At 61.4% G+C, this 57,671-nt stretch carries 46 protein-coding genes and 1 other RNA gene (2 of these 47 running past the window's edge); 26 read left to right on the forward strand and 21 right to left on the reverse strand.

What is annotated here, in order from left to right; genetic code table 11:
* From AC1RR7_RS20665 to AC1RR7_RS20695, 7 genes are all read left to right on the forward strand, one after another.
* Positions 1-326: the end of an alpha/beta fold hydrolase gene (locus AC1RR7_RS20665; protein ID WP_493158302.1), read on the forward strand. The gene continues 664 nt to the left of window position 1, outside the view; the window shows 326 of its 990 coding nt (coding positions 665-990); its start codon lies beyond the left edge, outside the window; the stop codon is at positions 324-326.
* 226 nt (positions 327-552) lie between these two features.
* Positions 553-1,044, forward strand: a complete 492-nt coding sequence (gene rraA, locus AC1RR7_RS20670; protein WP_096822518.1) for a ribonuclease E activity regulator RraA — start codon at positions 553-555, stop codon at positions 1,042-1,044.
* Between the two features lie 25 nt (positions 1,045-1,069).
* Positions 1,070-2,065 (forward strand): zinc transporter ZntB, encoded by a 996-nt coding sequence (locus AC1RR7_RS20675; RefSeq protein WP_085732397.1) that lies wholly within the window; start codon positions 1,070-1,072, stop codon positions 2,063-2,065.
* 63 nt (positions 2,066-2,128) lie between these two features.
* Positions 2,129-2,377: a CrfX protein gene (locus AC1RR7_RS20680; RefSeq protein ID WP_085700244.1), complete on the forward strand. Its 249-nt coding sequence runs from the start codon at positions 2,129-2,131 to the stop codon at positions 2,375-2,377.
* A 2-nt stretch (positions 2,378-2,379) separates the two neighbouring features.
* Positions 2,380-3,204, forward strand: a complete 825-nt coding sequence (locus AC1RR7_RS20685; protein ID WP_065259736.1) for a mechanosensitive ion channel family protein — start codon at positions 2,380-2,382, stop codon at positions 3,202-3,204.
* A 90-nt stretch (positions 3,205-3,294) separates the two neighbouring features.
* On the forward strand, positions 3,295-3,885 hold the full coding sequence (gene sigX / locus AC1RR7_RS20690) for an RNA polymerase sigma factor SigX (protein WP_011333251.1): 591 nt from the start codon (positions 3,295-3,297) through the stop codon (positions 3,883-3,885).
* A gap of 107 nt (positions 3,886-3,992) precedes the next feature.
* Positions 3,993-5,042 carry an OmpA family protein gene (locus AC1RR7_RS20695; RefSeq protein ID WP_096822517.1) on the forward strand — a complete coding sequence of 350 codons (1,050 nt, stop codon included), beginning with the start codon at positions 3,993-3,995 and terminating at the stop codon, positions 5,040-5,042.
* A gap of 75 nt (positions 5,043-5,117) precedes the next feature.
* Here AC1RR7_RS20695 and cobA read toward each other — a convergent pair whose 3' ends face one another.
* The 8 genes from cobA to AC1RR7_RS20735 all read right to left on the reverse strand — a co-directional run bounded on the left by cobA (position 5,118) and on the right by AC1RR7_RS20735 (position 16,782).
* Positions 5,118-5,870: a uroporphyrinogen-III C-methyltransferase gene (gene cobA, locus AC1RR7_RS20700; RefSeq protein WP_493158303.1), complete on the reverse strand. Its 753-nt coding sequence runs from the start codon at positions 5,868-5,870 to the stop codon at positions 5,118-5,120.
* Between the two features lie 13 nt (positions 5,871-5,883).
* The gene (locus AC1RR7_RS20705) at positions 5,884-8,598 is read right to left on the reverse strand and encodes a nitrate reductase (RefSeq protein ID WP_493158305.1); all 2,715 of its coding nucleotides are present in this window, start codon (positions 8,596-8,598) and stop codon (positions 5,884-5,886) included.
* Positions 8,598-8,915 (reverse strand): nitrite reductase small subunit NirD, encoded by a 318-nt coding sequence (gene nirD / locus AC1RR7_RS20710; RefSeq protein ID WP_007951992.1) that lies wholly within the window; start codon positions 8,913-8,915, stop codon positions 8,598-8,600. Before nirD ends, AC1RR7_RS20705 begins: the two co-directional genes overlap by 1 nt.
* Complete coding sequence (nirB, locus tag AC1RR7_RS20715) at positions 8,912-11,365, reverse strand: nitrite reductase large subunit NirB (RefSeq protein WP_085732400.1); 2,454 nt, start codon at positions 11,363-11,365, stop codon at positions 8,912-8,914. The genes nirD and nirB overlap by 4 nt, the downstream gene beginning before the upstream one ends.
* Positions 11,366-11,674: 309 nt before the next feature.
* Entirely contained in the window at positions 11,675-13,345 is a 1,671-nt protein-coding gene (locus tag AC1RR7_RS20720) for a bifunctional protein-serine/threonine kinase/phosphatase (protein WP_493158306.1), read from the reverse strand.
* A gap of 7 nt (positions 13,346-13,352) precedes the next feature.
* Complete coding sequence (locus AC1RR7_RS20725) at positions 13,353-14,564, reverse strand: nitrate/nitrite transporter (RefSeq protein WP_096822513.1); 1,212 nt, start codon at positions 14,562-14,564, stop codon at positions 13,353-13,355.
* Positions 14,565-14,979: 415 nt separating this feature from the next.
* Positions 14,980-15,555 carry an ANTAR domain-containing response regulator gene (locus AC1RR7_RS20730; RefSeq protein WP_007916390.1) on the reverse strand — a complete coding sequence of 192 codons (576 nt, stop codon included), beginning with the start codon at positions 15,553-15,555 and terminating at the stop codon, positions 14,980-14,982.
* Between the two features lie 15 nt (positions 15,556-15,570).
* Entirely contained in the window at positions 15,571-16,782 is a 1,212-nt protein-coding gene (locus AC1RR7_RS20735) for a CmpA/NrtA family ABC transporter substrate-binding protein (RefSeq protein WP_493158307.1), read from the reverse strand.
* Between the two features lie 224 nt (positions 16,783-17,006).
* Between AC1RR7_RS20735 and AC1RR7_RS20740 the strand changes: the two genes are divergently transcribed.
* Positions 17,007-18,026, forward strand: coding sequence for a quinone-dependent dihydroorotate dehydrogenase (locus tag AC1RR7_RS20740; RefSeq protein ID WP_192560172.1), 1,020 nt, complete (start codon positions 17,007-17,009; stop codon positions 18,024-18,026).
* Between the two features lie 139 nt (positions 18,027-18,165).
* On the opposite strand, the gene rmf is transcribed toward AC1RR7_RS20740, so the two are convergent.
* Positions 18,166-18,381: a ribosome modulation factor gene (gene rmf, locus AC1RR7_RS20745; RefSeq protein WP_003223300.1), complete on the reverse strand. Its 216-nt coding sequence runs from the start codon at positions 18,379-18,381 to the stop codon at positions 18,166-18,168.
* Positions 18,382-18,911: 530 nt separating this feature from the next.
* Between rmf and rlmKL the strand changes: the two genes are divergently transcribed.
* Entirely contained in the window at positions 18,912-21,182 is a 2,271-nt protein-coding gene (gene rlmKL / locus AC1RR7_RS20750) for a bifunctional 23S rRNA (guanine(2069)-N(7))-methyltransferase RlmK/23S rRNA (guanine(2445)-N(2))-methyltransferase RlmL (RefSeq protein WP_493158308.1), read from the forward strand.
* 144 nt (positions 21,183-21,326) lie between these two features.
* On the forward strand, positions 21,327-23,711 hold the full coding sequence (locus AC1RR7_RS20755) for a sensor domain-containing diguanylate cyclase (protein ID WP_493158310.1): 2,385 nt from the start codon (positions 21,327-21,329) through the stop codon (positions 23,709-23,711).
* Positions 23,712-23,770: 59 nt separating this feature from the next.
* Here the strand turns inward: AC1RR7_RS20755 and dacB are convergent, their stop codons facing one another.
* Complete coding sequence (gene dacB / locus AC1RR7_RS20760; protein ID WP_493158311.1) at positions 23,771-25,231, reverse strand: D-alanyl-D-alanine carboxypeptidase/D-alanyl-D-alanine endopeptidase; 1,461 nt, start codon at positions 25,229-25,231, stop codon at positions 23,771-23,773.
* A gap of 233 nt (positions 25,232-25,464) precedes the next feature.
* On the opposite strand from dacB, the gene AC1RR7_RS20765 reads away from it, so the two are divergent.
* Positions 25,465-25,809, forward strand: a complete 345-nt coding sequence (locus AC1RR7_RS20765; protein WP_493158313.1) for a YggL family protein — start codon at positions 25,465-25,467, stop codon at positions 25,807-25,809.
* 58 nt (positions 25,810-25,867) lie between these two features.
* Here AC1RR7_RS20765 and AC1RR7_RS20770 read toward each other — a convergent pair whose 3' ends face one another.
* Positions 25,868-27,058 (reverse strand): benzoate/H(+) symporter BenE family transporter, encoded by a 1,191-nt coding sequence (locus AC1RR7_RS20770; protein WP_169429571.1) that lies wholly within the window; start codon positions 27,056-27,058, stop codon positions 25,868-25,870.
* A gap of 224 nt (positions 27,059-27,282) precedes the next feature.
* On the opposite strand from AC1RR7_RS20770, the gene AC1RR7_RS20775 reads away from it, so the two are divergent.
* The gene (locus tag AC1RR7_RS20775; protein ID WP_064378756.1) at positions 27,283-28,047 is read left to right on the forward strand and encodes a GntR family transcriptional regulator; all 765 of its coding nucleotides are present in this window, start codon (positions 27,283-27,285) and stop codon (positions 28,045-28,047) included.
* A 213-nt stretch (positions 28,048-28,260) separates the two neighbouring features.
* On the opposite strand, the gene guaD is transcribed toward AC1RR7_RS20775, so the two are convergent.
* The 4 genes from guaD to xdhA form a co-directional block, all read right to left on the reverse strand.
* Positions 28,261-29,565: a guanine deaminase gene (gene guaD / locus AC1RR7_RS20780; protein WP_493066303.1), complete on the reverse strand. Its 1,305-nt coding sequence runs from the start codon at positions 29,563-29,565 to the stop codon at positions 28,261-28,263.
* 13 nt (positions 29,566-29,578) lie between these two features.
* The gene (xdhC, locus tag AC1RR7_RS20785; protein WP_493158314.1) at positions 29,579-30,436 is read right to left on the reverse strand and encodes a xanthine dehydrogenase accessory protein XdhC; all 858 of its coding nucleotides are present in this window, start codon (positions 30,434-30,436) and stop codon (positions 29,579-29,581) included.
* Between the two features lie 125 nt (positions 30,437-30,561).
* Entirely contained in the window at positions 30,562-32,955 is a 2,394-nt protein-coding gene (gene xdhB / locus AC1RR7_RS20790; RefSeq protein ID WP_273536068.1) for a xanthine dehydrogenase molybdopterin binding subunit, read from the reverse strand.
* Complete coding sequence (xdhA, locus tag AC1RR7_RS20795; protein ID WP_493158316.1) at positions 32,948-34,402, reverse strand: xanthine dehydrogenase small subunit; 1,455 nt, start codon at positions 34,400-34,402, stop codon at positions 32,948-32,950. Before xdhA ends, xdhB begins: the two co-directional genes overlap by 8 nt.
* 266 nt (positions 34,403-34,668) lie before the next feature.
* On the opposite strand from xdhA, the gene AC1RR7_RS20800 reads away from it, so the two are divergent.
* The 8 genes from AC1RR7_RS20800 (at position 34,669) to AC1RR7_RS20835 (ending at position 46,748) form a co-directional block, all read left to right on the forward strand.
* Positions 34,669-35,328 carry a GntR family transcriptional regulator gene (locus AC1RR7_RS20800; protein WP_096822502.1) on the forward strand — a complete coding sequence of 220 codons (660 nt, stop codon included), beginning with the start codon at positions 34,669-34,671 and terminating at the stop codon, positions 35,326-35,328.
* 2 nt (positions 35,329-35,330) lie between these two features.
* Positions 35,331-38,819, forward strand: coding sequence for a chromosome segregation protein SMC (gene smc, locus AC1RR7_RS20805; RefSeq protein ID WP_493158317.1), 3,489 nt, complete (start codon positions 35,331-35,333; stop codon positions 38,817-38,819).
* A gap of 259 nt (positions 38,820-39,078) precedes the next feature.
* A complete protein-coding gene (zipA, locus tag AC1RR7_RS20810; RefSeq protein ID WP_096822500.1) occupies positions 39,079-39,945 on the forward strand; it encodes a cell division protein ZipA in 867 nt (288 codons plus the stop codon).
* A gap of 86 nt (positions 39,946-40,031) precedes the next feature.
* Positions 40,032-42,389 carry an NAD-dependent DNA ligase LigA gene (gene ligA, locus AC1RR7_RS20815; protein WP_102622570.1) on the forward strand — a complete coding sequence of 786 codons (2,358 nt, stop codon included), beginning with the start codon at positions 40,032-40,034 and terminating at the stop codon, positions 42,387-42,389.
* 165 nt (positions 42,390-42,554) lie between these two features.
* On the forward strand, positions 42,555-43,721 hold the full coding sequence (locus tag AC1RR7_RS20820; RefSeq protein WP_493158318.1) for a zinc-binding metallopeptidase family protein: 1,167 nt from the start codon (positions 42,555-42,557) through the stop codon (positions 43,719-43,721).
* A gap of 111 nt (positions 43,722-43,832) precedes the next feature.
* An RNA gene (gene ffs / locus AC1RR7_RS20825) (signal recognition particle sRNA small type) lies at positions 43,833-43,929 on the forward strand.
* A gap of 232 nt (positions 43,930-44,161) precedes the next feature.
* Complete coding sequence (locus AC1RR7_RS20830; RefSeq protein ID WP_493158320.1) at positions 44,162-46,117, forward strand: hypothetical protein; 1,956 nt, start codon at positions 44,162-44,164, stop codon at positions 46,115-46,117.
* A 124-nt stretch (positions 46,118-46,241) separates the two neighbouring features.
* Positions 46,242-46,748, forward strand: a complete 507-nt coding sequence (locus AC1RR7_RS20835) for a DUF4823 domain-containing protein (RefSeq protein ID WP_273536085.1) — start codon at positions 46,242-46,244, stop codon at positions 46,746-46,748.
* An 81-nt stretch (positions 46,749-46,829) separates the two neighbouring features.
* Here AC1RR7_RS20835 and AC1RR7_RS20840 read toward each other — a convergent pair whose 3' ends face one another.
* A complete protein-coding gene (locus AC1RR7_RS20840; protein ID WP_493158321.1) occupies positions 46,830-47,579 on the reverse strand; it encodes a substrate-binding periplasmic protein in 750 nt (249 codons plus the stop codon).
* A 145-nt stretch (positions 47,580-47,724) separates the two neighbouring features.
* On the opposite strand from AC1RR7_RS20840, the gene dnaX reads away from it, so the two are divergent.
* The 5 genes from dnaX (at position 47,725) to AC1RR7_RS20865 (ending at position 53,286) form a co-directional block, all read left to right on the forward strand.
* The gene (dnaX, locus tag AC1RR7_RS20845) at positions 47,725-49,809 is read left to right on the forward strand and encodes a DNA polymerase III subunit gamma/tau (RefSeq protein WP_102622561.1); all 2,085 of its coding nucleotides are present in this window, start codon (positions 47,725-47,727) and stop codon (positions 49,807-49,809) included.
* A gap of 67 nt (positions 49,810-49,876) precedes the next feature.
* Positions 49,877-50,215 (forward strand): YbaB/EbfC family nucleoid-associated protein, encoded by a 339-nt coding sequence (locus AC1RR7_RS20850; RefSeq protein WP_007951650.1) that lies wholly within the window; start codon positions 49,877-49,879, stop codon positions 50,213-50,215.
* A 147-nt stretch (positions 50,216-50,362) separates the two neighbouring features.
* A complete protein-coding gene (gene curA / locus AC1RR7_RS20855) occupies positions 50,363-51,397 on the forward strand; it encodes an NADPH-dependent curcumin/dihydrocurcumin reductase (RefSeq protein ID WP_493158323.1) in 1,035 nt (344 codons plus the stop codon).
* 66 nt (positions 51,398-51,463) lie between these two features.
* Complete coding sequence (gene recR, locus AC1RR7_RS20860; RefSeq protein WP_096822493.1) at positions 51,464-52,066, forward strand: recombination mediator RecR; 603 nt, start codon at positions 51,464-51,466, stop codon at positions 52,064-52,066.
* A 71-nt stretch (positions 52,067-52,137) separates the two neighbouring features.
* Positions 52,138-53,286: an acyl-CoA dehydrogenase family protein gene (locus AC1RR7_RS20865; RefSeq protein WP_493158325.1), complete on the forward strand. Its 1,149-nt coding sequence runs from the start codon at positions 52,138-52,140 to the stop codon at positions 53,284-53,286.
* A 144-nt stretch (positions 53,287-53,430) separates the two neighbouring features.
* Here AC1RR7_RS20865 and AC1RR7_RS20870 read toward each other — a convergent pair whose 3' ends face one another.
* The gene (locus tag AC1RR7_RS20870) at positions 53,431-53,979 is read right to left on the reverse strand and encodes an adenine phosphoribosyltransferase (protein WP_003223345.1); all 549 of its coding nucleotides are present in this window, start codon (positions 53,977-53,979) and stop codon (positions 53,431-53,433) included.
* Between the two features lie 78 nt (positions 53,980-54,057).
* Complete coding sequence (gene fnr, locus AC1RR7_RS20875) at positions 54,058-54,792, reverse strand: fumarate/nitrate reduction transcriptional regulator Fnr (protein ID WP_007951654.1); 735 nt, start codon at positions 54,790-54,792, stop codon at positions 54,058-54,060.
* Between the two features lie 155 nt (positions 54,793-54,947).
* Here fnr and AC1RR7_RS20880 point away from each other — a divergent pair, with 155 nt between their 5' ends.
* A complete protein-coding gene (locus AC1RR7_RS20880; protein WP_493158326.1) occupies positions 54,948-55,430 on the forward strand; it encodes a hypothetical protein in 483 nt (160 codons plus the stop codon).
* Here AC1RR7_RS20880 and hemN read toward each other — a convergent pair.
* The 3 genes from hemN to ccoS form a co-directional block, all read right to left on the reverse strand.
* The gene (gene hemN / locus AC1RR7_RS20885; protein WP_493158327.1) at positions 55,427-56,809 is read right to left on the reverse strand and encodes an oxygen-independent coproporphyrinogen III oxidase; all 1,383 of its coding nucleotides are present in this window, start codon (positions 56,807-56,809) and stop codon (positions 55,427-55,429) included. The two genes, AC1RR7_RS20880 and hemN, sit on opposite strands and share 4 nt — an antisense overlap.
* A gap of 85 nt (positions 56,810-56,894) precedes the next feature.
* Positions 56,895-57,578 (reverse strand): sulfite exporter TauE/SafE family protein, encoded by a 684-nt coding sequence (locus AC1RR7_RS20890; RefSeq protein ID WP_039770036.1) that lies wholly within the window; start codon positions 57,576-57,578, stop codon positions 56,895-56,897.
* Positions 57,571-57,671: the end of a cbb3-type cytochrome oxidase assembly protein CcoS gene (ccoS, locus tag AC1RR7_RS20895; protein WP_007951659.1), read on the reverse strand. The gene runs 112 nt beyond the window's last position; 101 of the gene's 213 nt are visible here — the last part of the coding sequence; its start codon lies off the right edge, out of view; its stop codon occupies positions 57,571-57,573. The genes AC1RR7_RS20890 and ccoS overlap by 8 nt, the downstream gene beginning before the upstream one ends.

Here is a 57,671-nt window from a genome sequence, read left to right on the forward strand (position 1 = left end):
GCCTGTTCGGGCGTTTTGGCGACAAGGACAAGGATTGGTGGGCGGGGCTCGCCGATGTTCAGGTGCCTGTCTTGGCGGTGACGGCGGCCGGCGATCATCAGGATCCGGCGTGGGCCTGTCGCAAACTGTTCGATCAGATCGGTTCCGAGCACAAGCAATTCGTCAATCTGGGACGCGAGCAGGGCTTCAACGACAATTTCGGCCATGTCGAGATGTTGGTGAGCAAGGCTGCCCAGGCTGAAGTCTGGCCATTGGTTGCGCGCTGGCTGGCGGATCAGCACACGCCGTTGCTGGGCGAAAAGCCCGATCTGGCAGCGGCGGTGTGATCGGAACACGCTGAAAAGGGCATTTCGTTCGAGTCGGCTTGCGGCTAAGATATGACGCATTGGACGGTTCTGGTCATATTTAGTGACTGTTTCGCTATTACGTTTCAGCCTTTGTTCAGGTTCGGTCAGCGACCATTGCATGGACTAAGGTAAACAGCGACCGCCGGGACTCGTTTCAAAAGAGTGCGACATCCTTGATCGTCTTCCTTGTTACAGGAGTTTTTCGATGAACCATTACCTTACGCCTGACCTGTGCGACGCCTATCCGGAGCTGGTGCAGGTGCTGGAACCGATGTTCAGCAATTTCGGCGGCCGTGATTCCTTCGGCGGCGAAATCGTGACCATCAAGTGCTTCGAAGACAACTCGCTGGTCAAGGAACAAGCCGAACTCAAGGGCAACGGCAAGGTGCTGGTGGTCGATGGCGGTGGTTCCCTGCGCTGCGCGCTGCTGGGCGACATGATCGCCGAGAAAGCCGCGAAAAACGGTTGGGAAGGGCTGGTGATCTACGGTTGCATCCGTGATGTGGATGTCATCGCCCAGACCGATCTCGGTGTCCAGGCGCTGGCCAGCCACCCGAAGAAGACCGACAAGCGCGGTCTCGGCGACCTCAACGTGCCGGTGACGTTTGCGGGTGTCACGTTTCATCCGGGCCAATACATCTATGCGGACAACAACGGCGTGATCATCTCGCCGAGCCCGCTGAAGATGCCTGAATAAAATCGCGGTAAGCACTGGGGTGAGGATGTTCGAGGAAGAAAACGCGCAATGGGGGCTGGTGCATGCCCTGGTGCTGGACGGTAAAGGCGGTGCGCGTTCGATAGCCCGGACTGATCTCGACAGTTTGCAGCTGCAGGCACACGAAAGCCTGTGGCTGCACTGGGATCGCAGTCACCCGCAGACCCAGACCTGGCTGCGCAAATCCAGCGGACTCAACGAATTCACCTGCGACCTGCTGCTGGAAGAGAACACTCGCCCACGGCTGTTGCCGCTGCCCGATTCCGAATTGCTGCTGTTTTTGCGCGGGGTCAATCTCAATCCGGGTGCCGAACCGGAAGACATGGTGTCGGTACGGATTTTCGCTTCGGCCCAGCGTGTGATTTCCCTGCGTTTGCGCCCATTGCGCGCCACCGATGAACTGTTGGCGATGCTGGGGGAGGGCAAAGGCCCGAAAACCTCGTCCGAACTCATTCTCTATCTCGCTCAATACCTCACCAACAAGGTGCAGGATCTGGTCACTTGCCTCTCGGAAGTGGTCGATGAAGAGGAAGAAAAACTGGATGCCGACGAACGGTATACTCCCGAGCACGGTGCCATTTTGCACATCCGTCGCCGGGCGGCCGGACTGAAGCGTTTTCTTGCGCCGCAGCGGGATATTTTCGGACAGCTGACGCGGATAAAACTGCCCTGGTTCGTCGATGACGACGCCGACTACTGGAACGAATTGAACAACAGCCTGACCCGCTATCTCGAAGAGCTCGAATTGACCCGAGAGCGCGTGGGGCTTGTGCTGGACACCGAAGACCGGCGTTTGAGCGTGCGCATGAATCGCACGATGTACCGCTTCGGGATCATCACCGGGATCTTTTTGCCGATGAGTTTTCTCACCGGCCTGCTGGGGATCAATGTCGGCGGAATTCCGCTTTCCGGGAGCCCCTACGGATTCCTTGTGGCGTGCCTGCTGATGGTCTCGGTGGCGCTCGGACAATGGTGGTTGTTCCGCCGTTTGCGCTGGGTATGACGATGCGCCATGTGACCCGACCAAATTTGCCCGCGTCTTTCACAGACATCACGAGAGGTGCGTATGCACGATCCGTTTGAACAGTCTTTGCGCGACATGCTCAACGCCTCGCCGTCCGGCCGCGACGACGACGCCTGTCTGGGCCGCGTACTCAAAACCGCCAACCGCCAGGTCGGCGCCGGCGATCTGTTCAGCCTGCTGGGCCGTTGGCTGCCCGCGCTGATGATCGCCCTGAACAACGGCTCGGCCCATGTCGCGCCGGTTTCCCGTCTTCGTAAACCTACCGCTCGCACTGCTGATAAGGCTGATTGAATATGGAACTTGATCTCTGGACTCAGAGCCTCGTCACGGCAATGACTGCGTTGTGGACCAAAGTCGCTAATTTCATCCCGAACCTGTTCGGCGCACTGGTGGTGCTGCTGTTGGGCTTCGTGGTGGCCAAGCTGCTGGACACGCTGCTGTCCAAGCTGCTCGCCAAACTCGGTCTCGATCGCCTGATGGGCGGCACCGGGCTGACCAAATTGATGTCCCGTGCAGGACTGCAAGTGCCGATCTCGACCCTGATCGGAAAAATCGTGTATTGGTTCGTTCTGCTGATTTTCCTGGTTTCTGCAGCAGAATCCCTTGGGCTTGAGCGGGTTTCAGCTACGCTGGACATGCTGGCGCTGTATGTTCCGAAAGTTTTCGGCGCAGCCCTGGTGCTGCTGGTTGGTGTATTGCTGGCGCAGCTGGCCAACGGTCTGGTGCGCGGTGCGGCAGAAGGCGTGGGTCTGGACTACGCTTCAGGGCTTGGGCGAATTGCCCAGGGCCTGGTGATCATCATCAGTATCTCGGTCGCGATCAGTCAGCTCGAGGTCAAGACCGACCTGCTGAACCATGTGATCGTCATCGTATTGATTACCGTTGGTCTGGCGGTTGCGCTGGCCATGGGCCTGGGAAGCCGGGAAATTGCCGGTCAGATTCTTGCGGGAATCTATGTGCGTGAGTTGTATCAGGTTGGGCAACAAGTGCGTGTTGGCGAGGTCGAAGGCCAGATCGAAGAGATCGGCACGGTTAAGACTACACTGCTGACCGATGAGGGTGAGCTAGTCTCACTCTCCAATCGGATCCTGCTGGAACAGCATGTGAGTAGCCGCTAACCCGGCAAACCCTGCTAATGTATGCCGCCGCAAAATGCCAGCTGATGCTGGCAGCGGTGGACATTGACCTGACTGTCGGCACGACTTGTTTTGAATAAAGCCCAAACGCTATCCACGCGCTACGACCCCCGCGAGCTCTCTGATGAGGAGTTGGTCGCGCGCTCGCATACCGAGCTGTTTCACGTGACGCGCGCCTATGAAGAACTGATGCGGCGTTACCAGCGAACATTATTTAACGTTTGTGCGCGGTATCTTGGGAACGATCGCGACGCAGACGATGTCTGTCAGGAAGTGATGTTGAAGGTGCTGTACGGCCTGAAGAACTTCGAGGGGAAATCGAAGTTCAAGACATGGCTATATAGCATCACTTACAACGAATGCATCACGCAGTATCGGAAGGAACGGCGAAAGCGTCGCTTGATGGACGCACTGAGTCTTGACCCCCTCGAGGAAGCGTCTGAAGAAAAGGCGCCGAAACCCGAGGAGAAGGGCGGACTTGATCGCTGGCTGGTGTATGTGAACCCGATTGACCGTGAAATTCTGGTGCTTCGATTTGTCGCAGAGCTGGAATTTCAGGAGATCGCAGACATCATGCACATGGGTTTGAGTGCTACAAAAATGCGGTACAAACGTGCTCTAGATAAATTGCGTGAGAAATTTGCAGGCATTGCTGAAACTTAGTTCAGCGCAAATATCTCTTACGTGTAGGCAAGTTCTGATAGACTTGCCGCCGAGTTGTCCCCCGGTTTGCGGGACTGCTTCACAATCACCAGATGGGGATTTAACGGATGAAACTGAAAAACACCTTGGGCTTGGCCATTGGTTCTTTGATTGCCGCTACTTCGTTCGGCGCACTGGCACAAGGCCAAGGCGCAGTTGAAGGCGAACTGTTCTACAAGAAGCAGTACAACGACAGCGTTAACCATGTCGAAGACGGCTTCAACCCAGGCGCCTCTATCGGTTACTTCTTGACCGACGACGTATCGTTGAACTTGACCTACGACAAGAACAACCACACCCGTTCGAACGACGGCACCGGCAGCCAGAAGCTGGGTGGCGACAACTTCGGTCTGAACGCTCAGTACCACTTCAACAACGCTGGTGACGCTCTGCGTCCTTACGTTGCTGGCGGTGTGAAGCACGGCAGCCTGACCAACGTAGCTGCTGACGGCCACACCGGTCGCGATCAGTCGACCTACCTGACTGCTGGCGCTGGCGTTAAGTACTACTTCGCTGAAAACTTCTACGCCCGTGCTGGTGTAGACGCTGACTACAAACTGGACAACGGTCGCTGGAACTACGCTCCAGTAATCGGTCTGGGTGTGAACTTCGGTGGCGGCAACAAGCCTGCTGCTGCTCCAGTTCCAGCACCAGCTGAAGTCTGCTCCGACAGCGACAACGATGGCGTTTGCGACAACGTTGACAAGTGCCCAGACACCCCAGCCAACGTAACTGTTGACGCTGATGGCTGCCCGGCAGTTGCTGAAGTTGTTCGTGTTGAGCTGGACGTGAAATTCGACTTCGACAAGTCGGTCGTCAAGCCAAACAGCTACGGCGATATCAAAAACCTGGCTGACTTCATGAAGCAGTACCCATCGACTCGCACCACTGTTGAAGGTCACACTGACAACGTCGGTCCTGACGCTTACAACCAGAAACTGTCCGAGCGTCGTGCAAACGCCGTTAAACAAGTTCTGGTTAACCAGTACGGTGTTGAATCGTCCCGCGTTGGTTCGGTTGGCTACGGCGAATCCCGCCCAGTTGCTGACAACAAAACCGAAGCTGGTCGTGCTGTTAACCGTCGCGTAGAAGCGCAGGTTGAAGCTCAAGCTAAGTAATTAGCTCGCCGCTTTGAGAAAAGCCCGGCTTATGCCGGGCTTTTCTTTGTCTGCGATTTGGTGAAAACCAGATGATCAGGCTGACTGATCGGCTGGCCAGGCGAGTAAATCGGCTCGGGCCGCAGAAGCTGCCACCGCACCAATCACCAGAATGGCAGGGCTCTTGAGCTCAAACCTGCAGGCGTCTCCCTCCATTCTCGTCAGATCGCTCCGGTATTCCCGCTGTTTGGGCAGGGATGCGTTCTCGATCATCGCCACGGGCGTATTCATCGCCATCCCGCCGGCCAATAACTGCTCACGAATCTCGCTGAGCTTGGCCACTCCCATATAGATCACCAACGTCGTGCCGCTTTGCGCCAGCGCCTGCCAGTTCAATTGGCTGTCGTCCTGAGTGTGCGCAGTGACCAGCGTTACACCCCGCGCCACGCCGCGCAAAGTCAGCGGAATGTCACACTGCGTCGCCCCGGCCAGCCCGGCGGTGATGCCATTGACCAGCTCCACTTCAACCCCGCGCTCACGCAACCACTGCGCTTCCTCGCCGCCACGGCCGAAGATGCAGGGATCGCCGCCCTTGAGACGAACCACGCATTTGCCCTGGCGCGCATAACGCAGCATCAGCCGATGGATGAATGCCTGTGGTGTCGAACGACAGCCGCCGCGCTTGCCGACCGGAATGATCCGCGCAGCCGGGCAGTGCTCCAGCACCGCGTCGTTGACCAGATCGTCGATCAGCACCACATCCGCTTCGCGCAAGGCACGCACGGCTTTGAGCGTCAGCAATTCAGGATCGCCGGGACCCGCGCCCACCAGCCAGACTTTTGCATTCATGGTGATTTCCTCTTCAGATGACGGCGACCGGCCGCGCTTCGGCGGCCAGCAAACGCTTGATTTCCGGGACGCAGGAACCGCATTGCGTGCCGCAGCCCAGTGTGTTTTTCAAACCCTGCAAATCCAGACCTTCTCGAATGCCGGCGCAGACCGCGCTGTGGCTGACGTTTTTGCAATTGCACAGGGTCTTGTCAGCAACGCTCTGCACACCGGCATTACCCGGCGGCGCACTCATCGGCGCCAGCAGCCAGCGCCGCAGTTGTTCGTCTGCGCGGCCCTCCAGCCACAAGCCTTGCAGCCAATGCTGGGCGAGGGTTTCGCCAGCGAGGCGGATGGCCGTGATTCGCCCGTTCTCGATGCGTACCCGTTTGCCGATGGCCCGGCGTGGATCGTCATAGGCCAGTACCGGACCGTCGATCAGGGCCAGGCACTGGTCGATTTCGCGCAGCAACTGCGGATCGGGTGCGGCGGCGCTGGCAGCGCGTATCAGCAATGCCGGACGCTCGCGTCCGACAAGGCTGAGGCTGACGTAGGAAAACGCCTCACACAGCGGTCGAAGCGCCTCAAGGTGCCGTTGAACATTGCCTTCGATCAGTGCGAACAATTGCCAGGGCAGATTCACCGGTTCCAGGCGTACCCCGCTGTGCTTGAGTTCCGGTTGTTTCGACAAGGGATCGAAGGCGGGCAGCGTCAGGCAGTTCACGCCGCCCTTGAGAAAGCGATCGCCCCAGTGCATCGGCAAAAAGGCCTGGCCCGGACGCACACTGTCATCGCTGCCGACCGCTACGATCACCGCACCCCGGCGGCTCTTCAGATTCACCAGATCCCCCGGCTGCAAACGGTGTCGACGCAATTCGTCCGGGTGCAGGCTCAGTACCGCTTCGCTGACATGCCCGAACAACTGCGCCGCCGTGCCGGTGCGGCTCATACCGTGCCATTGATCACGCAGGCGACCGGTGATCAGGGTCAGTGGAAAACGCGCGTCCCGTTGCTCTTTTGCAGCGTGATAGGGATCGGCAACAAACTGCGCGCGACCGCTGGCCGTAGGAAATATACCGTCGCAGTACAGTCGCGGAGTGCCTTGTCGGGCGCCCTCAGGAAACGGCCATTGATGCGGGCCGATTTCATCAAGCAGCCCATGGCTGATGCCGGATAAATCCAGATCGCGGCCACGGGTCAGTGCTTTGAATTCATCGAACAGCTGAGCGGGCTGATCGAACGCAAACAGGCTCGGCTTTTGCGGGCGCAGACGTTTCTCCAGGCGTTGTGCGAAATCAACCGTGATCGCCCAGTCCGGTCGCGCTTCACCCGGTGCGGTAATGGCTTTGCGGACGTGGGAAATCCGCCGCTCGGAGTTGGTCACCGAACCTTCCTTCTCGCCCCAACTGGCCGCCGGCAGCAGCAGATCGGCAAACGCTGCGGTTTCGGTGGTGCGAAACGCCTCTTGCAACACCACGAACGGACAAGCCTCCAGCGCAGCCCGCACAGCATTCTGGTCCGGCATCGATTGCGCCGGGTTGGTGCAGGCAATCCACAGCGCCTTGATCTTACCGCTGCGCACTTGCTCGAACAGTTCGATGGCGCTGAGACCGGTGTTTTCCGGCAGTGACTCCACCCCCCAATACGCCGCCACTTCTGCGCGGTGCTCCGGATTGGCAGCCTCACGATGACCGGGCAACAGGTTGGAGAGGCTGCCGGTTTCCCGCCCGCCCATGGCATTCGGCTGACCGGTCAGGGAGAAAGGTCCTGCACCGGGCCGGCCGATTTGCCCGGTGGCCAGGTGCAGGTTGATCAGCGCACTGTTCTTCGCGCTGCCGGCGGTGGACTGGTTCAGGCCCATGCACCACAGCGACAGAAAACTCGGTGCAGTGCCGATCCATTCGGCGCATTGCTGCAACTGCTCGACGCTGATCCCGCATAGCTGCGACACCATGGCCGGGGTGTAATCACGCACCAGGCTTTTCAGCTCGGCGAGGCCTTCGGTGTGTGTCTTGATGAAGTCACGGTCGATCCAGTCTTCCCACAACAGCAGATGCAAAATCCCATGGAACAACGCGACATCGGTGCCCGGCAGAATCGCCAGATGCAAGTCGGCGAGGTCGCAAGTGTCGGTGCGACGTGGGTCGATGACGATGACTTTCATCGGCGGACGACGGGATTTGGCCTCTTCGAGCCGACGAAAAAGTACCGGATGGGCGTAGGCCATGTTGCTGCCGACGATCATCACGCAATCGCTCAGTTCCAGGTCTTCATAGCTGCACGGTGGTGCGTCGGCGCCGAGGCTGCGCTTGTAGCCGACCACCGCCGAGGACATGCACAGCCGCGAGTTGCTGTCGATGTTATTGGTGCCGACCAGCGCCCGCGCCAGTTTGTTGAAGGCGTAGTAATCCTCGGTCAGCAACTGCCCGGAGATGTAGAACGCCACGCTGTCCGGGCCATGTTCGGCGATGGTTTCGGCGAATACGTTGGCGGCGTGCTCCAGCGCGGTGTCCCAGTCGCAACGACTGCGCGCCAAACCTATGCCCAAGCGCAATTCCGGATACAGCGCGCGCGCTGTCAGGTCACCGGTCAGGTGCAGGGTCGAGCCTTTGCTGCACAGTTTGCCGAAGTTGGCCGGGTGCGCCGGATCGCCGCTGACGCCGAGGATGCGCTCGCCGTCATGCTCGATCAGCACGCCGCAGCCGACCCCGCAATAGCAGCAGGTCGAGGCGGTCGTCTGGCGGTTCATCAGACGGCGTCCCGCAGGGCCAGCTGGACGCGGCCGTTTTCGACCCGGGCCGGGTGATGGTGCGCGCAACCGACGTCCGGCGCCTGGGCTTCGCCGGATTGCAGGTCGATCTGCCAGTTGTGCAGCGGGCAGGCCACGCGCTTGCCGTAGATCAGACCTTGGGACAACGGGCCACCCTTGTGCGGGCAGCGGTCATCGAGTGCGAAAACCTCATCGTCACTTGTGCGAAAGATCGCAATGTCACCCTTGGGACCGGCAATGATCCGCGAACCGAGGGCATTGATCTCTTCCAGGGCACAGATATCGAGCCAGTTCATGCCGGCACCTCCAGGTTTTTCACGGGGATCACGTCAAATTCTTTCTTCAGTTGCGGCTGGGCGAGGCGCTCTTTCCACGGGTCCTGTTCGAACGACAGGGAAAATTGCAGGCGTTCGTTCAGGGCCTTGCGGCGCTCGGGGTCTTCCAGCACGGCTTTCTTGATGTGCTCCATGCCGACCCGTTGCAGGTAGTGCACGGTGCGTTCGAGGTAGAAGGCTTCTTCGCGGTACAGCTGCAGGAACGCGCCGTTGTATTCGCGGACTTCCTCGGCGGTCTTGAGCTTGACGAAGAACTCGGCAACTTCGGTCTTGATCCCGCCGTTGCCACCGATGTACATCTCCCAGCCGGAGTCGACACCGATGATTCCTACGTCCTTGATCCCTGCTTCCGAGCAGTTGCGCGGGCATCCGGAGACCGCCAGTTTCACTTTGTGCGGCGACCACATGTTGAACAGGTCATGTTCAAGGTCGATGCCCAACTGAGTCGAATTCTGCGTGCCGAAGCGGCAGAACTCGCTGCCGACGCAGGTCTTCACGGTGCGGATCGATTTGCCGTAGGCGTGGCCGGACGGCATGTCGAGGTCTTTCCACACACCGGGCAGGTCCTGCTTCTTGATCCCCAGCAAGTCGATGCGCTGGCCGCCGGTGACCTTGACCATTGGCACCTGATATTTGTCCGCCACGTCGGCGATTCGCCGCAGTTCCGACGGGTTGGTCACGCCGCCCCACATCCGTGGCACCACCGAGTAGGTTCCGTCCTTCTGAATGTTGGCGTGGGCCCGCTCGTTGATCAGGCGCGACTGCGGATCGTCCTTGGCTTCGCCGGGCCAGGTGGAAATCAGGTAGTAGTTGAGGGCGGGGCGGCAAGTGGCGCAGCCATTCGGGGTGCGCCAATTGAGGTAGCTCATGGTGCCGGCGATGGTCAGCAGGTGCTGCTCGCGAATGGCCTGGCGGATCTGGCCGTGATTGAGGTCGCTGCAGCCGCAGATGGCTTTTTCGCTTTTCGGTTTGACATCCGCCGCGCCGCCGACGGTGTTGATCAGGATCTGCTCGACCAGACCGGCGCAGGAGCCGCAGGAACTGGCCGCCTTGGTGTGTTTCTTCACTTCGTCGACGCTGAACAGGCCGTGTTCCTGAATCGCCTTGACGATGGTGCCCTTGCACACGCCGTTGCAGCCGCAGACTTCGGCGTTGTCGGCCATGCTCATGGCTTTGTCCTGGCCCTGATGTCCTACGTCGCCGAGGGCGTTTTCACCAAACATCAGATGATCGCGGATCTCGCCGATGGCGTGATTCTCACGAATTTGTCGGAAATACCAACCGCCATCTGCCGTATCGCCGTACAGACAGGCACCGACCAGCACGTCATCCTTGATCACCAGTTTTTTGTACACCCCGCCGATCGGGTCGGAGAGGGTGATGGTCTCGGTGCCTTCGCCGCCCATGAAATCGCCAGCGGAAAACAGGTCGATGCCGGTGACTTTCAATTTGGTCGAAGTCACCGAGCCTTGATAACGGGCGAAACCCAGTTGCGCCAGGTGGTTGGCGCAGACCTTGGCCTGTTCGAACAGCGGCGCGACCAGGCCGTAGGCAATGCCACGGTGGCTGGCGCATTCGCCGATGGCATAGATGCGCGGGTCGTAGGTTTGCAGGGTGTCGTTGACCAGAATCCCGCGATTGCACGGGATGCCGGCCTTTTCTGCCAGTTCGGTATTGGGGCGGATGCCGGCGGCCATCACCACCAGATCGGCGGGGATGATGTCGCCGTTCTTGAATTGCACCGAGCCGACGCGACCGTTGCCGGCGTCGTGCAGGGCCTGGGTCTGTTCGCACAGGCGAAAGTGCAGGCCACGGGATTCGAGGGCGGTTTGCAGGAGCTGGCCGCTGGTCTTGTCCAGTTGCCGCTCCAGCAGCCATTCACCGAGGTGCACCACGGTGACGTGCATGCCGCGCAGCATCAGGCCGTTGGCCGCTTCGAGGCCGAGCAGGCCGCCGCCGATCACCACGGCGTGCTTGTGGGTCTTGGCGGTGTCGATCATGGCCTGGGTGTCGGCGATGTCGCGGTAACCGATCACGCCCTGCAAGGTGTTGCCGGGGATTGGCAGGATGAACGGGGTCGAGCCGGTGGCGATCAGCAGGCGATCGTATTCGGCCTCGGTGCCGTCTTCGGCGATCACCCGGCGCTTGACCCGGTCGATCTCCACCACTTTGCGGTTGAGCAGCAGTTTGATGTTGTTTTGCAGATACCAGTCGAGATCGTTGAGCACGATCTCTTCGAACGTCTGTTCGCCGGCCAGCACCGGCGACAGCAGGATGCGGTTGTAGTTGGTGTGCGGTTCGGCGCCGAAGACCGTGATGTCGTACAGCTCGTTGCTCAGCTTGAGCAATTCTTCCAGGGTACGGACCCCGGCCATGCCATTGCCGATCATCACCAGTTTGAGTTTTTTCATCAGGTTCTCCGCAAGCTTCGGGTTTGCCTCTTGTGGGCAGTCAGGCCTTGCTCGACAAAAATGGCGCAAACAAAAAAGGCGTCCCGCCAGTTACCTAGCGAGGACGCCTTTGTCCTTGTCCCGTTCTCTCGGGAAGCCTGGCCTTCGTCGTTGAAGGTCGGGCTTTATGTCAGTTGAAAACGTTAATGCAGTGGTTGTGCCAAGTCGCGGTGAGCCGCGAATTCACTGGGGTAATGCTGGAATTGGCCAGATGTTCATTGTGGTTTTTGCACTGAATGGAAGCGGCACGCCCGTTAATGGAGCGCTGGATTAGCCATGAAACAACAGAAACATCAGCACCAGATTGCCCAGCAGCGCCAGCAGCGCCAATGTTCGCCAGACCTTCAGCGGTTCCCGTTCGAGCAAGGGGCGAGGGCGTACATTCAGGCTGCGGCGTTCACCCTGTTCCAGCGTCAGCAGCCATTCTTCGGCGGTTTCATAACGTTGCAGAGGATCGGCCGAGACGCCACGTTCCAGACACTGCGCCAGCCATTCCGGCAGATCCGGCCGATAACGAGCCGCACTCACCGGCACCCCGAAACGCGGACGCTGGAAGGCTTCGATATCCCCGTAGGGAAAATGCCCGGTAAGCAGGAAATACAACGTCACGCCCACCGCATACAGATCCTGGCGAGCCTCGGGCGCATCACCCCGAAAGGACTCCGGAGCGATGAAACTCGGGGTTCCCGGTAGCGTCGACGGTGTGTCCTGCGAAAGACCGGGGCAATACGCCAGACCGAAATCCAGCAGGCGCAATTCACCGTCATCCCCCAGCAGCAGGTTCTCCGGTTTGATGTCGCGGTGCAGAATCTGCCGCCGATGCAGCAAACCGACGGCCCGCAAAAGACGTTCGGCCACATCCTGCCACTGAGCCAGTGGCAGCGGACCGCTTTGCTCGAACAGACGCGCCAGTGTGATCCCCGAATATTCACGCATCACGTAGTACAAATGCTGACGCTGACTGGCGCTATGGACTTCAGGGAAATGTCGCCCGGCCACGCGTTTGAGAAACCATTCTTCCGCCAGTAAGGCCTGACCTGCGTGGGCATCGTCCGCCAGCCGTGTGGGCAAGGTTTTCAACAGCCACGCCTGGCCTTGGCTATCGAGGACGCGATACAGCAACGATTGCTGGCTCTGGCCGACGATGCCTTGCACCTGCCAGCCTTCGAAGGTCTGGCCCGGTTTGAGCAACGGGGGCAGCGGCCATTGCTGCAACTGGATCAGCGCATCGCCGATGCTCGCTTCCCCCACGGCATCCACCCGCACCAGCAAGGCACTGGCGTTGTCCTGGCTGCCGGCCAGATGCGCGGCGTTGACCAGTGTTTGTGCCGCTCTGTGCAGATCCGGTTGATCGCGCAGGATCCCGGCGATGGACGTGTCGCCGAGCGCGGCCCAGACACCATCGCTGAGCAGCACGAAGCTTTCGCCCTCACGCAGCTCGCCGTCGAGAAAGTCCAGCACCAGATGCTGGTCCAGGCCCAGTGCGCGTTTGAGCACGTGCTGCATGCCCGGTTGCTCCCAGACGTGATCCTCGGTGATGCGCTGCAGGGTGTCGGCGTGCCAGCGATAGGCCCGGCAATCCCCCACATGCGCCAGCGTGAAGCGTCTGCCGCGCAGGACCAGCGCGCTGACGGTGGTGAGCAACGGCTGGCCGCCGCCATTGGCCTGCAACCAGCGGTTTTGCGCGAGCAACAGGCGATCCAGCGCCTGAGCCACGCTCCAGGTCTGCGGGGTGGCGTAGTAGTCCAGCGCCAGCGCCTGCAAGGTCGAGCGCGCAGCCAGACCGCCATCGGCGCACTGGCTGACGCCGTCGGCGATGGCGAACAGAAACCCTTTGCTGGCGGCCAGCGCCGGGGCCGGCGTGACCAGGCGCAAGGCGTCCTGATTCTCCGCGCGGGGGCCGGTGGCGCTGGCTTCAGCGAAGCTCAGTTGCAGGGCCATGCGGGCCTCAGACCCGGGCAGCGGTCACGGCCGCCGAGCCCCAGGTGGTTCTCCAGCGACGCTTGACCCCGTGCAGACCGAACCACGCCAATACGCCAAGACTGGCGAACAACCACAGCGCCAGTTGATAGCTGCCGGTGCTCTGTTTGATTGCGCCCATACCGGCGGCGAGGGCAAAACCGCCGATGCCGCCGGCCATGCCGATCAGCCCGGTCATCACGCCGATCTCCCGGCGAAAGCGCTGCGGCACCAGTTGGAACACCGCGCCGTTACCGGCACCGAGACCGAGCATGGTGCAGACGAACAGTGCCAGTGCCGCGTAGGAACTCGGCAGGTTGAAGCCGACCGCTGCGATACAAACTGCGGCCACCGTGTACATCGCCAACAGCGTGCGAATTCCACCGAAACGGTCAGCCAGCGCGCCACCCAGCGGCCGCATCAGGCTGCCGCCGAACACGCAGGCGGCGGTGTAGTAACCGGCGGTGACCGGGCTCAAACCGTATTGATCGTTGAAGTAGCCGGGCAGGGCGCTGGCCAGGCCGATGAAGCCGCCGAAGGTGACGCTGTAGAAAAACATGAACCACCAGCTGTCGCGGTCGCCCAGGGCCTTAAAGTAATCGGCCATGGATTTGGCTTTTGGTCGCTCCGGCGCGTTTTTCGCCAGCCACGCAAACAGCACCAGCGTCAGGATCAGCGGAATCAGGGCGAAACCGAACACGTTGCTCCAGCCGAACGACGCGGCCAGTACCGGGGCGATCAACGCAGCGAACACGGTGCCGGAGTTACCGGCGCCGGCGATGCCCATCGCCTTGCCCTGATGCTGCGGCGGATACCACTGCGAGGCCAGCGGCAGCGCCACGGCGAACGAAGCGCCGGCCATGCCGAGGAACAGGCCAAGCAGCAGGGCCTGTTCGTAACTGTGAATGCCGAGTTTCCAGGCGCCGAACAGTGCACAGATCACGATCACTTGACCGATCAGACCGGCGGTTTTCGGCGACAGGCGATCGGCAAGCATGCCCATCGCAAAGCGCAGTACCGCACCAGCGAGAATCGGCGTGGCCACCACGAGGCCGCGTTGTTGGGTGGTCAGGTGCAGGTCGGCGGCGATCTGCACCGCCAGTGGGCCGAGCAGGTACCAGACCATGAAGCTCAGGTCGAAATACAGGAAGGCCGCGAACAGGGTCGGGGTGTGGCCGGATTTCCAGAAGCTTTTATTCATCGCGCACCTCAGCGGTAGAGAATCTCGAGAAGGAGTCAGAACCAGCACAGTGGGGCGCCGCCACGGCCGCACCACCGGCCCCGGTCAATGGGGCCAAAACGCAAAAACGCCGCTACCCGGATCGCCGAAAGGGGCGAAGAAGGTGAGCGACGTCTTTGTCGTGGGTGGGGCAACCGCCGTTGGTTACCTGTAGGGATTGCTTAGCGATATTTGTGCCAAGTCAAAATCAAAAGCCCCTCACCCTAACCCTCTCCCGGAGGGAGAGGGAACCGACCGGGGGATATTCGAGAGATACGCCGACGTGAACGATCGGCTTTGAATCCATAATCGACTGGTTTTTTCAGGTCGATGTATGACGCAAGACACTGCGGTCGGTCCCCTCTCCCTCGGGGAGAGGGTTAGGGTGAGGGGCTTTTCAGCCAAGCAGCTCGCTCATGGCAATAATCTGCTCCGCGACCTGAATCAGTTTCTGCTGGCGGCTCATGGCCTGGCGGCGCATCAGGGTGTAGGCCTCTTCTTCGTTGCAGTCCTTCATTTTCATCAACAGACCCTTGGCCAGTTCGATGCGTTTGCGCTCGGCCAGTTGCTGGTCGCGGGCCTGAAGCTGGGCGCGCAGGGCCTGATCGCTTTCGAAGCGGGCCATGGCCACGTCGAGAATCGGCTGCAAGCGTTGTGCGTGAATGCCTTCGACGATGTAGGCACTGACCCCGGACTTGATCGCCTGACGCATCACGCCGGGGTCGTGCTCGTCGGTGAACATCACGATCGGCCGGGGCTGGTCGCGGCTGACCAGCACCACTTGTTCCATCACATCACGGCTCGGTGACTCGGTATCGATCAGAATCACGTCCGGGCGCACCGTTTCGACGCGCGCGGGCAGGTCGATGGTCAGGCCGGACTCGTCGATGACCTCGAAACCGGCCTCGGTCAGCGCAGCTTTCAGGCGCCCGACTTTTTTGGCGGTGTCGTTGATCAGCAGAATGCGCAGCATGTTCGCGGTCTCCTGTCAGCGGCGGGCGAGAAGGGGGGCGTTGTTGCTCAACGCATGCAGCTTGAAGCTTTGCGCGTAAGCGGCCGGGTCGCTGCCATCCCAGACCTTGCCGTCGATCAACTGGCTGCTGCGCATGTCCTCGGCGCCGACCGGCACATCGACAGCGCTGGCCGCGTCGCGGTACAGCGCCAGTTGCTGCACCTGACGGGCGACGGCGAGGTAATCCGGGTCGTCGCGCAGCAAACCCCAGCGGCGGAACTGGGTCATGAACCACATGCCGTCCGACAGGTACGGCAGGTTCACCGCGCCATCGCCGTGAAAGCGCAGGGCGTGCGGGTCCTGCCAGCGATTGCCCAGACCGTCGTCGTAATCGCCGAGAAAACGCGGTTCGATGCAGGAAACCGGGGCGTCCAGATACTCGGCGGCGCTGAGCAGCTGCGCGGTGCTGCGGCGGTTTTCAGGGCTCTCTTCGATGAAACGGCTGGCTTCGAGGATCGCCATCACCAGTGCGCGGGCGGTGTTGGGGTATTGCTCGACGAAGGCACGGGTGCAGCCGAGGACTTTTTCCGGATGGTCGGGCCAGATGGTCTGGCTGGTTGCCATGGTGAAGCCGAGATTCTGCTGCACCGCGCTGGCGGCCCAGGGCTCGCCGACGCAGAAACCGTCGATGCGACCGGCCTGCAGGTGCGCGACCATTTGCGGCGGCGGTACGACCACGCTGTCGACATCCTGCAATGGATGGATGCCCTGACTTGCGAGCCAGTAATAAAGCCACATGGCGTGGGTGCCGGTGGGGAAGGTCTGGGCAAAGGTCAGCCTTGCGCGGGTTTGGTGCACGTGGCGGTCCAGCGCCTCAGGACCGGTCACGCCCAGGCTCTGCAAACCGTGGGACAGGTTGAGGCTCTGACCGTTCTGGTTCAGGCCCATCAGCACCGCCATGTCGGTCGGCGCGACGCCACCGATGCCCAAGTGCACCGCGTAGATCAAGCCGTACAGGCTGTGGGCGGCATCGAGTTCGCCGCTGACCAGATTGTCGCGCAGGTTGGCCCAGGAACTCTGGCGCTTGAGGTTCAGGGTCAAGCCGTAAGGCTGCGCAAAGCCCTGAGTGGCGGCGACCACCACCGAAGCGCAGTCGCTCAGGGCCATGAAGCCGAGGTTGATCGCGCTTTTTTCCGGGGCATCGCTGCCGTTGACCCAGGCCAGTGGCCCGATGGAGGTTTGAGTCATGAAAAGCCATCCTCAAAAAAAACGTCGTCACGGACTTTGTCGAGGCAAAACCCGGTGACGACGCCATTGTCCTTGCCTGCCTGCCGTCATTGGCCTGCGGGCTGATGCAGGGGAAGGTGCAAGGCATATGCCAGTGCAGGGGATTTGCGTGTGCGCCTCGCGCGGCGGGGCGATGCCCGGCTATAATCGCCGCCTCTTTTCGCCGCCTCGAGTCATACCCGCCCATGTACACCCTGGCCCGTCAGCTGTTGTTCAAACTTTCCCCGGAAACCTCCCACGATCTGTCGCTGGATCTGATCGGCGCGGGCGGGCGTTTGGGCCTCAACGGCTTGCTGTGCAAGGCCCCGGCGTCGCTGCCGGTGAATGTCATGGGCCTGGACTTCCCGAACCCTGTGGGTCTCGCGGCCGGTCTGGACAAGAACGGCGCGGCCATCGACGGCTTCGCGCAGCTGGGTTTCGGTTTTGTCGAAATCGGCACCGTGACCCCGCGTCCACAGCCGGGCAACCCGAAACCACGGATTTTCCGCCTGCCGGAAGCCGAGGCGATCATCAACCGCATGGGTTTCAACAACCTCGGTGTGGATAACCTGCTGGCGCGGGTCGCGGCGGCCAAATACAAAGGCGTGCTGGGGATCAACATCGGCAAGAACTTCGACACCCCGGTCGAGCGTGCGGTCGATGACTACCTGATCTGCCTGGACAAGGTCTACGCCCACGCCAGCTACATCACGGTCAACGTCAGTTCGCCGAATACCCCGGGCCTGCGCAGCCTGCAATTCGGCGACTCGCTCAAGCAATTGCTGGCAGACCTGGCCACGCGCCGCGCCGAACTGGCCCTGCGCCACGGTAAACATGTACCGCTGGCGATCAAGATCGCGCCGGACATGACCGACGAAGAAACCGCGCAAGTCGCGCAAGCACTGATCGAAACCGGGATGGACGCGGTGATCGCCACCAACACCACCCTCAGCCGCGTGGGCGTTGAAGGCATGGAACACGGTGACGAGGCGGGCGGTCTGTCCGGCGCGCCGGTTCGCGAGAAGAGCACCCACACGGTCAAAGTGCTGGCGTCCGAGCTGGGTGGCAAACTGCCGATCATCGCGGCGGGCGGTATCACTGAAGGCAAGCATGCGGCCGAGAAGATCGCTGCCGGCGCGAGCCTGGTGCAGATCTACTCCGGCTTCATCTATAAGGGCCCGGCGTTGATCCGTGAATCCGTGGACGCGATCGCCGCCAAGCGCTGATCTTCGGACATGAAAAGGCAGGCATAAAAAAGGGCTCCTCGAAGGAGCCCCTGGGCCGTAGCCCGCCGTCCGGGAAGGACGTGCATGGTGATCAGGGTGTTGCGAAATCAGATTGTCGTGTCGGAATAAGTGCCCTGTGTCAGCCGACGGCGTGAAGTTCGTTGAGTCTGTGGATTCCCGCAGTGCCGGTCATACCGTCCCAGTTGTCGCCGCGTCCTTCTCGCCAGCCGTTGATCCAGGCTTGACGTACCGACGGTAGAGTAAATGGGCAAAGCTCACGGGATTTGCCACCAACGCCATATTGATATCCGCGCAAAAATGCTCTTTCCAACGGATCACGCTTAAGTCTTCTCATAGGGTGTTTCCCTCACTTGTTGACTGTTTTTGTCGCGTCGACCTCAATTGAGGTCTGGCAGAAAAACTCTGCCGTTGGCGGCTCGCTGCCGGCGTGGCGAGCCAAGGTGTTGACGCCGTTGCGACGTCAACCTGTGTCCAGTTCTAACCAATGAGTCACATCGAGGGAATGACCGTTTTGTCATAAGGACGTAACGAAAAGGATGCTATGGCGATAAGTAACGCCAGGTTTCATGAATGTTTATTCACCAAACCCCGGTATGATCGGCCCTGCACTGTATGACAGGTTTAATTCCTTAGTGAGAATGACCCACGTTTACCGTCGGGTACTTTTCGACGAAGGGTTGCTTTGAGTCATTTTGTTGCATCAACTTTTTTATCTGTCCCGGCATCTAAGCTCTTTTAACCCGAGCAGCGGGGATGGAACGGCACACCTTCGTGCCACGCGGGCGCTCTTGTAGAAAAGCGCCTGATTGAAAACCGGATCGGCAATGCGTTGCCGGTTCATTAGCCAAAGGCTCTGGAAAAACCATGTCCGACCGTTTCGAACTCTTCCTCACTTGCCCCAAAGGCCTTGAAGGCCTGCTCATCGAGGAAGCCGTCGGGCTTGGCCTTGAAGAAGCCCGCGAGCACACCTCCGCCGTGCGTGGCATGGCGACCATGGAAACCGCCTATCGCCTGTGCCTCTGGTCGCGTCTGGCCAACCGCGTGTTGCTGGTGCTCAAGCGCTTCCCGATGAAAGACGCCGAGGACCTGTATCACGGCGTGCTCGACGTCGAGTGGCAGGACCACATGCTGGCCGACGGCACCCTGGCCGTTGAATTCAGCGGCCACGGCTCGGGCATCGACAACACCCACTTCGGCGCCTTGAAGGTCAAGGACGCCATCGTCGACAAACTGCGCACCCCGCAGGGCGACCGTCCAAGCATCGACAAGCTCAACCCGGACCTGCGCATTCACCTGCGTCTGGATCGCGGCGAAGCGATCCTGTCCCTCGACCTCTCCGGCCACAGCCTGCACCAGCGCGGCTACCGTTTGCAGCAGGGCGCTGCGCCGCTGAAGGAAAACCTCGCGGCGGCGATCCTGATCCGTTCCGGCTGGCCGCGCATTGCCGCCGAAGGTGGCGCGCTGGCTGACCCGATGTGCGGTGTCGGCACGTTCCTGGTCGAAGCCGGCATGATCGCCGCCGACATGGCGCCGAACCTGCGTCGCGAGCAGTGGGGCTTTACCGCCTGGCTCGGTCACGTACCGGCGCTGTGGAAGAAACTGCATGAAGAAGCTGCTGAGCGTGCTGCTGCCGGTCTGGCCAAGCCGCCGCTGTGGATCCGTGGTTATGAAGCCGACCCACGGCTGATCCAGCCGGGCCGCAACAACGTCGAGCGTGCCGGTCTGAGCGAATGGATCAAGATCTATCAGGGCGAAGTCGCGACCTTCGAACCGCGTCCGGACCAGAACCAGAAAGGTCTGGTGATCTGCAACCCGCCGTACGGCGAGCGTCTGGGTGACGAAGCCAGCCTGTTGTACCTCTACCAGAACCTCGGCGAGCGTCTGCGTCAGGCCTGCCTGAACTGGGAAGCGGCGGTGTTCACCGGCGCGCCGGACCTGGGCAAGCGCATGGGCATCCGCAGCCACAAACAGTATTCGTTCTGGAACGGCGCGCTGCCGTGCAAGCTGCTGTTGATCAAAGTGCTGCCGGATCAGTTCGTCACCGGCGAGCGTCGTACTCCTGAGCAACGCCAGGCCGAGCGCGAGCAAGCCGCTTACGATCAGACGCCGGACGAGCCGCAAGAACGCAAGTACAACAAGAACGGTAACCCGATCAAACCGACGCCGGCCCCGGCTCCGGTGATCGAGCAGCCGCGCCTGAGCGAAGGCGGGCAGATGTTTGCCAACCGCCTGCAAAAGAACCTCAAGGCGATGGGCAAGTGGGTCAAGCGCGAAGGCATCGACTGCTACCGCGTCTACGATGCGGACATGCCGGAATACGCCATGGCCATCGACCTGTACCACGACTGGGTGCACGTTCAGGAATACGCCGCGCCTAAATCGATCGACCCGGAAAAGGCCTCGATCCGCATGTTCGACGCCCTGGCTGCCATCCCGCAGGCGCTGAACATCGACAAGAGCCGCGTGGTGGTCAAGCGCCGCGAGCGTCAGAGCGGCACCAAGCAGTACGAACGTCAGGCGGCTCAGGGCAAATTCAACGAAGTCACCGAAGGCGGCGTGAAGCTGCTGGTGAACCTCACCGACTACCTCGACACCGGGTTGTTCCTCGATCACCGGCCAATGCGCATGCGGATCCAGAAAGAGGCGGCCGGCAAGCGCTTCCTCAACCTGTTCTGCTACACCGCGACCGCCAGTGTGCACGCCGCCAAGGGCGGTGCGCGCAGCACCACCAGCGTCGACCTGTCGAAAACCTACCTCGACTGGGCACGCCGCAACCTGTCGCTCAACGGCTTCTCCGACAAGAACCGTCTGGAGCAGGGCGACGTGATGGCGTGGCTGGAAAGCTGCCGGGAAGAGTACGACCTGATCTTCATCGACCCGCCGACTTTCTCCAACTCCAAGCGCATGGAAGGGATCTTCGACGTGCAGCGTGACCAGGTGCAGTTGATCGACCTGGCCATGGCCCGACTGGCAACGGGCGGGGTGTTGTACTTCTCCAACAACTTCCGCAAGTTCCAGCTGGAAGACAACCTGGCCGAGCGTTATGCGGTCGAGGAAATCACCGCCAGCACCATCGATCCGGATTTCGCCCGCAACGGCAAGATCCACCGCGCCTGGAAAATCACGGCCCGTTGACACTCTGATCAGTTGGATCCACAGAGCCTTGATTTTTAAGGCTCTTGGATCCGATCAGAGCTAGCCAAATTAGTGGCTAATAGCTATAACTCACTCACGGCCAATGGGGTTATCCCGCAAGTACTGGCGTAGTGAGTGGCCCTTATGTCGTTGCACCCCGTGCGCCCAAAGATCCTGGGTTTTATCAGCGAAGAAGTCTCGGCCTGGCTGGTCGCGCTGCTGGTATTGCTCGCCGGCGGGATTCTCACGGGGCTGCTCGCCTGGGCCACCCTCAATCAGTTTCACAGCCAGTTGCGCCAGCGTTTTCAACTGCTGGCCAATGAGCGCTACAGCCGCATCGAAGAACGTTTTCAGGATCAGGAGCAACGCCTCGATGGCCTGCGCCGGTTCTTCGCCAACTCCGAATCGGTGTCCCGCGCCGAATTCGACGGCTACACCCAACCTTTATTACTGCGCACCCAGGCCTATTCGTTCGCCTTGCGGGTGAGCGGTTCCGAGCGCGCCGCGTTCGAGCAGCGGGTGCGTGACGAAGGCCTGCCCACCTTCAGCGTGCGTGAATTGAATGCCCGCGGTGAGCTGCAACTGGCGGCGGCCCGGGATGAATACGTCGTCGTGGTGTACAGCCAGACCCAGAGCCGGCTCGGTTCGCCGCTGGGTTATGACTTGCTGGCCCAGCCGTTGCGTCGCTCGACGCTGGAACGCGCCGATCAGCTCGGCGGCCTGGCGGTGTCGCAGCCAATGCATCTGGTCAGCATCGAACCGGCCTATGCGCGGGGCGTGCTGCTGGTGGCGCCGGTACTGCGCGAGGGCGAGCCCAAGGCGTTCGGTTATGTGATGGCGGTGATCAGCATGCGCCAGTTGCTCGCCGATGGCCTGCCGGACGCGCTGCATGATTACCTGTCGGTACGGATCCTCGATCTGTCGACCAACGATCAGCACGAGGTGTTGTTCGAATCGACCAATGAACCGGCGCCGAGTGATCTGTCAGCCACGCGGCTGGTGCGCATGGCCGACCACGACTATCAGGTCGATATCTCGCCCAGCGAGTCCTTCCTGCAGGCCAACCATTCGTCGGTTGGCAGCGTGGTGGTCCTCGGCGGTTTGCTCAGCCTGCTGCTCAGTGCGTTGCTGTATGTGCTGGTCAGTCAGCGCCAGCGGGCCCTGCGCATGGTCGAGTTGCGCACCCAGGAACTGCATGAGCGTGAACAGGAACTGCGGGGCACCCACGGCCAGTTGCGCGGGGTGCTCAACGCGGCGACTCAAGTGGCGATCATCGCCACCGACCTGCGCGGCGTGATCAACACCTTCAACCCCGGCGCGGAGCAGATGCTCGGTTACCGCAGCGCCGAGGTGGTCGGCCACATGACCCTGGAAAACCTGCATTTTCCTCGGGAGCTGATCACCCGTGCGGCGGAACTGAGCGCCCGCTATGGCAAGAGCATTCCGACCTGCCAGGCGATGCTGGTGGAGGGTGGTGAAGTCGGCGGGCATGAGGCGCGCGAGTGGACGCTGGTGCGCAAGGACGGCAGTCATCTGCCGGTAAACATGCTCGCCACCCCGGTGCTCGATGAGCAGGGGCTGTGGGTCGGGCACCTGGCGATCTGCATCGATATCACCGAGCGCAAACGCGTCCACGAAGCGTTGGCGGCGCGGGATGTGCTGTTGAAGAAACTCAGCGCCCACGTTCCGGGCGGGATCTATCAGTTCAAGATGGAATTCGACGGGCGCTTCAGCGTGATCTACGCCAGCGACGGCATCCGCGAGATCTACGAGCTGGAACCCGATGTGTTGCTGCTCAATGCCGAATCAATCTTTACCCGCATTCATCCGCAGGACGTCAGCCGCGTACGCAAATCGATCCGCGCCTCGGCGGACAACCTCAGCCCGTGGCGCGAGGAATACCGCGTGCAATTGCCCGAGCGCGGCCTGCGCTGGGTGCGCGGCGAAGCGACTCCCGAGGAACTGCCGGGCGGCGGCGTGCTGTGGCATGGCTACATCTCGGACATTTCCGACCTGAAACGGGTGGAAGAAGAGTTGCGCGCACTGTCGGTGACCGACGCGCTGACCGGCATCCACAACCGGCGTTATTTCCAGGAGCGCCTGACCACTGAAATGGCCCGGGTCGAGCGCGGAGGCGGCGAACTGTCGGTGATCATGCTCGATATCGATCACTTCAAACGGATCAACGATCAGTATGGCCATGCGGTCGGCGACCGGGTGTTGCAGGCGGTGTGCGAGCGCATCGGCCATCGCCTGCGGCGTACCGACGTGTTCTGTCGCCTGGGCGGCGAGGAGTTCATGGTGCTGTGCCCGGACATCGACGGTGATCACGCGTACATGCTGGCCGTGGAGCTATGGCAAGGCCTGCGCGGTGCGCCGGTGGATGTGGTGGGCGTGGTGACGGCCAGTTTCGGGATTGCCAGTTGGCGGCCGGGGGAGGGCGCGGATGCGCTGTTGCTGCGGGCGGATTCGGGGGTTTACGCGGCGAAGCAGGGTGGGCGGGATCGGGTCGAGCGGCAGATGAACTGATCCTGTTTGCCATGTGATCGTTCCCACGCACTGCGTGGGAACGATCTTGCCAGGGCGGCTTACAGAACGGAAGCCGTCTGCGGCGCTCGCGGCTGTTTGTAGAGATCCAGCAGCACCTGATCCAGCACCGACGATGCACCGAACGGTGCCTTGTCGTTGAGGATCGCCACCACCGCCCAGGTGTTGCCGTTGACGTCGCGGCTGAAACCGGCGATGGCGCGCACGGTGTTCAGGGTGCCGGTCTTGACGTGGGCTTCACCGCGCATCGCGGTGGTCTTCAGGCGTTTGCGCATGGTGCCGTCGGTGCCTGCAATCGGCAGCGAGCTGATGTACTCGGCGGCGTACGGGCTATGCCACGCGGCTTGCAGCATGGCGGCCATTTCCCGGGCGCTGACGCGCTCGGCACGGGACAGGCCGGAGCCGTTCTCCATCACGAGGTGCGGCGCGGTGATGCCTTTCTTCGCCAGCCACTGACGTACCACGCGCTGCGCCGCCTTGGCGTCATCGCCGTCGGCGTCGTTGCGGAATTTCTGGCCCAGGCTCAGGAACAGCTGCTGAGCCATGGTGTTGTTACTGTATTTGTTGATGTCGCGGATGATTTCCGCCAGGTCCGGCGAAAACGCGCGGGCCAGCACCTTGGCGCTGCTCGGCGTCGGGGCCAGGCGATCCTTGCCCTGGATGCTGCCCCCCAGTTCCTTCCAGATCGCCCGCACGGCGCCGGCGGTGTAGGTCGCGTGATCGAGCAGCGACAGATACGTCTGCGAGCTGCAGCCTTCGCCCAACTGGCCGGCAACGGTCACGGTGACGCTGCCATCGGCCTGCGGCACCGGGTTGTAGCGCACGCCGCCGGTGCACTGTTTCGAGTTCACCGCTTTGACGGTGTTTTCGATGTTGATGCTGGCAATCGGCGGTTCGACCGAGATCAATACCCGGCCATTGTCATTGCGGGCCACGAAACGCAGGGCCTTGAGGTTGACCAGCAGCGAGTCCGGCTTGACCAGGAACGGTTTGTTCTCGTCGTTGCCGTCATCGTTGAATTCCGGCAGTTGCGGCTGCACGAAGAAACTGCGGTCCAGCACCAGGTCACCGGTGATCTGAGTCACGCCGTTGGCGCGTAGGTCGCGCATCAGCAGCCAGAGTTTTTCCATGTTCAGTTTCGGATCGCCGCCACCTTTGAGGTAGAGGTTGCCGTTGAGGATGCCGCTGTTCAGATCACCGTCGGTGTAGAACTCGGTTTTCCACTGATGGTTGGGGCCGAGCATTTCCAGCGCCGCGTAGGTGGTGACCAGTTTCATGGTCGAGGCCGGGTTGACCGACACGTCGGCGTTGTACACGGTCGGCGTGCCCGGACCATCCAGCGGCACCATCACCAGCGACAGGGCGCTGGGTTGCAGCTTGCTGGCCTTGAGGGCTTTTTCGACGTTGGGTGTCAGGGCGGTGTTGATGGTGGCAGCGGAAACAGGCAAGGCCAGGGGCAGAAGAAGGCCGGCCAGGAGCAGGGGACGCAACGATTTGATCATATGAAATAAAACCCTACAGCCGAGGGGAAAAAGACGAGGACATGGATGAAAAGGTCCTCAGTGGTCATGAAAGTGTCGGCATTATGCCCCAAGGTGTAACAGCTTGTGCCTTTCGCAAGGGTGCCAATTCGTTATTTTTTTACGGGCGGTCGCACGCTCGTCCCGGATAGGCGGGCAATCGCCGCCTTAAACTGGTAAAGTGCCGGCCGTTATTACTTAAGAGGATTGTTCCAATGGCGACTAACCGTTCCCAGCGTCTGCGCAAAAAACTGTGCGTCGATGAATTTCAAGAGCTGGGTTTCGAACTGAACCTGGGCTTCAAAGAAGACCTGTCCGAAGAAGCCATTGACGCTTTCCTCGAAGCATTCATCAAAGAAGCCATGGAAGCCAACGGTCTGGGCTATGTCGGCGGCGACGACTTCGGTCTGGTTTGCCTGCAGAAGCGTGGCTCGGTCTCCGAAGAGCAGCGCGCTGCTGTCGAAGCCTGGCTGAAAACCCGCTCCGAGCTGACCACCACTGAAATCAGCCCGCTGCTGGACGTTTGGTATCCGGAAAAGCCGATCAACGCGGCCCAGTGATACTGAAAAAAACGGCGACCCGAGGGTCGCCGTTTTTTTATGCCTGCTTTTTAACGAATCATGCCTTGCGCCAGTTGAGGATCAGCAAGGTCAACACCCCCGCGACAATCCCCCAGAAGGCCGAACCGATGGAAAACAGCGTCAGCCCCGACGCCGTGACCATGAAGGTGATCAGCGCCGCTTCCCGTTCCTTCACCTCGGTCATGGCAATGCTCAAGCCGTTGATGATCGAACCGAACAGCGCCAGCGCGGCAATCGACAGCACCAGTTCCTTGGGCAACGCGGCAAAAAGCGCCGCCAGCGTGGCGCCGAACACCCCGGCAATCCCGTAGAAAATCCCGCACCACACCGCTGCGGTGTAGCGTTTGTTGCGATCTTCGTGGGCATGAGGCCCGGTGCAGATCGCCGCGCTGATCGCTGCCAGGTTGATGCCGTGGGAACCGAACGGCGCCAGCAGCAACGACGCGATGCCGGTGGTGGTGATCAACGGCGAGGCCGGTACGTTGTAGCCGTCGGCCCGAAGGACAGCGACACCGGGCATGTTCTGCGAGGTCATCGCCACCACGAACAGCGGAATGCCGATGCTGATGGTCGCCGCGAGGGAAAAGTGCGGCGTGGTCCAGACCGGTGTCGCCACTTCCAGGTGAAAACCGCTGAAATCCAGCAGCCCCATGAAGCCCGACAGCGCGGTGCCGATCAGCAGCGCGGCCAGCACCGCATAACGCGGCGTCAGGCGTTTGACTACCAGATACGTGAAGAACATTCCCAGTACCAGCCCGGTGCGGTGCTGCGCGGCGACGAAGATTTCGCTGCCGATCTTGAACAGAATCCCCGCCAGCAATGCGGCCGCCAGAGAGGCCGGGATCTTTTTCACCAGCCGTTCGAAGCTGCCGGTCAGGCCACAGATCGTCACCAATACGGCGCAGGTAATGTAGGCGCCGATGGCTTCGCCGTAGGTAACGCCGCCGAGGCTGGTGATCAGCAAGGCTGCGCCGGGCGTCGACCAGGCAATGGTGATCGGCGTGCGGTAACGCAGCGAAAGGCCGATCGAACACACCGCCATGCCGATGGAGATCGCCCAGATCCACGAGGAAATCTGCCCGCTGCTCAGGCCCGCCGCCTGCCCGGCCTGGAACATCAGCACCAGCGAACTGGTGTAGCCGGTCATCATCGCGATGAATCCGGCGACGATGGCGGAGGGCGATGTGTCCGCAAAGGGGCGCAGTCGGGTGTGGGTGATTTCGTTCATGACAGCGGCGTTCCTTGTTCAAGCCACGGATTTCGGGTTTAAGCCTAAACTCAAACGTAACGATGCGTTGCAATACAGCCGAAGTCACAAACAGCCGTACAGTCGTGTTGCCACCTTCCATTGTGTACAATCGCGCTGTTTTTTACGCGATACTTGCCAGCGACCCACTGTGCCGTATTACAGTCACGGTCAATTCGCCGCCGTTCTTCCCGACTCGAGTGCCCATGAACGAACAGTTGCAACCCCTCAAGAAACAACCGCGAGCAGGCAAAGCCGGCCGCAGCGGAACCCAGGACGATATTGTCTATGCGCATATCTTCGAGGCCATCCTCGAACAGCGTCTGGCGCCCGGTACAAAGTTGAGCGAAGAAGCGCTGGGGGAAATTTTCGGGGTCAGCCGCACCATCATTCGCCGCGCACTTTCGCGTCTGGCCCATGAAGGCGTGGTGCTGTTGCGGCCGAACCGTGGCGCGGTGGTGGCGAGCCCGAGCGTCGAAGAAGCGCGTCAGGTGTTCCTCGCTCGCCGTCTGGTGGAGCGCGCGATCACTGAACTGGCGGTGCAGCACGCAACGGCCGAGCAGATCGCCGAATTGCGCCAGATGGTCAACGACGAACGTGACAGCTTCTCCCGTGGCGATCGCGGTGCCGGCATCCGCCTCTCGGGCGAATTCCACCTGAAACTGGCCGAAGCGGCGAAGAACGCGCCATTGATCAGCTTCCAGCGCAGCCTGGTTTCGCAGACTTCGCTGATCATTGCCCAATATGAAAGCGGCAACCGTTCGCACTGTTCCTACGACGAGCACACCCAGTTGATCGACGCCATCGAAGCGCGTAACGGCGAGCTGGCGGTGGACCTGATGATGCATCACATGGATCACATCGACAGCAAGCTCAACCTCGACGAGGAAAGCGCTTCGGACGATCTGCATGCGGTGTTCTCGCACCTGTTGCAGACCAAGAAGCCGGGGCGTCCGGCGGCCAAGCTCTGAAGCGAATCGACAGGCAATAAAAATCCTCCGGACTGAAAAGTACCGGGGGATTTTTTTTGTTTGTCTGTCTGATCCTGATCGTCTGATCGTTCCCACGCTCTGCGTGGTAACGCCTCTGGGGACGCTCCGCGTCCAGTGACGCGGAGCGTCACGGGCTGCATTCCCACGCAGAGCGTGGGAACGATCAGCGCGGGGGCGAGCAGTGTCGGAGAGTTAGCGCTGATGCACCAGCGCGCCTGCTGCGTAGGTCTGGGCCACAGTGCGGTCATCGCCCAGGGTCATCAGCACGAACAGCGTTTCGGCAATGTTGTTGGCCTGCTTCAGGCGGTAGCTCAGCAGCGGCGTGGCGTTGTAGTCGAGCACCAGGAAGTCGGCGTCGGAGCCCGGTTGCAGGTTGCCGATCTTGTCTTCCAGACGCAGCGCCCGCGCACCGCCGAGGGTGGCGAGGTACAGCGACTTGAACGGGCTCAGGCGCGCACCTTGCAGCTGCATCACCTTGTAGGCTTCGTTCAGGGTTTGCAGCAGCGAGAAACTGGTACCGCCACCGACGTCAGTGCCAAGGCCGACGTTCAGTTTGTGCTTCTCGGCCATCGGCAGGTTGAACAGGCCGCTGCCGAGGAAGAAGTTCGAGGTCGGGCAGAACGCGACCGCCGAACCGGTTTCCGCCAGGCGCGCGCATTCGTCGTCGCACAGGTGAACGCCGTGGGCAAACACCGAACGCTCGCCGAGCAATTGATAGTGGTCGTAGACGTCGAGGTAGCCCTTGCGCTCCGGGAACAATTCCTTGACCCACTCGACTTCCTTGAGGTTTTCGCTGATGTGGGTCTGCATGTACAGATCCGGGTATTCACCGAGCAACTGGCCGGCGAGGGTCAGTTGCTCCGGGGTGCTGGTCGGGGCGAAGCGCGGAGTCACGGCGTAGTGCAGACGACCCTTGCCGTGCCAGCGCTCGATCAGCGCCTTGCTGTCGACGTAGCTCGATTCCGGGGTGTCGGTCAGGTAATCCGGCGCGTTGCGGTCCATCATCACTTTGCCGGCGATCATCCGCAGATCCAGCTTCTCGGCCGCTTCGAAGAACGAGTTCACCGATTGCGGGTGCACGCTGCCGAACACCAGCGCGGTGGTGGTGCCATTGCGCAGCAGTTCCTTGATGAAGATGTCCGCGACTTCATCGGCGTGGGCCTTGTCGGCGAACTGGCTTTCGCACGGGAAGGTGTAGGTGTTCAGCCAGTCCAGCAGTTGCTCGCCGTAGGCACCGACCATGCCGGTCTGCGGCAGGTGGATGTGGGTGTCGATGAAGCCCGGGGTAATCAGCGCATCCTTGTGATGCGTGATCTCGATGTCCGCCGGCAGCGTCGGCAGCAGTTCGCTGGCGTGGCCGAGGGCGCTGATCTTGCCGTCATCGACCACCAGCAGGCCGTCCTCGAAATACTCGTAGGAGGCTTCGATGCCGACCTCGGCAGGGTCGGCGATGCTGTGCAGGATGGCGGCGCGGTAGGCTTTGCGAGTCAGAGGCATGAGGGTTCTCTAATCAGTTTGAGGCTTTGAGTGTGGCGGCCTGACTGCGGCGGGAAACCGGCAGCAGTTTGGCAATCGGTTCGGCGCTGGCGGTGTGCTGGCCGAAATTGGCGTTATAGGTGGCGATGATTTCGCCGGCGATGGAGATGGCGATTTCCACAGGCAACTTGCCTTTGACTTCGCCGATGCCCATCGGGCAGCGCATGCGTTGCACGACACTGGCGTCGAAACCACGGTCACGCAAGCGGTGTTCGAACTTGGCGCGTTTGGTCTTCGAGCCGATCAGGCCGAACCAGGTGAAGTCGTTGCGCTTGAGGATCGCGGCAGTGAGCTCCAGATCCAGCTGATGATTGTGGGTCATGACGATGCAGTAGCTGCCGGCGGGCAGGTTGTCGATTTCATCCACAGGCTCCTCGGCGAGGATTTTGCGCACGCCGTGGGGAATCTGTTCGGGAAATTCCTCTTCCCGGGAATCGATCCAGCGTACCCGGCACGGCAGGCTGGCGAGCAAGGGTACCAGTGCGCGGCCCACATGACCGGCGCCGAACACGGCAATCTGCGCCTGCACCTGGCCCATCGGTTCGAACAACAGCACCGTGGCGCCGCCGCAGCACTGGCCGAGGCTGGCACCGAGGCTGAAGCGCTCCAGATGGGTGTCCTGCTTGCCGCTGGCGAGCATCTCGCGGGCGATCTGCATGGCTTTGTATTCCAGGTGCCCGCCACCGATGGTGTCGAACGTCTGGCGGGCGCTGACGACCATCTTCGAGCCGGCATTGCGCGGCGTCGAGCCGAGCTCTTCGATGATCGTCACCAGAACGCAGGGTTCGCCCTGGTTCTGCAGGTCGGCGAGGGCGTCGATCCAGTTGTACATATCTCACCTCTCAGATCGTTCCCACGCTCGGTGGGAATGCATCACTGGACGCTCCGCGTCCGCTGTTCAGGATGCGACGCAGAGCGTCGCGGGCTGCATTCCCACGCAGAGCGTGGGAACGATCATCAGACAACCTCGGTTTCAGCTTCTACAGCTTTCACCGCTTTGAGCTGACGCATCTGCTCGCAGCCCCACAACACCCGCTCCGGGGTCGCCGGCGCGTCGATCTTCGGCTGATGCTTGTAGTCGCCGAGGCTGGCCACCGCATCCTTGATCGCACACCACGCGGCGATGCCGAGCATGAACGGCGGCTCACCCACAGCCTTGGAATGGAACACCGTGTCTTCCGGGTTCTTGCGGTTTTCCACCAGCTTCACCCGCAGGTCCAGCGGCATGTCCGCCACGGCCGGGATCTTGTAGCTGGCCGGGCCGTTGGTCATCAGCTTGCCTTTGTTGTTCCACACCAGCTCTTCCATGGTCAGCCAGCCCATGCCCTGGACGAAACCGCCCTCGACCTGACCGATGTCGATGGCCGGGTTCAGCGAGGCGCCGACGTCGTGGAGGATGTCGGTACGCAGCATCTTGTACTCGCCGGTCAGGGTGTCGACGATCACTTCGCAGCACGCCGCGCCGAAGGCGAAGTAGTAGAACGGTCGGCCACGGGCCTGGCTGCGGTCGTAGTAGATTTTCGGGGTCTTGTAGAACCCGGTGCTCGACAGCGACACCTGATTGAAATATGCCAGCTGGATCAGTGCTTCGAAGGTCAGGATGTGGTCACGAACCCGCACGTGGCCGTTGTGGAATTCCACGTCTTCTTCGCTGACCTTGTAGTGCCGCGCGGCGAATTCGACCAGGCGCTGCTTGATGATTTCTGCCGCATTCTGCGCGGCTTTACCGTTGAGGTCGGCGCCGCTGGAGGCCGCCGTCGGCGAGGTGTTCGGCACCTTGTCGGTGTTGGTCGCGGTGATCTGCACGCGGTCCATTTCCACCTGGAACACTTCGGCCACGACCTGCGCGACTTTGGTGTTCAGGCCCTGGCCCATTTCCGTGCCGCCGTGGTTCAGGTGGATGCTGCCGTCGGTGTAGACGTGCACCAGGGCACCTGCCTGGTTGAGGAAGCTGGCGGTGAAGGAAATGCCGAATTTCACCGGGGTCAGCGCCAGGCCTTTCTTCAGGATCGGGCTGTTGGCGTTGTAGCGACGGATCGCTTCGCGGCGCTCGGCGTACTGGCTGCTTTCTTCCAGCTCGGCGGTCATTTCCTCGAGCATGTTGTGCTCGACGGTCTGGTAGTAATGGGTGACGTTGCGTTCGGTCTTGCCGTAGTAGTTGGCCTTGCGCACGGCCAGCGGATCGAGGTTCAGGTGACGGGCGATGGCGTCCATTACTTCTTCGATCGCGACCATCCCTTGCGGGCCGCCGAAACCACGGTACGCGGTGTTCGACGCGGTGTTGGTCTTGCAGCGGTGACCGTTGATGGTCGCATCACCGAGGTAGTACGAGTTGTCCGAGTGGAACATCGCGCGGTCGACAATCGAGGCCGACAGGTCAGGCGAGCAGCCGCAGTTACCGGCCAGGTCCATCGCAATCCCGTGCAGGCGTCCGGTGCTGTCGAAGCCGACGTCGTACTCGACGTAGAACGGGTGGCGCTTGCCGGTCATCAGCATGTCTTCGACCCGTGGCAGGCGCATCTTGGTCGGCTGGCCGGTGAGGTGCGCGATCACCGCGCACAGGCACGCCGGGCTCGCGGCCTGGGTTTCCTTGCCGCCGAAACCACCGCCCATGCGGCGCATGTCGACGACGATTTTGTTCATCGATACGTCGAGGACTTCGGCCACCAGTTTCTGCACTTCGGTGGGGTTCTGCGTCGAGCAGTAGACGATCATGCCGCCGTCTTCGGTCGGCATTACCGAGGAGATCTGGGTCTCCAGATAAAAGTGTTCCTGGCCACCGATGTGCAGCGTGCCTTGAATGCGATGTTCAGCCGTGGCCAGTGCGGTGGTCGAGTCGCCGCGTTGATGGGTGTGGCTGTCGAGCACGAAGTGGCGTTTGCGCAGGGCTTCGACCACGTCCAGCACCGGCTCCAGATCTTCGTATTCGATGATCGCGGCCATGGCGGCTTTGCGTGCGGTTTCCAGATCCTTGGCGGCCACGGCCAGCACCGGTTGACCGACGAACTGCACGTCATCGATGGCCAGCAGCGGATCGCCCGGCAGCAGCGGGCCGATGTCTTTCAGGCCCGGCACGTCTTCGTGGGTGATGGCGATGCGCACGCCTTCGAAGGCGTAGCAGGGTTTGGTGTCGATGCTGATGATTTTCGCGTGGGCGCGATCCGACAACCGCGCGTAAACGTGCAACTGGTTCGGGAACTCGAGCCGGTCATCGATGTACTGCGCTTCACCGGACACATGCTTGGCGGCGCTGTCGTGCTTGACGCTGCGGCCAACACCGGTAGTCAGGTCTTTGGCGAACAGTTCAGCCAGTTCAGCTTGAGTTTTCTCTACGCCGTGATGGTTAGACATAAGCGGTCACCCGAGTCTCGATGTGCGGTGTTTGCAGTTCGATGAAGTATTTGCGCAGCAGGTTCTGCGCGCTGAGCAGGCGGTATTCCTTGCTGGCGCGGAAGTCCGAGAGCGGGGTGAAATCCTCGCCCAGCGCGGTGCAGGCACGTTCGACCACAGCGTTGTTGAACGGCTGGCCGAGTAGCACGGCTTCGCAGTGGGCGGCGCGTTTCGGGATCGCGGCCATGCCGCCGAAGGCGACGCGGGCGTCGGTGATCACACCGTTTTCGACGCGCAGGTTGAAAGCGGCGCAAACGGCGGAGATGTCATCGTCCAGACGCTTGGAGACTTTGTAGGCGCGAAAGCGCTGCTCGGCCGTGGCGCGAGGGACGATGATTTTTTCGATGAACTCGCTTTCCAGACGCGCGGTGACCCGGTAATCGATGAAGTAATCTTCCAGGTTCAGCGTGCGCCGGGTCTCGCCCTTGCACAGCACGATCTGCGCGCCGAGGGCGATCAGCAGCGGTGGCGAGTCACCAATCGGCGAGGCGTTGCCGATGTTGCCGCCGAGGGTGCCCTGGTTGCGGATCTGCAAAGAGGCGAAACGGTGCAGCAGTTCGCCGAAGTCCGGGTACTCGGCGTTCAACGCTTCGTAGCAATCGGAGAGGGCAGTGGCGGCGCCGATTTCGATGCGGTCTTCGAAGGTTTCGATGCGCTTCATTTCAGCGACGTTGCCGACGTAGATCATCACCGGCAGGGTGCGATGGAACTGCGTGACTTCCAGCGCCAGATCGGTGCCGCCGGCCAGCAGCCGGGCTTGTGGATACGCGTCGTAGAGATCGGCCAGATCGGCCACGGTCAGCGGCACCAGGCAGCGTTTGTCGCCGCTGTTGAGTTCGCCGATCGATGTCGGGGCAATGGCTTTGAGGCGAGTGATGGTTTCCGCTTCCCGGGCGTCGAACTGGTCCGGTTGCTTGCCGCAGCAGGATTGCTCGGCGGCAGCCAGGATCGGGCGGTAACCGGTGCAGCGGCAAAGGTTGCCGGCCAGCGCTTCGTGGGCCTTGGCATGGTCCGGTGCATCGCTGTTCTTTTGCAGGGCGAACAGCGACATCACGAAGCCGGGGGTGCAGAAACCGCACTGCGAACCGTGGCACTCAACCATGGCTTTCTGCACGCTGTGCAGTTCGCCCTTGTGCTTGAGGTCTTCGACGCTGATCAATTGTTTGCCGTGCAGCGACGAAACGAACGTCAGGCACGAGTTGAGGCTGCGATAGCGAATGTGTTCGCGGCCATCGTCATCCGTCTGCAACTCGCCGACCACCACCGTACAGGCGCCGCAGTCACCGCTGGCGCAGCCTTCTTTGGTGCCGGATTTGCCCACGTGTTCACGCAGGTAGTTGAGCACAGTCAGGTTCGGGTCCAGGGCGTGCTCGCTACGGAGTTCCTGGTTGAGTAAAAACTGGATCACGGAAGGCCTCGCAGACTCATTATTGTTGTTAAGCGACTTGAGCCGAATTTAGCAGGTCTGACTTTTCGGTCAATGGTTTTCTGACTTAAAGGTCAGGAAAAACCATTTTGTCGCTCGACAACGTGTCTATTCAGTATTGACCCTCATTGGATCAAGCGCTTTTTTGCGGGATTCGTGCCAAAAACCGCTGTGCGGGCACTCCGCCATGAACGCGCATTGCGCTACACTGCGCCGCTTGTGCAGATCGAAGAGTTTGAAGGACAACCATGACGTTCAAGGCGCCGGACAGCCTCGCCGAGCAAATCGCTCACCACCTCGCCGAACGGATCATTCGCGGCGAAATGAAGCCGGGAGAGCGTATCCAGGAACAGAAGGTCACGCTGGCGCTGAACGTCAGCCGCGGCTCGGTCCGCGAAGCCTTGCTGATCCTCGAACGCCGTCATCTGATCGCGATCCTGCCGCGTCGCGGCGCCCACGTCACCGAGCTTACGGCGCACAAGGTGCAGAGCCTGTGCACGTTGATGAGCGAGCTGTACATCCTGCTCGGCAACGCAGTGGCCAACGGCTGGCAAGTCCAGGCCGACATGGCGCCGTTCGTGCAGATCCAGCAGCGCCTGAGCGCCAGCTACGAGCGTCAGGACATCCGTACCTTCGTCGACGACAGCTTCAACGTGATGCGTGCCGCGTATCCGTTTGCCAACAACCCGTACCTGCAGGAAACCGTTGAGAACCTGCAACCGGCCATGAGCCGTGCGTACTTCCTCGCGCTGGAACAGCGCAAGGCCGAGATGAGCGAGTTCCTCGAACTGTTCGAACGCTTGCTGGCCGCCGTCCTCGCCCGTGACCTGCCGCAGATCCGCATCGTGCTGACGGCTTACGCCCAGCGCAGCTGCGATCTGGTGGTGTCCGCCCTGACGGTTGCCTGACCTTGCGGCTCAAGTGCATCAAACTGGCGGGGTTCAAATCCTTCGTCGACCCGACCACGGTGAACTTCCCCAGCAACATGGCGGCGGTCGTCGGGCCGAACGGTTGCGGCAAGTCGAACATCATCGACGCCGTGCGCTGGGTGATGGGCGAAAGCTCGGCGAAAAACCTGCGTGGCGAGTCGATGACCGACGTCATCTTCAACGGCTCGACCAGCCGCAAACCGGTGAGCCAGGCGAGCATCGAGCTGGTGTTCGACAACTCCGACGGCACCCTGCTGGGCGAGTGGGCTGCTTATGCGGAAATTTCGATCCGCCGCAAAGTGACCCGCGACAGCCAGACGACTTATTACCTCAACGGCGCCAAATGCCGTCGTCGCGACATCACCGACATCTTCCTCGGCACCGGCCTCGGCCCGCGCAGCTACTCGATCATCGAGCAGGGGATGATCTCCAAGCTGATCGAGTCCAAGCCCGAAGACCTGCGTAACTTCATCGAAGAAGCCGCCGGCATCTCCAAGTACAAGGAGCGCCGGCGCGAGACCGAAAACCGCATCCGTCGCACCCACGAAAACCTTGCCCGTCTGACTGACCTGCGCGAAGAACTCGAGCGCCAGCTCGAACGCTTGCACCGCCAGGCCGAGGCCGCCAAGAAGTATCAGGAATTCAAGGCTGAAGAGCGCCAGCTCAAGGCGCAACTGTCGGCCCTGCGCTGGCAGGATCTGAACGATCAGGTCGGCCAGCGCGAGTCGATCATCGGCAACCAGGAAATCAGCTTTGAAGCGCTGGTCGCCGAGCAACGCAACGCCGACGCCGCCATTGAACGCCTGCGCGACGGTCACCACGATCTGTCCGAGCGCTTCAATCTGGTGCAGGGGCGCTTCTATTCGGTCGGCGGCGACATCGCCCGGGTCGAGCAGAGCATCCAGCACGGCCAACAGCGCTTGCGCCAATTGCAGGACGACCTGAAAGAAGCCGAGCGCGCGCGTCTCGAAACCGAATCGCACCTGGGCCACGACCGCACCTTGCTGCTGACCCTCGGCGAAGAACTCGATCAACTGACCCCAGAGCAGGAAATCACCAACGCTGCCGCTGAAGAAGCCGCCGCTGCGCTGGAGGATTCCGAAACCGTCATGCACGGCTGGCAGGAGCAGTGGGACACCTTCAACCTGACCGCCGCCGAACCGCGCCGTCAGGCCGAAGTGCAGCAGTCGCGGATCCAGCAGCTGGAAACCAGCATGGAGCGCCTGGCCGATCGGCAAAAGCGTCTGGGCGAAGAGCGGGCGCTGCTCTCGGCCGATCCGGAAGACGCGGCGATCATGGAGCTCAGCGAGCAGCTCGCCGAGTCCGAAGCCACCCTTGAAGATTTGCAGACCAGCGAAGAAGCCCAGGTCGAAAAACTCGAGCAACTGCGCCAGGAATTGCAACAGGCGTTGACCGCGCAGCAGCAGGCGCAGGGCGATTTGCAGCGCCTCAACGGTCGCCTCGCCTCCCTCGAAGCCTTGCAGCAGGCCGCGCTCGATCCGGGCACCGGCACCGCCGAATGGCTGAAAGAACACAACCTCGCCGAACGTCCGCGTCTGGCCGAAGGCCTGAAGGTCGAGGCCGGTTGGGAACTGGCGGTGGAAACCGTGCTCGGTGCCGACCTGCAAGCGGTGCTGGTGGATGATTTCGACGGTTTCGATCTGTCCGGTTTCGCTCAGGGCGATCTGCGTTTGCTTAGCCCCGGCAACGACGGCGTGCGCGTGGCCGGCAGCCTGCTGGACAAGGTCGAGGCACAGGTGGATTTGTCGCCCTGGCTGGCTCAGGTCAAACCGGTCGACAGCCTTGAACAGGCGCTGGCCCTGCGCGGCCAACTGGCTGCCGGGCAGAGCCTGATCAGCCGCGACGGTTACTGGGTCGGCCGGCATTTTCTGCGGGTACGCCGCGCCAGCGAAGCCGAAAGCGGCATGCTCGCACGCGGTCAGGAAATCGAATCGTTGCATGCGGAACGCGAAGAGCGTGAAACCACGGTCGAGGCCATGGAAACCCGTTTACAGACCCTGCGCGCGCAACAGCGTCAGCAGGAAAACGGTCGCGAACATCTGCGTCGTTTGCTGCAGGACGAAGCCCGTCAGCAAGGTGAATTGAAAGCTCAACTGTCCGCCGGCAAAGCCAAGGCCGAACAGTTGACCCTGCGTCGTACCCGTCTCGATGACGAGTTGGTCGAGCTCGCCGAGCAGCGCGAGCTGGAACACGAAAATATCGGCGAAGCGCGGATCCAGTTGCAGGACGCCCTCGACGCCATGGCCCTCGACACCGAGCAGCGCGAGTTGCTGCTGGCCCAGCGCGACAGCCTGCGCGAACGCCTCGACCGGGTGCGTCAGGAAGCGCGTCAGCACAAGGATCACGCCCATCAATTGGCCGTGCGCCTTGGCTCATTGCGCGCACAACACGATTCGACCCGCCAGGCCCTCGAGCGTCTGGAAATGCAGGCCGAGCGCCTCACTGAAAAACGTGAACAGCTCAGTCTGAATCTGGAGGAGGGCGAGGCGCCGCTGGAAGAGCTGCGCCTCAAGCTTGAAGAATTGCTCGACAAGCGCATGAGCGTCGACGATGAACTCAAGACCGCGCAGATCGCCCTGGAAGACGCCGACCGTGAACTGCGCGATGCGGAAAAACGCCGGACCCAGGCCGAACAGCAATCGCAATTGATCCGTGGCCAGCTCGAACAGCAACGCATGGAATGGCAAGCCCTGACCGTGCGCCGCAAGGCCCTGCAGGATCAACTGCTGGAAGACGGCTACGATTTGCACGGCGTGCTCAATACCCTGACCGCCGAGGCCAGCGAGAAGGAGGCCGAAGAAGAACTTGAGCGCATCGCCGCGCGAATTCAGCGCCTGGGCGCGATCAACCTCGCGGCGATCGACGAATACACGCAACAATCCGAGCGTAAACGTTATCTGGATGCACAGGACGCCGATCTGGTCGAAGCCCTGGAGACCCTGGAAAACGTCATCCGCAAGATCGACAAGGAAACCCGTAACCGTTTCAAAGATACCTTTGATCAGATCAATGGCGGTTTACAGGCGCTTTTCCCGAAAGTTTTCGGTGGCGGGCGCGCGTATTTGGAACTGACGGGCGAAGATCTACTCGATACAGGGGTGACGATCATGGCGCAGCCGCCCGGGAAGAAGAACAGCACCATCCATTTGCTGTCCGGCGGCGAAAAAGCCCTGACCGCACTGGCACTGGTTTTTGCGATCTTCAAGTTGAACCCGGCGCCGTTCTGCATGCTCGATGAGGTTGACGCGCCACTGGATGACGCTAACGTTGGACGCTACGCACGATTGGTCAAAGAGATGTCGCAGACCGTGCAGTTCATCTATATCACCCACAACAAGATCGCCATGGAAATGGCCGAGCAGTTGATGGGTGTAACGATGCACGAGCCGGGTTGTTCGCGACTGGTAGCCGTGGATGTCGAGGAGGCGATGGCGATGGTGGATGCCTGAGCCGGCGCAGTGTCGGAAAGGTATTTGAAGGTTGTAGGACTTTTTTACCAGCTCCGACTTGCTGGCCAATCGACATATTCGCGCAAGCCAATGAGACAGACGGTGTAAAGTTGTCTTTGGTCGTGCTAGTTTAATGTCAATTTTTCGTATACGTGGGCAAAACGCCTGTCAGAACATAGAGTTGGCGCCACGTTTTAAAGCGGTTTGCACAGTGTAAACCCCTTATTTTTCAGCATTTTTTATAGAGGCACGGGATTACATGGAAATCGGTCTGCGCGAGTGGCTGATCGTCATCGGCATCATTGTGATAGCCGGTATTCTTTTCGATGGCTGGCGCCGTATGCGCGGCGGCAAGGGAAAACTGAAATTCCGTCTTGACCGAAGTCTGTCCAACCTGCCGGACGAGGACACCAGCGCTGAGCTGTTGGGCCCGGCCCGCGTACTGGACAACCATAAAGAGCCGCAACTGGACGAACACGACCTGCCATCGGTGAGCATGCCGGCCCGCGAAGCACGCGAGCCTCGCGAATCCGCTTCCAAGCGCGGCAAGCGCGGCAGCAACGGTCCCGCCCAGGGCGACCTGAACCTCGATCTGGACCTGGACGGCGGCCCGAGCTTCAGCAGCCGTGACGATGATTTCATCGAGCCGGTCGCCAAGGCGTCGCCGGCAGTTGCCGATAAAGATCAGCCGCAAGCCGAAGAAGTATTGGTCATCAGCGTGATCTGCCGCGACCCGGCCGGCTTCAAAGGCCCGGCACTGCTGCAGAACATTCTGGAAAGCGGTCTGCGTTTCGGCGAGATGGATATCTTCCACCGTCACGAAAGCATGGCCGGCAACGGCGAAGTGCTGTTCTCCATGGCCAACGCGGTCAAGCCGGGCATCTTCGATCTGGACGACATCGACCATTTCAGCACCCCGGCGGTGAGCTTCTTCCTCGGCCTGCCAGGCCCGCGTCATCCGAAGCAGGCCTTCGACGTGATGGTCGCGGCAGCACGCAAGCTGTCCCAGGAACTGAACGGCGAATTGAAAGATGACCAGCGCAGCGTCCTGACCGCGCAGACCATCGAGCACTACCGTCAGCGCATCGTCGAGTTCGAACGCCGCGCCCTGACCCAGAAGCGTTGATTGAAAAGGTTGCCTCGCGATAAAGAGGCAATCGGCAAATAGATTGAGCAGCCTCGGCTGCTCTTTTGCTTTATGAGAGAACACCCATGACTGCCGCCGAAACCCGCATTCTAGAGCTGCGTGCTGAGCTCGATCAGCACAACTACCGTTACCACGTTCTCGATGAGCCGAGCATTCCGGATGCCGAGTACGACCGGTTGTTCCACGAGCTCAAGGCGCTGGAAGCGGCCAACCCGGAACTGATCACCAGCGACTCGCCGACCCAGCGCGTCGGCAGCGTGGCGCTGACCGCGTTCACCCAGGTGCGTCACGAAGTGCCGATGCTCAGCCTCGGCAACGCCTTCGAAGAAACCGACATGCGCGAGTTCGATCGCCGGGTGACCGAAGGTCTGGACCTACCGGCCGGTGACCTGTTCGGCGGTGGTGCGGCGGTGGAATACAGCTGCGAGCCGAAACTCGATGGCCTGGCGGTCAGCCTGCTGTATCAGGACGGCGTGCTGGTGCGCGGCGCCACGCGCGGCGACGGCACCACCGGCGAAGACATCAGCGTCAACGTGCGCACCGTGCGCAACATCCCGCTGAAGCTTCACGGCGAAGGCTGGCCGGCGACGTTGGAAGTGCGCGGTGAAGTGTTCATGTCCAAGGCCGGTTTCGAACGCCTGAACGCCTCGCAACTGGAAGTCGGCGGCAAGACCTTCGCCAACCCGCGCAACGCCGCCGCCGGTAGCTTGCGTCAGCTGGATTCAAAGATCACCGCCAACCGTCCGCTGGAATTCTGCTGCTACGGCATCGGTCAGGTGTCCAACGACATCGCCGACACCCACATTGGCAACCTCAAGCAACTGCAAGCCTGGGGCATGCCGATCAGCCACGAATTGAAACTGGCCAAGGGTATCGGCGAATGCCTGGATTACTACCGCGATATCGGTGAGCGTCGTAACTCGCTGGCTTATGAAATCGACGGCGTGGTGTTCAAGGTCAACAGCATTGCCGACCAGCGCGAACTGGGCTTCCGCGCCCGCGAGCCGCGCTGGGCCATCGCCCACAAATTCCCGGCGATGGAAGAACTCACCGAGCTGCTCGATGTGGAATTCCAGGTCGGTCGCACCGGTGCGGTCACGCCCGTGGCGCGGTTGAAACCGGTCAAGGTTGCCGGCGTCACCGTGGCCAATGCCACGCTGCACAACATGGACGAAGTTGCCCGGTTGGGCCTGATGATCGGCGACACGGTGATCATTCGCCGCGCTGGCGATGTGATCCCGCAAGTGGTGCAAGTGGTCATCGAGCGCCGTCCCGAGGACGCGCGCCCCGTGCAAATTCCTGAGAGCTGCCCGGTCTGCGGATCCCATGTCGAGCGCACGCAACTGGTCAAACGCAGCAAAGGCAAGGAGACCATCAGCGAAGGTGCGGTGTACCGCTGCGTCGGCCGACTGGCCTGCGGTGCGCAACTGAAGCAGGCGATCATTCACTTCGTTTCGCGACGCGCCATGGATATCGAAGGCCTCGGCGACAAGAGCGTCGAGCAGTTGGTGGACGAAGGTCTGGTCAGTTCGCCGGCCGATCTCTACGCGCTGAAGTTCGACGACATCGTCGATCTGGAAGGCTTTGCCGAGGTGTCGAGCAACAAGTTGCTGGCCGCCATCGAAGACAGCAAGAGGCCGGGTCTGGCGCGGTTCATTTATGCGCTGGGTATCCCGGATGTCGGCGAGGAGACGGCCAAGGTGCTGGCGCGCTCGCTGGGGTCGCTGGAGCGCGTCCAGCAAGCCTTGCCGCAAGTGCTGACGTACTTGCCGGACATCGGCCTGGAAGTGGCGCACGAGATCCACAGCTTCTTTGAAGATGCGCACAACCAGCAGGTGATCACCGAGCTGCTGGGTCACGGTTTGCAGATTCAGGATCAGGGTGAGCTGGGCGCCGAGTTTGCCGCGAGTACAACGCTGGGCGGTTTCCTCGACAAGTTGCACATTCCTTCGGTCGGGCCGGGCGGGGCGCAGAAGCTGGCGGACAAGTTCGAATCGCTGGAAGGGGTGATGAACGCTGACTGGCTGGACATGCGCCAGGCATTGCCGGAGAAACAGGCCAATTCGGTGCGTGAGTTTTTTGAATCGCCTGAACATCGGCAACTGGCTGAAAGCGCCGAGAAACAACTGCGCGATTTCGGCATGCACTGGCAGAGCGAGAAAAAAGTCGTCGAAGGCCTGCCACTGGCCGGCGAAACCTGGGTGCTGACCGGCAAGGTCGAGCTGATGAGCCGCGACGTCGCCAAGGAACACCTGGAAAGCCTCGGTGCCAAGGTCGCCGGTTCGGTGTCGGCCAAGACCCATTGTGTGGTCGCCGGGCCGGGCGCCGGGTCGAAACTGACCAAGGCCAACGAACTGGGCGTGAAGGTGATGGATGAAGAGGCGTTTATCGCGTTCCTGAAAGGACACGGTATCAGCGCCTAACTGATCGACAGATGATCGTTCCCACGCTCCGCGTGGGAATGCCGCCCCGGACGCTCCGCGTCCGCTGTGACGCAGAGCGTCACGGTATGCGTTACCACGCGGAGCGTGGGAACGATCTGTTCGCGGGAATGATCTAGTCTTGGCAAGCCCAAGGGAGAGATCGCCATGTACCGCTTTTTCGAGCAGCTCAGTTCCCGCATCGTCGCGCCGTTCATGGGCGAATCTTCACGCAACAGCAAAGTCTGGCCGTGCCGTTGCGGCCAGTCGTTGTTCTTTCGCAACAGTCAGTGCCTGGCCTGCAACGCGGCGCTGGGTTATCAACCGGAACACAGTCGGCTGACGTCGCTGCAACCGGGGCCGTTTGAGGGCACCTGGACGCTGGATGCCGATCCCGAGGCCGGCCTGTTCCGGCGCTGCGCCAACCTCGATACCCCGGCGGCCTGCAACTGGCTGCTGCCCGCCAGCGATCACGACACCCTGTGCGCGGCTTGCGATCTGAATCGCACCATCCCCGATCTGTCCGTCCCGGAAAACCCCGAGCGCTGGCGCAAGGTGGAAATCGCCAAGCGCCGACTGGTCGCACAACTGATCAGCCTCGGCCTGCCGGTCATCCCGAAAACCGTCGACGAAGACACCGGCCTGGCGTTCGATTTCATCGGTGTCGATCTGGAAGGCAATTCACCGATGACCGGCCACGCCAACGGCCTGATCACCCTCGATATCGCAGAGGCCGACGACGCCCACCGCGAGCAGGTTCGGGCGCAGATGCACGAACCCTATCGCACATTGCTCGGGCATTTTCGCCATGAGGTCGGGCATTACTACTGGGATCGGCTGATCGACAACGGCCCTTGGCTGGGTTCGTTCCGCAACCTGTTCGGCGACGAACGCGCCAGTTATGCCGAGGCGCTGGAGCGGCATTATCAACAGGGCGCGCCGGCGGACTGGTCGCAGCATTACGTCAGTGCCTACGCCACCATGCACCCGTGGGAAGACTGGGCGGAAACCTGGGCGCATTACCTGCACATGATGGACGCAGTGGACACGGCGCTGGGTTTCGGCATGAGCGCCCGGGAGATGGACCTCGATTATCAGCCGTTTCCATCGAGCACGCTGTACGACCCTGAGCATCCCGGCGGCGCGGCGTTCCTGTCATTCGTCAACGCGTGGATCGAGCTGGCCGGCATGCTCAACGAACTGTCGCGCAGCATGGGCCAGCCGGATTTCTATCCCTTTGTGCTGCCGCCTGCGGCGATCGCCAAGCTGCACTTCATTCATCTGGTGATCCAGCAAGAGGGCGGCCGGGCCGACGAGGTGCTTCAGGCGCAATAGCAAGTGCTTGAAGCCCTTCATATTTTTTATCTACAACCAGCGGTTGTAACTTCGTCTCAGATAGGTACAATGGCGCGGCTCGCCGACAGGTGAGCGTCGTTATGGTGACCCTATCGGTCCCCCCGCAACGATTACCCGTGAACCTGGTCAGAGCCGGAAGGCAGCAGCCACAGCGGGAACATTGTGTGCCGGGGTGTGGCTGGTAGGGTTACCACCTTAACGAACCTCGAACGAATCAACACCGAACTGCATGGGTTTCGCCCACTGCGGTTTTTTTATGCCTGCGATTTGGTGGTTCGTACGCAAACCCCCTGCTCGCGAGGGCGCCGACACGGGGTAATCATTTGCTCTTCAATCCCGCATACTCGCAGCCACCGAAATAAATGAAGAGTCTGGCCGGGATCGACCTTGTAAGGTCTGTACCCTGGCCGCGAGGTTTTATGCTCCCGGAACATTCCGATTTATCCAGCCCCGTGTTTTTGCCCGTCACGGATGAAACCTGCGCGAACCTGCTGCAGGCGAGTGGCGCCAAAGCCCTCGAAGCCCTGAGCGATCCCGAATTGGCGGCAGTGCTGGTCATCCAGAATCTGGTGCAAACGACAGAGCAGGATCTCGGCGCCGTGGCGGCAGAGAAGATTCTGGCCAAGCTCTTGTCCTGGGCTGCCGAAAAGCGGCAGTCAACAACGGCGGGCCTGCTGTCGGAAGCACAGCGACTGTTCGATCCGCGCAAACTGTATTTCGGCCTGAAAGTTCTCAAACCACTGAACCTGCGTTTTCTGCTGGCCGAAGAAGTGTCCGCACGCGACTATTTGTTGCCCGATGGTCAGTGGGATTTCGAATACAAAGTCCGGCGCCACCGCAGCCATGACCCGTTCAGTCAACAGATCGTGACGCCCCGGCAGCGCGAGCGCTGGTTGAGCCCGGCGCAGGACAAACTGGTCAGGACCTTCCGCGCCAACCTGGATGAAGATCTCCACGTTCAAGGTTACGCAGGGATCGGCAAGAGCCATCTGCTGGTGGCCTTGCTGGAGCATCTACGCCCGGAAAAAACCCTGTTGCTGGCGCGCACCCCGGCCAAGCTCGAAGTCCTTCGCCAGCGCATGGTGGGGCCGAGCGAGAAGAAGGCCGGCAAGACCTTCCTGGCGTTTGCCCAGTCGCTGATGCTCGGTCGCAGGCCTGCGGCGGAGGGGGCTCGAATCCCGACTCGACAGGCGCTGGCGCAGGAACTGAACATCTTCGGTTTCCGCCACCACGACGGGCAGGCGACCCTTGAGCTCTGCCTCAAAGTGATCGAGCGCTACTGCCGTTTCCGTGATCACACTTTTTCGGCGAAGCATCTGCCGCACTTCAACCAGCCGCTCTCCAGCGTGGACGCGCAGGTTTTACTGGAGTATTCGAGCCGGGTGTGGGGCTACCTCGAACTCAACCCGGCGTGGGGCAGTCAGACCGGCTTCGAAGCTCTGTTGATGATCAAGCGCGCCTGTATTGCCGGCTGCGTGGTGCCGGCGCGCTACACCCACGTGCTGATCGACGAGAGTCAGGACATTCCCGGCTCGCTGTTGCAGATCATCGAACGCGGTCGTCAGGTGCTGATCACCCTCGGCGACGAGTACCAGCAGGCCAGCGGCGTGTCGGTCAAGCGGCACCGCGAGGTCCGCCAGAGCGATATCAGCTATTCCGTGCGCTCGGGCCGCAACGTCGAAAAGCTGGTCAACCCGCTGATCGCCCGGCACTCGCAGAAGGGCAAGATTCCGTTCGAAGGCGCCAGTGATGCTGATGTCGTCATCAAGGAGTACCCGGAAGGTTTCGTACCGTCCGAAGGTTGCGTGGTGCTGACGGCATCGCCGTGGGACACCATGATCTGGGCCATCCACCTGCACGATTCCAACTGCAAGTTCAGATTCCCGGACAAGCGAACCCAGGATGATCTGAAGCATTTCATGGCTACGGCCATCGAATTGTTCAAACCGGATTTCTATCGCTCCGAATACAGCGAAAACGGCGTGCATCCTTACTTCAGCGACTTGCCCGACTGGCAGGCCGTGTGCGACGCCAATCAGTTCGACGAGTCGTTTCTGCGGGTCAAGGCCAAGCTGGAAAACGGCTTCATGATTGCCGACCTGACACGCCTGAACCGAATGATCGACAACACAGGCAACGGCTGCATGTTGATGCTGGCGGAAGAGGCGGGGGGCATGGAGTTCGACAAGGTGCTGCTGACCCCCGGCCTGCTGACCAACGAGAAATTCAAGGATGCCTATGCGTTCGATCAGCGGATCTGCGCCGTGTACATCGCCATTTCCCGCGCCAGGCTGAAGCTTTACGTGCCGTACGATGTGGTTGCGTGGGTCGAGTATCACGAATACCAGAAATTCCGCGATACGGCCGGCCATTGATGGTGCCGGGCTGTTGAGATCCTTCGGTCATGGACAGAGTGGTGGCGCATTAGTAGCATTCGCGCGCTTCAGCCTTCTATTCAGCGGGTTGAGCTCTTCTCGTATCGAAAGTCATGGAGACACTGTGTTCAAGCGTTCAATCATCGTTTTATCTGTTCTGGTGTCAGGCTGTTCCGCCAAGTACGTTCAGCAGGATTTGACGACAAGCCCTGAAAAGTTGATTCAAGGTCAGTCGGTCTCTATCGCAACGCCTGTCGATGGTCGTTACGAGACCACCGTTTATAAAGCGTCGGGTGCCATGACGGCGGGCGCGGTCCGGTCGGCATTTGCCCGCTATGCGAATCAGGTGAAAGTGTCCGAATCCTGTGCGGATCTTGCCTGTATCAGGCAGCAGGGGAGTGCCGGGTACTACGTTGTGCCGGAAATCCTGCATTGGGAAGACCGGGCTACGGAGTGGTCGGGTATTCCGGACCGGATCGAAGTGAAATTGGCGATTTACGGCGCGAAGGGCGATGAACCTCTGGCGTCGACCGTGGTGTCAGGCAAGAGCAAGTGGCTGACGTTCGGCGGCGATCATCCACAGGATCTGCTGCAGAAACCGATCGAAAGTTATGTGAAGGCTCAGTATTGAGATTTGTAGCTGGCTGAAAAACATCGGCAATGAAAAAAGGAACTCGTCAGACGGGTTCCTTTTTTTGTGGGTGTTTACGGGTCAAGGTTCGCTGCCCGACCCCCCGGTATACAACCGGATAATGTCATCAATCTCCCCCGACATTTTCATCTGCAGCAACGTCCTCAATATCCGCTGCACCGGCACTTTCGGATCGTTGCGGACGTAGCAGCCGACCTGCTGCTCCTGCAACACTGCCACCCCTCGCAGTTGCTGCCCCGGCAGCAGGCGCTGGTTGAACCAGTCCAGCGTCCATTGATTGCTCACGGCGTAGCGGTAACGGCCGGCCAGGAGTTTGTCCAGCACCTGTTCCTGGTTGCGTGCGTCTTCGCGCCATAACCGGTCGGCGTCGAACAGCGGTTGCAGCGTGGGGTAGCTGTAGCCGAGCACGGTGCCGATCGATTGGCGGGGCAGGTGGGCCGGATCGACGCTGGAGGGTTGATCCTGGCGGCCGATCAGCAGGTCGCGCTGGAAGAACAGCGGGATGCTCCAGATGTAATTCCCGGACAGGTTCGGCAGCCACGATTGCGAGGCATAACAGCGCACGTCGACTTCGCCGTGTTCCATGGCGTTTTGCACGCGGGTGCGGGGCAGGACGTGAAACTCCGCCGGCACGCCGACCTGGGTCGCCAGGCTGAGCATCATGTCGTAAAGGATGCCCTGGGTCGGGCGGCCGCGTTCGTATTGCGCCAGCGGCATCGCCCAGCTGTCGGCCATGGCGAAGCGCAGCGGCGGCTGCGCGGCCATCGCGTTCAGGCTGATTCCCAGTATTGCCCCCACGGCCCACCGCATAAATGCTCCGGTAATTCCCGTTCCCGTGCCGACAAAAGCCTCCGCCCATGCAGCTTAGCCAGAATAGAAGAGCGCACCGGATGCAATTTTGCCCTTGCTCCGCTAGCATTAGCCGCTTCTGCTTCCTTTGCCGCGACGGTTTTCGATGAGTTATCAGGTTCTTGCACGTAAATGGCGTCCGCGCTCGTTCCGCGAAATGGTCGGCCAGACCCATGTGCTCAAGGCTCTGATCAATGCCTTGGACAGCCAGCGCCTGCACCACGCCTACCTGTTCACCGGGACGCGGGGCGTCGGCAAGACGACGATTGCGCGGATCATCGCCAAATGTCTGAACTGTGAAACAGGTATCACTTCAAGCCCGTGCGGCGAGTGTTCGGTGTGCCGGGAGATCGATGAAGGGCGCTTCGTCGACCTGATCGAGATCGACGCCGCGAGCCGGACCAAGGTCGAGGACACCCGCGAGCTGCTCGACAACGTGCAGTACGCCCCGAGCCGCGGGCGCTTCAAGGTCTACCTGATCGACGAAGTGCACATGCTCTCCAGCCATTCCTTCAATGCGCTGCTGAAAACCCTCGAAGAGCCGCCGCCCTACGTCAAGTTCATCCTGGCGACCACCGACCCGCAGAAACTTCCGGCAACGATTTTGTCGCGATGCCTGCAATTCTCGCTGAAGAACATGACCCCCGAGCGGGTGGTCGAGCATTTGACCCATGTTCTCGGCGCGGAAAACGTGCCGTTCGAAGACGACGCCCTGTGGCTGCTCGGCCGCGCGGCCGACGGTTCGATGCGCGACGCCATGAGCCTGACCGATCAGGCCATCGCCTTCGGTGAAGGCAAGGTGTTGGCCGCCGATGTGCGGGCAATGCTCGGTACGCTGGATCACGGTCAGGTCTACGACGTGCTGCACGCGCTGATCGAAGGTGACGCCAAGGCGTTGCTCGAAGCCGTGCGTCACCTGGCCGAACAAGGGCCGGACTGGAACGGCGTGCTCTCGGAAATTCTCAACGTGCTGCACCGCGTCGCGATCGCCCAGGCCTTGCCGGAAGGCGTCGACAACGGCCACGGCGACCGTGACCGGGTGCTGGCACTGGCCCAGGCCTTGCCGGCCGAAGACGTGCAGTTCTATTACCAGATGGGCCTGATCGGCCGCCGCGACTTGCCGCTGGCGCCAGACCCGCGTGGCGGATTCGAAATGGTCCTGCTGCGGATGCTGGCCTTCCGGCCGGCGGATACGGCGGACGCCCCGAGGCAACCGCTAAAGCCAGTGGGGATCAGCCAGGCCACAGTTGATTCCGCAAACTCAGTGGCTGCCGCGCCGAAACCTGCGCCGGTAGTTGCTGCGGCTGTTGCGCCGGCTCCGGTGGTTGCACCTGCGCCAGCGCCTGCTCCCGAGCCCGCCCCGGTTGCCCCGGTGATTGCGCCTGAACCCCTGCCTGAGCCGGAACCAGAGCCGGTCGCCGTCGAGGAAGTCGTCGATCTGCCGTGGAATGACCCGGTAGAACCGGCTCCTGTGCAACAGCCAGCGGTCGAGCCGGTGCTGGAAACCACCGCCGAGCAGCCTGACCTGCCGCCGATGCCGCTGCCGACCCCGGACAGCGTCGTGCCGGATGCGCCGGAGTGGGCCGCCGCGCCGATCCCCGAGCCGTCGGTGGCCGAGGTCGATGCCGCCACGCCGGGCATGGACATGGACGACGAGCCGCCGCTCGACGAAGACTACATCGAGCCGGACATGGATTCGGCCTACAGTTACCTCGACGATCTGGCCAGCGAACACGCGGCCGATCCGGTCCCGGAGCCCGAGCCGGAACCCGCCGCTGCGCCGGCCACCGGTCTGGCCCTGCAATGGCTGGAGCTGTTCCCGAAACTGCCGATCTCCGGCATGACCGGCAGCATCGCCGCCAACTGCACGCTGATCGCGGTCGATGGCGACAACTGGCTGATGCACCTGGACCCGGCTCATAGCGCCTTGTTCAACGCCACCCAGCAGCGTCGGCTGAACGATGCGTTGAACCAGTACCACGGCCGCACGCTGAACCTGAGTATGGAGCTGATCAAGCCCGAGCAGGAAACCCCGGCCCAGGCCGCCTCCCGGCGCCGTGCCAACCGTCAGCGCGAGGCGGAGGAGTCGATCCATGGCGATCCGTTCATCCAGCAGATGGTGCAGCAGTTCGGTGCGGTCGTGCGACACGATACTATTGAACCTGTCGACGCCCTGGTCAGTCAGGGCTAATAACTGAAGGCGTTCGGCGCAAATCGCCGGACGCTGTATTGATCCAAGTACTTTTGAGGTGATTACCATGATGAAAGGTGGCATGGCCGGCCTGATGAAGCAGGCGCAGCAGATGCAGGAAAAAATGGCCAAGATGCAGGAAGAGCTGGCCAACGCAGAAGTCACCGGTAAGGCCGGCGGCGATCTGGTCACCGTGGTGATGACCGGTCGTCACGACGTGAAAAAAGTCAGCATCGACCCAAGCGTTCTGCCGGGCCTGGACGAAGACGACCGTGAAGTGGTCGAAGATCTGGTGGCCGCTGCCGTCAACGCTGCCGTGCGTCAGATCGAAGCCAACAGCCAGGCTAAGATGGGCAGCATGACCGCTGGCATGAACCTGCCGGCCGGTATGAAACTGCCGTTCTGATTCGCCTTTGCGGATTGGATGAGCTACAAAAAATGCCAGGCATCGCGCCTGGCATTTTTGTTTCTGGCTGAAGAAGCATCGAACGCGCAAAAGCCACCAAGGTCTGCTCCCTATACCCCGAATTCATTATTCAAAGGAGACGCTGACATGTCCGCCCCCCTGACCCTCAATCAACGCATCGTGCTGGCCTCGCGTCCGGTGGGCGCGCCAACACCCGAGAATTTCCGTCTGGAGCGCGAAGCGCTGCCGGCGCTTGAAGACGGCCAGTTGCTGCTCAAGACCCTTTACCTGTCACTCGATCCCTACATGCGCGGGCGCATGAGTGACGCACCGTCCTACGCTGCGCCGGTACAAATCGGCGAGGTGATGACCGGTGGGGCTGTCAGCCGGGTCGAGCAGTCGCGTCATCCAAAATTCCAGGTCGGCGATCTGGTGGTCGGCGCCACGGGTTGGCAAAGCCACAGCCTCAGCGACGGGCGCAACATCATCCCGATCCCGTCGGGGCTGCCGAGCCCGTCGATGGCCCTCGGCGTGCTGGGCATGCCGGGCATGACCGCTTACATGGGGCTGATGGACATCGGCCAGCCGAAGGCAGGGGAGACCCTGGTGGTCGCCGCTGCTTCTGGCGCAGTAGGTTCGGTGGTCGGGCAGGTGGCGAAGATCAAAGGCCTGCGCGCCGTCGGCGTGGCCGGCGGTGCAGAGAAGTGCAAATACGTGGTCGAGGAGCTGGGTTTCGACGCCTGTATCGATCACAAGGCGCCTGACTTTGCCGAACAACTGGCCAAGGCCTGCCCGAAAGGCATCGACGTCTATTACGAAAACGTCGGCGGCCATGTCTTCGATGCGGTCGTCCCGCTGCTCAATCCCAAGGCGCGGATCCCGCTGTGCGGTCTGATTGCCGGCTACAACGCCACTGAAGTACCGAAAGGTCCGGATCGTCTGCCCGCACTGCAACGCACCTTGCTGACCAAGCGAGTACGCATTCAGGGCTTCATCGTGTTCGACGACTATGGCGACCGTCAGCCGGAATTCATCAGCGCCATGGTGCCGTGGGTGCGCGAGGGCAAGGTGAAATTCCGCGAAGATGTGGTTGATGGCCTGGAGCAGGCGCCGCAAGCGTTTATCGGGCTGCTGGAGGGGCGCAACTTCGGCAAACTGGTAGTGCGGGTCGCCCAGGACTGAGGATTTGACGCTGGCCGGAGGCGCGGGTATAAACCGCGTCTCGTTGTTTTGTCGGACTTTTTCCCCATGAGCTTCAGCCCTTTGATTCGCCAACTGATCGACGCCCTGCGAATTCTGCCGGGCGTGGGTCAGAAAACTGCCCAGCGTATGGCGTTGCAGTTGCTCGAACGTGACCGCAGCGGCGGCACGCGCCTGGCCCAGGCGTTGAGCCAGGCCATGGAAGGGGTCGGACACTGCCGCCAGTGCCGCACGCTGACCGAAGACGATCTGTGCCCGCAATGCGCCGACACACGCCGTGACGACACGCTGCTGTGCGTGGTGGAAGGTCCGATGGACGTCTACGCGGTCGAGCAGACCGGGTTCCGTGGGCGCTATTTCGTGCTCAAGGGGCATCTGTCGCCGCTGGACGGGCTCGGCCCGGAGGCCATCGGCATTCCGCAGTTGATGACGCGGATCGAAGAGGCGGGCACCTTCACCGAAGTCATCCTCGCCACCAACCCGACTGTGGAAGGTGAAGCGACGGCGCACTACATCGCGCAATTGCTCAACAACAAAGGCCTGATCGCCTCGCGCATCGCTCACGGCGTGCCGTTGGGTGGCGAGCTGGAACTGGTGGACGGCGGCACGCTGGCTCACTCGTTTGCCGGGCGCAAGCCGATTTCCCTCTGAACCACACAATCCTGTTGAAAACCAAGCAAGCGCTCGGTTAAGTTCGGCGAACCCTTCCATGGAGTTCGCCGATGCCTGCCTTCCAGGAATACTTCGACCCCAGCCACCAAATGATCCGCGACAGCGTCAGACGTTTCGTCGAACGCGAGATCCTGCCGGACATCGATGCGTGGGAAGAAGCCGAAAGCTTCCCTCGTGAGCTGTACCTGAAGGCCGGTGCGGCCGGCATCCTCGGCATCGGTTATCCCGAAGCGCTGGGTGGCAGTCACGAAGGTGATCTGTTCGCCAAGATCGCCGCCAGTGAAGAACTGATGCGCTGTGGCTCCGGCGGGTTGGTGGCCGGGCTCGGTTCGCTCGATATCGGTTTACCGCCAATCGTCAAATGGGCCCGGCCCGAAGTGCGTGATCGCGTCGTGCCTCAAGTGCTCAGTGGCGAGAAAATCAGCGCATTGGCCGTCACCGAGCCGGGCGGCGGTTCTGACGTCGCCAACCTGCAGACCCGCGCCATCCGCGACGGCGATCATTACCGGGTCAGCGGCAGTAAAACCTTTATCACCAGTGGCGTACGCGCGGATTACTACACCGTCGCGGTGCGTACCGGTGCGCCCGGGTTTGGCGGCATCAGCCTGCTGTTGATCGAGAAGGGCACGCCCGATTTTACCGTCGGTCGGCAGCTGAAGAAAATGGGTTGGTGGGCGTCGGACACGGCTGAGTTGTTCTTCGATGATTGCCGGGTACCTGTGGGAAATCTGATCGGCGCGGAGAACATGGGGTTCGCCTGCATCATGGGCAACTTCCAGAGCGAGCGGCTGGCCCTGGCGTTGATGGCCAACATGACCGCGCAACTGGCGCTGGAAGAAAGCCTGAAGTGGGCACGGGAGCGGCAGGCGTTCGGTAAGCCCATCGGCAAGTTCCAGGTGATCAAGCATCGCCTCGCCGAAATGGCCACGGCGCTGGAAGTCTCGCGGGAGTTCACCTACCGGCAGGCGGCGAAAATGGCGGCTGGGCAGAGCGTGATCAAGGAAATCTCCATGGCCAAGAACTTCGCCACGGACACCTCGGACCGGATCACCACGGAAGCGGTGCAGATACTCGGCGGGCTGGGTTATATGCGCGAAAGCCTGGTGGAGCGGCTGTATCGGGATAACCGCATCTTGTCGATTGGCGGCGGGACGCGGGAAGTGATGAACGAGATCATCAGCAAACAGATGGGGCTTTAGATTTTGTGACTGATCGTTCCCACGCTCTGCGTGGGAATGCAGCCCGGGACGCTCCGCGTCCCTTCCAAAGCCGAACGCGGAGCGTCCGTTGAGGCATTCCCACGCGGAGCGTGGGAACGATCGGGAGTCGCGGAGCGGGGTTGCTTACTTGTCGGTCAGCGCAAACTGCGTCAGGCAGAACGTAGGAATGCCCATGTCCTCAAGACGCTGCGAACCACCCAGTTCCGGCAGGTCGATGATCGCCGCTGCTTCGTGAACGCGGGCGCCCATGCGCCGGATCAGGTTGGCCGCTGCGATCAGCGTGCCGCCGGTGGCGATCAGGTCATCGAACATCACCACCGAGTCGCCTTCACACAGGCTGTCGGCGTGCACTTCGAGGAACGCTTCGCCGTATTCGGTCGCGTAGCCTTCAGCCAGTACGTCCGCCGGCAGTTTGCCTTGCTTGCGGAACAGCACCAGCGGCTTGTTCAACTGATACGCCAGCACCGAACCGATCAGAAAGCCCCGCGCATCCATCGCGCCGATGTGGGTGAAGTCGGCTTCCACATAGCGGTGGGCGAAGCTGTCCATCACCAGGCGCAGGGCCTTGGGCGACTGGAACAGCGGGGTGATGTCGCGAAAGATCACGCCCGGTTTCGGGAAATCGATCACAGGGCGGATCAGGGATTTGATGTCGAAGGAGTCGAAGACCATCGTCGAGGTGTCCTGGCAGGGCTGCAAACGGCGCAGTATACCCGCGGCTGAAACGATACGCTCGGCCGCGGGTCGAGATCAGACTTCGAGCGAGCCGCCGGCCAAGGCGCAGAGCTGGATCGGGTCGAGGATATGGATTTCCTTGCCCTCGGCGGCGATCAGTTCGTTTTGCTGGAAGCGGGTGAAGACCCGGGACACGGTTTCCACCGCCAGCCCCAGGTAGTTGCCGATTTCATTGCGCGACATGCTCAAACGGAACTGGTTGGCCGAGAACCCGCGAGCGCGGAAGCGGGCCGACAGGTTGACCAGGAACGTGGCGATGCGCTCGTCGGCGGTTTTCTTCGACAGCAGCAACATCATTTGCTGGTCGTCGCGGATTTCGCGGCTCATCACACGCATCAACTGACGGCGCAGCTGCGGCAATTGCAGGGCCAGTTCGTCGAGGCGTTCGAACGGAATTTCGCAGACCGAAGTGGTTTCCAGCGCCTGGGCGGAAACCGGGTGTTTCTCGGTGTCCATACCGGACAGCCCGACCAGTTCGCTCGGCAGGTGGAAGCCGGTCAGTTGTTCTTCGCCGGTATCGCTCAGGCTGAAGGTCTTCAGGGCGCCGGAGCGTACTGCATAAACGGAATCGAAGGTGTCGCCCTGGCGGAACAGGAACTCACCCTTTTTCAACGGGCGGCCACGTTTAACGATTTCGTCCAGCGCATCCATGTCTTCCAGATTCAGCGAAAGTGGCAGGCAGAGAGGGGCCAGGCTGCAATCCTTGCAATTAGCCTGGTTGTGAGCGCGCAGTTTAACTGGCTCGGACATTTCTTAAATCCTTGTGGGAAAACACACATAAGGCGTAAGGGTAACCCAGGGGAGGACATTCAGGCCAGCCTGTGGCGAGATTGCTCCCACGGCATAAAGCCGCAGGGATGACGGCCGATAAACAGGTATCTGACGGCATGCAAGGAACCGCTTCGATGACTGCTATTGGCACGCTGACCCCCGGTAACAGTGGCGTTGCGTCGTTGCTGGAAAGTGCTGAAACCTCCGTTGACGATGAGTCCGGCACAGACGCGGCATTGTTGGGAACCCCGACCTTGGTCGAGGGCGTCAAAGTGTCGCTGTCCGGTGCCGCCATTGCAAAATCCGCCGGTGTCGGCGGGAAAAACAGCGATATCGATGAAAGCGGCTTGCCGGAAAACGTCCAGCAATTGCTGAAGATGATTCGCAAGTTTCGCCAGCAGATCGCCGAAAAGAACGCCCAGATCAACGCGCTGATGGCCAACAAGACCCTTTCCAACGAAGAGCGGTTCGCCAAGATCGCTGCCCTCAAAGGCGCCATCTCCGCCCTCAACAACGGTCTGATCACTGCCAACCTGTCTCTGGCCAAAGTCATCGACCAATCGGGCCTGACCGCTGACCAGAACCTGAAAACCAACTCGCTGCTGATGAAGAGCTAAATCACCCGCGAAAAACGCTGGCGGTTCTGCTGTTCCAGATACGCGTCGAACACCATGCACACCGAACGCACCAGCAGGCGCCCGGCCGGCAGCACGGTGATGCGCTCGCGATCCAGTTCGATCAGCCCGTCCTGCGCCATGCCCTGCAATTGCGGCCAGAGCGCGCCGAAGTAACCCTGAAAATCGATGTTGAAGCTGCGCTCGATCTCGGCGAAGTCCAGGCTGAAATTGCAGATCAGTTGCTGAATCACCGCGCGGCGCAAGCGATCGTCAGCGTTGCACACCAGGCCCCGGCTGGTGGCGAGTTGCGCGCCGGCGAGGGTGTTCTGGTAGTGATTGAGGTCGCTGCTGTTCTGGCAGTACAGATCACCGATCTGGCTGATGGCCGACACGCCCAAGCCGATCAGGTCGCAATGACCGTGGGTGGTGTAGCCCTGGAAATTGCGTTGCAGGGTCGATTCTTCCTGGGCAATCGCCAGTTCATCGTCGGGCAGGGCGAAGTGGTCCATGCCGATGTAGCGATAGCCGGCGGCGGTCAGTTGTTCGATGGTGCGTTGCAGCATTTCCAGTTTCTGCGTCGGGCTCGGCAGTTCGTTGCCGTTGATCCGTCGCTGCGGCATGAAGCGTTCCGGCAGGTGCGCGTAGTTGAATACCGACAGCCGATCCGGTTGCAGGCTGATGACTTCCTCGACGGTGCGGGCGAAGTTGTCCGGGGTCTGCTTGGGCAGGCCGTAGATCAGGTCGATGTTGATCGAGCGAAATTGCAGGGTGCGCGCCGCGTCGATCACGGCGCGGGTTTCTTCCAGGCTTTGCAGGCGATTGACCGCGCGTTGCACCGCCGGGTCGAGGTCCTGCAGACCGATGCTGACCCGGTTGAAACCCAATTCGCGCAGCAGGCCCATGGTCGACCAGTCGGCTTCGCGTGGGTCGATCTCGATACCGTAATCGCCGGAGTCATCGTCCAGCAGATTGAAATGTTTGCGCAGGTGCGCCATCAACTGCCGCAACTCGTCGTGGCTGAGAAAGGTCGGGGTGCCGCCGCCGAAGTGCAGCTGCTCGACTTTCTGCGCAGGGTCGAGGTGGCAGGCGATCAACTGGATTTCCTGCTCGAGCCGTTGCAGATACGGCAGCGCGCGGCCACGATCCTTGGTGATGACCTTGTTGCAGGCGCAGTAATAGCAAATGTTGGCGCAGAACGGTACGTGCACGTACAGCGACAACGGGCGCAGGGCCTTGCGGCTGTCGCGCAGGGCGTGGAACAGGTCGAAGGTGCCGACCTGACTGTTGAATTGCACGGCCGTCGGATACGAGGTGTAGCGCGGCCCCGCCAGGTCGTAGCGGCGGATCAAATCGGTGTCCCAACGAATGGCGTCGAGCATGCGGGCATTCCCCCGGATAGGCTGGCAGTGTGAGCGAGTCTAGGGGAGGGCGCGGAGGGGCATCTTGATTTGCATCAAGCCTGGATCAGTGGCCCATCAGCCAGTGCTGGTGCGGCCCCGGCAGGGTCCAGATGCCGAACAGGATCACCAGCAATCCACCAGCCATGCGCACGCTGCGTTTGCGCAACAGCGCCGTGACCCGCTCGGCCGCGAGGCCGGTCGCCAGCAATACCGGCCAGGTGCCGAGCCCGAAGGCGAGCATCAGCAAGGCACTGTCCAGTGCATTGCCCTGGCTGGCCGACCACAGCAACGTGCTGTAAACCAGCCCGCACGGCAGCCAGCCCCACAGCGCGCCGAGCAGCAGCGCCCGGGGCAGACTCGACACCGGCAGCAGGCGATTGGCGACAGGCTGAATGTAGCGCCACAGTCCGCGACCGAGGCTTTCGATGCGAGTCAGGCCGCTCCACCAGCCCGCCAGGTACAAGCCCATGGCGATCAGCAGCAACCCGGCGAGCACGCGCATGAACAACGCCGCAGGACTGTTGGCGACGGCCCATCCGGCCAGCCCGATCAGCAATCCGGCCGTGGCATAGCTGAGGATTCGCCCGAGGTTGTAGGCCAGCAGCAATCGAAAGCGTCGGCTGCGTTGTTCCTTGGGAATCGCCAGGGTCAGCGCGCCCATCAGGCCACCGCACATGCCCAGGCAATGCCCGCCGCCGAGCAGGCCGAGAATCAACGCAGACACCAACAGCGGCGCCAGTTCAAGCATGGGGCGGCGCCTTGTCGTCCGGTTTGGCCGGGTTGGCTTCGTCCACCGCAGCGGTGTGGTTCGGGTCCTGGTCGTCGAACAGGATGCTGTGGG

The sequence above is a fragment of the Pseudomonas sp. GW821-FHT11G12 genome, from assembly GCF_058808055.1.

Bases quoted from the DNA above. Each gene is read 5' to 3' on its own strand.
- rraA (WP_096822518.1), top strand. From the start codon at position 553: ATGAACCATTACCTTACGCCTGACCTGTGCGACGCCTATCCGGAGCTG.
- AC1RR7_RS20675 (WP_085732397.1), top strand. From the start codon at position 1,070: ATGTTCGAGGAAGAAAACGCGCAATGGGGGCTGGTGCATGCCCTGGTG.
- AC1RR7_RS20680 (WP_085700244.1), top strand. From the start codon at position 2,129: ATGCACGATCCGTTTGAACAGTCTTTGCGCGACATGCTCAACGCCTCG.
- AC1RR7_RS20685 (WP_065259736.1), top strand. From the start codon at position 2,380: ATGGAACTTGATCTCTGGACTCAGAGCCTCGTCACGGCAATGACTGCG.
- AC1RR7_RS20695 (WP_096822517.1), top strand. From the start codon at position 3,993: ATGAAACTGAAAAACACCTTGGGCTTGGCCATTGGTTCTTTGATTGCC.
- cobA (WP_493158303.1), bottom strand. From the start codon at position 5,870: ATGAATGCAAAAGTCTGGCTGGTGGGCGCGGGTCCCGGCGATCCTGAA.
- AC1RR7_RS20705 (WP_493158305.1), bottom strand. From the start codon at position 8,598: ATGAACCGCCAGACGACCGCCTCGACCTGCTGCTATTGCGGGGTCGGC.
- nirD (WP_007951992.1), bottom strand. From the start codon at position 8,915: ATGAACTGGCTCGATATCTGTGCCCTGGAAGAGATCAATGCCCTCGGT.
- nirB (WP_085732400.1), bottom strand. From the start codon at position 11,365: ATGAAAAAACTCAAACTGGTGATGATCGGCAATGGCATGGCCGGGGTC.
- AC1RR7_RS20720 (WP_493158306.1), bottom strand. From the start codon at position 13,345: ATGGCCCTGCAACTGAGCTTCGCTGAAGCCAGCGCCACCGGCCCCCGC.
- AC1RR7_RS20725 (WP_096822513.1), bottom strand. From the start codon at position 14,564: ATGAATAAAAGCTTCTGGAAATCCGGCCACACCCCGACCCTGTTCGCG.
- AC1RR7_RS20730 (WP_007916390.1), bottom strand. From the start codon at position 15,555: ATGCTGCGCATTCTGCTGATCAACGACACCGCCAAAAAAGTCGGGCGC.
- AC1RR7_RS20735 (WP_493158307.1), bottom strand. From the start codon at position 16,782: ATGACTCAAACCTCCATCGGGCCACTGGCCTGGGTCAACGGCAGCGAT.
- AC1RR7_RS20740 (WP_192560172.1), top strand. From the start codon at position 17,007: ATGTACACCCTGGCCCGTCAGCTGTTGTTCAAACTTTCCCCGGAAACC.
- rmf (WP_003223300.1), bottom strand. From the start codon at position 18,381: ATGAGAAGACTTAAGCGTGATCCGTTGGAAAGAGCATTTTTGCGCGGA.
- rlmKL (WP_493158308.1), top strand. From the start codon at position 18,912: ATGTCCGACCGTTTCGAACTCTTCCTCACTTGCCCCAAAGGCCTTGAA.
- AC1RR7_RS20755 (WP_493158310.1), top strand. From the start codon at position 21,327: ATGTCGTTGCACCCCGTGCGCCCAAAGATCCTGGGTTTTATCAGCGAA.
- dacB (WP_493158311.1), bottom strand. From the start codon at position 25,231: ATGATCAAATCGTTGCGTCCCCTGCTCCTGGCCGGCCTTCTTCTGCCC.
- AC1RR7_RS20765 (WP_493158313.1), top strand. From the start codon at position 25,465: ATGGCGACTAACCGTTCCCAGCGTCTGCGCAAAAAACTGTGCGTCGAT.
- AC1RR7_RS20770 (WP_169429571.1), bottom strand. From the start codon at position 27,058: ATGAACGAAATCACCCACACCCGACTGCGCCCCTTTGCGGACACATCG.
- AC1RR7_RS20775 (WP_064378756.1), top strand. From the start codon at position 27,283: ATGAACGAACAGTTGCAACCCCTCAAGAAACAACCGCGAGCAGGCAAA.
- guaD (WP_493066303.1), bottom strand. From the start codon at position 29,565: ATGCCTCTGACTCGCAAAGCCTACCGCGCCGCCATCCTGCACAGCATC.
- xdhC (WP_493158314.1), bottom strand. From the start codon at position 30,436: ATGTACAACTGGATCGACGCCCTCGCCGACCTGCAGAACCAGGGCGAA.
- xdhB (WP_273536068.1), bottom strand. From the start codon at position 32,955: ATGTCTAACCATCACGGCGTAGAGAAAACTCAAGCTGAACTGGCTGAA.
- AC1RR7_RS20800 (WP_096822502.1), top strand. From the start codon at position 34,669: ATGACGTTCAAGGCGCCGGACAGCCTCGCCGAGCAAATCGCTCACCAC.
- zipA (WP_096822500.1), top strand. From the start codon at position 39,079: ATGGAAATCGGTCTGCGCGAGTGGCTGATCGTCATCGGCATCATTGTG.
- ligA (WP_102622570.1), top strand. From the start codon at position 40,032: ATGACTGCCGCCGAAACCCGCATTCTAGAGCTGCGTGCTGAGCTCGAT.
- AC1RR7_RS20820 (WP_493158318.1), top strand. From the start codon at position 42,555: ATGTACCGCTTTTTCGAGCAGCTCAGTTCCCGCATCGTCGCGCCGTTC.
- AC1RR7_RS20830 (WP_493158320.1), top strand. From the start codon at position 44,162: ATGCTCCCGGAACATTCCGATTTATCCAGCCCCGTGTTTTTGCCCGTC.
- AC1RR7_RS20840 (WP_493158321.1), bottom strand. From the start codon at position 47,579: ATGCGGTGGGCCGTGGGGGCAATACTGGGAATCAGCCTGAACGCGATG.
- dnaX (WP_102622561.1), top strand. From the start codon at position 47,725: ATGAGTTATCAGGTTCTTGCACGTAAATGGCGTCCGCGCTCGTTCCGC.
- AC1RR7_RS20850 (WP_007951650.1), top strand. From the start codon at position 49,877: ATGATGAAAGGTGGCATGGCCGGCCTGATGAAGCAGGCGCAGCAGATG.
- curA (WP_493158323.1), top strand. From the start codon at position 50,363: ATGTCCGCCCCCCTGACCCTCAATCAACGCATCGTGCTGGCCTCGCGT.
- recR (WP_096822493.1), top strand. From the start codon at position 51,464: ATGAGCTTCAGCCCTTTGATTCGCCAACTGATCGACGCCCTGCGAATT.
- AC1RR7_RS20865 (WP_493158325.1), top strand. From the start codon at position 52,138: ATGCCTGCCTTCCAGGAATACTTCGACCCCAGCCACCAAATGATCCGC.
- AC1RR7_RS20870 (WP_003223345.1), bottom strand. From the start codon at position 53,979: ATGGTCTTCGACTCCTTCGACATCAAATCCCTGATCCGCCCTGTGATC.
- fnr (WP_007951654.1), bottom strand. From the start codon at position 54,792: ATGTCCGAGCCAGTTAAACTGCGCGCTCACAACCAGGCTAATTGCAAG.
- AC1RR7_RS20880 (WP_493158326.1), top strand. From the start codon at position 54,948: ATGACTGCTATTGGCACGCTGACCCCCGGTAACAGTGGCGTTGCGTCG.
- hemN (WP_493158327.1), bottom strand. From the start codon at position 56,809: ATGCTCGACGCCATTCGTTGGGACACCGATTTGATCCGCCGCTACGAC.
- AC1RR7_RS20890 (WP_039770036.1), bottom strand. From the start codon at position 57,578: ATGCTTGAACTGGCGCCGCTGTTGGTGTCTGCGTTGATTCTCGGCCTG.